54 protein-coding genes and 1 tRNA gene (2 of these 55 cut by a window edge) are annotated in these 57,671 nt (G+C 38.7%); 10 read left to right on the forward strand and 45 right to left on the reverse strand.

What is annotated here, in order from left to right; all coding sequences use genetic code 11:
• From pstC to CIB29_RS08265, 4 genes are all read left to right on the forward strand, one after another.
• Positions 1–789 carry the 3' portion of a phosphate ABC transporter permease subunit PstC gene (pstC, locus tag CIB29_RS08250; RefSeq protein WP_423241299.1) on the forward strand. It extends 84 nt beyond the left edge of the window, so only the last 789 of its 873 coding nucleotides appear in the window; its start codon lies beyond the left edge, outside the window; the stop codon is at positions 787–789.
• Positions 779–1,663, forward strand: coding sequence for a phosphate ABC transporter permease PstA (pstA, locus tag CIB29_RS08255; RefSeq protein ID WP_094548628.1), 885 nt, complete (start codon positions 779–781; stop codon positions 1,661–1,663). The genes pstC and pstA overlap by 11 nt, the downstream gene beginning before the upstream one ends.
• 35 nt (positions 1,664–1,698) lie before the next feature.
• Positions 1,699–2,487 (forward strand): phosphate ABC transporter ATP-binding protein PstB, encoded by a 789-nt coding sequence (pstB, locus tag CIB29_RS08260; protein ID WP_094548630.1) that lies wholly within the window; start codon positions 1,699–1,701, stop codon positions 2,485–2,487.
• Between the two features lie 112 nt (positions 2,488–2,599).
• Positions 2,600–4,690, forward strand: coding sequence for a methyl-accepting chemotaxis protein (locus CIB29_RS08265; RefSeq protein ID WP_157910250.1), 2,091 nt, complete (start codon positions 2,600–2,602; stop codon positions 4,688–4,690).
• Between the two features lie 123 nt (positions 4,691–4,813).
• Here the strand turns inward: CIB29_RS08265 and CIB29_RS19440 are convergent, their stop codons facing one another.
• The 3 genes from CIB29_RS19440 to CIB29_RS08280 are packed head-to-tail and all read right to left on the reverse strand — an operon-like array spanning position 4,814 to position 8,156.
• Positions 4,814–6,148 (reverse strand): ABC transporter ATP-binding protein, encoded by a 1,335-nt coding sequence (locus CIB29_RS19440; protein WP_198543807.1) that lies wholly within the window; start codon positions 6,146–6,148, stop codon positions 4,814–4,816.
• Positions 6,149–6,186: 38 nt separating this feature from the next.
• The gene (locus CIB29_RS08275; RefSeq protein WP_094548634.1) at positions 6,187–7,668 is read right to left on the reverse strand and encodes an ABC transporter ATP-binding protein; all 1,482 of its coding nucleotides are present in this window, start codon (positions 7,666–7,668) and stop codon (positions 6,187–6,189) included.
• Positions 7,669–7,712: 44 nt separating this feature from the next.
• Positions 7,713–8,156 (reverse strand): MarR family winged helix-turn-helix transcriptional regulator, encoded by a 444-nt coding sequence (locus CIB29_RS08280; RefSeq protein WP_094548635.1) that lies wholly within the window; start codon positions 8,154–8,156, stop codon positions 7,713–7,715.
• 111 nt (positions 8,157–8,267) lie between these two features.
• Here CIB29_RS08280 and CIB29_RS08285 point away from each other — a divergent pair, with 111 nt between their 5' ends.
• Together CIB29_RS08285 and phoU are read left to right on the forward strand one after the other, a co-directional pair.
• A complete protein-coding gene (locus CIB29_RS08285; protein WP_278335841.1) occupies positions 8,268–8,570 on the forward strand; it encodes a helix-turn-helix domain-containing protein in 303 nt (100 codons plus the stop codon).
• A gap of 113 nt (positions 8,571–8,683) precedes the next feature.
• Positions 8,684–9,355 (forward strand): phosphate signaling complex protein PhoU, encoded by a 672-nt coding sequence (gene phoU / locus CIB29_RS08290; protein WP_094548639.1) that lies wholly within the window; start codon positions 8,684–8,686, stop codon positions 9,353–9,355.
• 56 nt (positions 9,356–9,411) lie between these two features.
• Here the strand turns inward: phoU and CIB29_RS08295 are convergent, their stop codons facing one another.
• The 32 genes from CIB29_RS08295 to glmS form a co-directional block, all read right to left on the reverse strand.
• Positions 9,412–9,615 (reverse strand): DUF378 domain-containing protein, encoded by a 204-nt coding sequence (locus CIB29_RS08295; RefSeq protein WP_094548641.1) that lies wholly within the window; start codon positions 9,613–9,615, stop codon positions 9,412–9,414.
• A gap of 75 nt (positions 9,616–9,690) precedes the next feature.
• Entirely contained in the window at positions 9,691–10,305 is a 615-nt protein-coding gene (locus tag CIB29_RS08300; protein WP_094548643.1) for a V-type ATP synthase subunit D, read from the reverse strand.
• Positions 10,305–11,702, reverse strand: coding sequence for a V-type ATP synthase subunit B (locus CIB29_RS08305; protein WP_094548645.1), 1,398 nt, complete (start codon positions 11,700–11,702; stop codon positions 10,305–10,307). Before CIB29_RS08305 ends, CIB29_RS08300 begins: the two co-directional genes overlap by 1 nt.
• Positions 11,703–11,730: 28 nt before the next feature.
• Positions 11,731–13,506 (reverse strand): V-type ATP synthase subunit A, encoded by a 1,776-nt coding sequence (locus tag CIB29_RS08310; protein WP_094549171.1) that lies wholly within the window; start codon positions 13,504–13,506, stop codon positions 11,731–11,733.
• Positions 13,507–13,519: 13 nt separating this feature from the next.
• Entirely contained in the window at positions 13,520–14,116 is a 597-nt protein-coding gene (locus CIB29_RS08315; protein WP_198543808.1) for a V-type ATP synthase subunit E, read from the reverse strand.
• 19 nt (positions 14,117–14,135) lie between these two features.
• A complete protein-coding gene (locus CIB29_RS08320) occupies positions 14,136–14,444 on the reverse strand; it encodes a V-type ATP synthase subunit F (RefSeq protein WP_094548648.1) in 309 nt (102 codons plus the stop codon).
• Positions 14,445–14,460: 16 nt separating this feature from the next.
• Complete coding sequence (locus CIB29_RS08325; protein ID WP_094548650.1) at positions 14,461–14,886, reverse strand: ATP synthase subunit C; 426 nt, start codon at positions 14,884–14,886, stop codon at positions 14,461–14,463.
• Positions 14,887–14,902: 16 nt separating this feature from the next.
• Positions 14,903–16,807 carry a V-type ATP synthase subunit I gene (locus tag CIB29_RS08330; RefSeq protein ID WP_094548652.1) on the reverse strand — a complete coding sequence of 635 codons (1,905 nt, stop codon included), beginning with the start codon at positions 16,805–16,807 and terminating at the stop codon, positions 14,903–14,905.
• Between the two features lie 10 nt (positions 16,808–16,817).
• Positions 16,818–17,870, reverse strand: a complete 1,053-nt coding sequence (locus CIB29_RS08335; RefSeq protein ID WP_094548654.1) for a V-type ATPase subunit — start codon at positions 17,868–17,870, stop codon at positions 16,818–16,820.
• Between the two features lie 4 nt (positions 17,871–17,874).
• Positions 17,875–18,186, reverse strand: coding sequence for a hypothetical protein (locus CIB29_RS08340; protein WP_094548656.1), 312 nt, complete (start codon positions 18,184–18,186; stop codon positions 17,875–17,877).
• A gap of 175 nt (positions 18,187–18,361) precedes the next feature.
• A complete protein-coding gene (locus CIB29_RS08345; RefSeq protein WP_094548658.1) occupies positions 18,362–18,865 on the reverse strand; it encodes a flavin reductase family protein in 504 nt (167 codons plus the stop codon).
• A gap of 117 nt (positions 18,866–18,982) precedes the next feature.
• Complete coding sequence (locus tag CIB29_RS08350; protein WP_094548660.1) at positions 18,983–20,242, reverse strand: anti-sigma factor domain-containing protein; 1,260 nt, start codon at positions 20,240–20,242, stop codon at positions 18,983–18,985.
• A gap of 4 nt (positions 20,243–20,246) precedes the next feature.
• The gene (gene sigI / locus CIB29_RS08355) at positions 20,247–20,951 is read right to left on the reverse strand and encodes an RNA polymerase sigma-I factor (RefSeq protein WP_094548662.1); all 705 of its coding nucleotides are present in this window, start codon (positions 20,949–20,951) and stop codon (positions 20,247–20,249) included.
• A gap of 74 nt (positions 20,952–21,025) precedes the next feature.
• Positions 21,026–21,256, reverse strand: coding sequence for a hypothetical protein (locus tag CIB29_RS18525; RefSeq protein WP_157910251.1), 231 nt, complete (start codon positions 21,254–21,256; stop codon positions 21,026–21,028).
• A 181-nt stretch (positions 21,257–21,437) separates the two neighbouring features.
• Positions 21,438–21,734 (reverse strand): hypothetical protein, encoded by a 297-nt coding sequence (locus CIB29_RS08360; protein WP_094548664.1) that lies wholly within the window; start codon positions 21,732–21,734, stop codon positions 21,438–21,440.
• 94 nt (positions 21,735–21,828) lie between these two features.
• Complete coding sequence (locus tag CIB29_RS08365) at positions 21,829–23,172, reverse strand: ammonium transporter (RefSeq protein ID WP_242965120.1); 1,344 nt, start codon at positions 23,170–23,172, stop codon at positions 21,829–21,831.
• Positions 23,173–23,778: 606 nt separating this feature from the next.
• The gene (locus tag CIB29_RS08375; RefSeq protein WP_094548668.1) at positions 23,779–24,117 is read right to left on the reverse strand and encodes a P-II family nitrogen regulator; all 339 of its coding nucleotides are present in this window, start codon (positions 24,115–24,117) and stop codon (positions 23,779–23,781) included.
• A gap of 208 nt (positions 24,118–24,325) precedes the next feature.
• Positions 24,326–25,246 carry a ketopantoate reductase family protein gene (locus CIB29_RS08380; RefSeq protein WP_094548670.1) on the reverse strand — a complete coding sequence of 307 codons (921 nt, stop codon included), beginning with the start codon at positions 25,244–25,246 and terminating at the stop codon, positions 24,326–24,328.
• A gap of 149 nt (positions 25,247–25,395) precedes the next feature.
• Positions 25,396–26,562: a DUF3810 domain-containing protein gene (locus CIB29_RS08385; protein ID WP_242965121.1), complete on the reverse strand. Its 1,167-nt coding sequence runs from the start codon at positions 26,560–26,562 to the stop codon at positions 25,396–25,398.
• Between the two features lie 277 nt (positions 26,563–26,839).
• Positions 26,840–28,198 (reverse strand): PFL family protein, encoded by a 1,359-nt coding sequence (locus CIB29_RS08390; protein WP_094548672.1) that lies wholly within the window; start codon positions 28,196–28,198, stop codon positions 26,840–26,842.
• A gap of 12 nt (positions 28,199–28,210) precedes the next feature.
• Positions 28,211–28,480 (reverse strand): ACT domain-containing protein, encoded by a 270-nt coding sequence (locus tag CIB29_RS08395; RefSeq protein WP_094548674.1) that lies wholly within the window; start codon positions 28,478–28,480, stop codon positions 28,211–28,213.
• Between the two features lie 86 nt (positions 28,481–28,566).
• Positions 28,567–29,874, reverse strand: a complete 1,308-nt coding sequence (locus CIB29_RS08400) for a TIGR02679 family protein (protein ID WP_094548676.1) — start codon at positions 29,872–29,874, stop codon at positions 28,567–28,569.
• 220 nt (positions 29,875–30,094) lie between these two features.
• A complete protein-coding gene (locus tag CIB29_RS08405) occupies positions 30,095–34,183 on the reverse strand; it encodes a TIGR02680 family protein (protein WP_157910252.1) in 4,089 nt (1,362 codons plus the stop codon).
• A 29-nt stretch (positions 34,184–34,212) separates the two neighbouring features.
• The gene (locus tag CIB29_RS08410) at positions 34,213–35,349 is read right to left on the reverse strand and encodes a TIGR02678 family protein (RefSeq protein WP_094548680.1); all 1,137 of its coding nucleotides are present in this window, start codon (positions 35,347–35,349) and stop codon (positions 34,213–34,215) included.
• 4 nt (positions 35,350–35,353) lie between these two features.
• Positions 35,354–36,847 carry a TIGR02677 family protein gene (locus CIB29_RS08415; RefSeq protein ID WP_094548682.1) on the reverse strand — a complete coding sequence of 498 codons (1,494 nt, stop codon included), beginning with the start codon at positions 36,845–36,847 and terminating at the stop codon, positions 35,354–35,356.
• A 344-nt stretch (positions 36,848–37,191) separates the two neighbouring features.
• Positions 37,192–38,121, reverse strand: coding sequence for a lantibiotic ABC transporter (locus CIB29_RS08420; RefSeq protein WP_094548684.1), 930 nt, complete (start codon positions 38,119–38,121; stop codon positions 37,192–37,194).
• 14 nt (positions 38,122–38,135) lie between these two features.
• Entirely contained in the window at positions 38,136–38,453 is a 318-nt protein-coding gene (locus CIB29_RS08425) for a DUF4387 domain-containing protein (RefSeq protein WP_341444399.1), read from the reverse strand.
• Entirely contained in the window at positions 38,443–39,822 is a 1,380-nt protein-coding gene (locus tag CIB29_RS08430) for an acyclic terpene utilization AtuA family protein (RefSeq protein WP_094548688.1), read from the reverse strand. Before CIB29_RS08430 ends, CIB29_RS08425 begins: the two co-directional genes overlap by 11 nt.
• Before the next feature lie 114 nt (positions 39,823–39,936).
• Positions 39,937–41,187 carry a methylaspartate ammonia-lyase gene (locus CIB29_RS08435; RefSeq protein WP_094548690.1) on the reverse strand — a complete coding sequence of 417 codons (1,251 nt, stop codon included), beginning with the start codon at positions 41,185–41,187 and terminating at the stop codon, positions 39,937–39,939.
• A gap of 62 nt (positions 41,188–41,249) precedes the next feature.
• Entirely contained in the window at positions 41,250–42,701 is a 1,452-nt protein-coding gene (locus CIB29_RS08440; RefSeq protein ID WP_094548692.1) for a methylaspartate mutase subunit E, read from the reverse strand.
• Between the two features lie 148 nt (positions 42,702–42,849).
• Complete coding sequence (gene glmL, locus CIB29_RS08445) at positions 42,850–44,235, reverse strand: methylaspartate mutase accessory protein GlmL (RefSeq protein ID WP_094548694.1); 1,386 nt, start codon at positions 44,233–44,235, stop codon at positions 42,850–42,852.
• Positions 44,236–44,652, reverse strand: a complete 417-nt coding sequence (gene glmS / locus CIB29_RS08450) for a methylaspartate mutase subunit S (RefSeq protein ID WP_094548696.1) — start codon at positions 44,650–44,652, stop codon at positions 44,236–44,238. It abuts the gene before it with no gap.
• Between the two features lie 244 nt (positions 44,653–44,896).
• On the opposite strand from glmS, the gene CIB29_RS08455 reads away from it, so the two are divergent.
• The 4 genes from CIB29_RS08455 to CIB29_RS08470 are packed head-to-tail and all read left to right on the forward strand — an operon-like array spanning position 44,897 to position 47,892.
• Positions 44,897–45,775, forward strand: coding sequence for a spore germination protein (locus CIB29_RS08455; protein WP_094548698.1), 879 nt, complete (start codon positions 44,897–44,899; stop codon positions 45,773–45,775).
• Complete coding sequence (locus CIB29_RS08460) at positions 45,732–46,505, forward strand: Ger(x)C family spore germination protein (RefSeq protein ID WP_094548700.1); 774 nt, start codon at positions 45,732–45,734, stop codon at positions 46,503–46,505. Before CIB29_RS08455 ends, CIB29_RS08460 begins: the two co-directional genes overlap by 44 nt.
• A 6-nt stretch (positions 46,506–46,511) precedes the next feature.
• Positions 46,512–46,745, forward strand: a complete 234-nt coding sequence (locus CIB29_RS08465; RefSeq protein ID WP_094549177.1) for a hypothetical protein — start codon at positions 46,512–46,514, stop codon at positions 46,743–46,745.
• A 19-nt stretch (positions 46,746–46,764) separates the two neighbouring features.
• Complete coding sequence (locus CIB29_RS08470) at positions 46,765–47,892, forward strand: GerAB/ArcD/ProY family transporter (protein WP_094548702.1); 1,128 nt, start codon at positions 46,765–46,767, stop codon at positions 47,890–47,892.
• Between the two features lie 168 nt (positions 47,893–48,060).
• On the opposite strand, the gene CIB29_RS08475 is transcribed toward CIB29_RS08470, so the two are convergent.
• The 10 genes from CIB29_RS08475 to CIB29_RS08520 form a co-directional block, all read right to left on the reverse strand.
• Positions 48,061–48,136, reverse strand: a tRNA-Lys gene (locus CIB29_RS08475).
• Positions 48,137–48,243: 107 nt separating this feature from the next.
• Entirely contained in the window at positions 48,244–49,518 is a 1,275-nt protein-coding gene (locus CIB29_RS08480; protein WP_094548704.1) for an adenylosuccinate synthase, read from the reverse strand.
• 199 nt (positions 49,519–49,717) lie between these two features.
• Positions 49,718–51,133: an NAD(P)/FAD-dependent oxidoreductase gene (locus CIB29_RS08485; RefSeq protein WP_094548706.1), complete on the reverse strand. Its 1,416-nt coding sequence runs from the start codon at positions 51,131–51,133 to the stop codon at positions 49,718–49,720.
• A 190-nt stretch (positions 51,134–51,323) separates the two neighbouring features.
• Positions 51,324–52,550 carry an MFS transporter gene (locus tag CIB29_RS08490; protein ID WP_157910253.1) on the reverse strand — a complete coding sequence of 409 codons (1,227 nt, stop codon included), beginning with the start codon at positions 52,548–52,550 and terminating at the stop codon, positions 51,324–51,326.
• Between the two features lie 244 nt (positions 52,551–52,794).
• Positions 52,795–53,007, reverse strand: a complete 213-nt coding sequence (locus tag CIB29_RS08495) for a DUF1858 domain-containing protein (RefSeq protein ID WP_094548710.1) — start codon at positions 53,005–53,007, stop codon at positions 52,795–52,797.
• Positions 53,008–53,193: 186 nt separating this feature from the next.
• Entirely contained in the window at positions 53,194–53,769 is a 576-nt protein-coding gene (locus CIB29_RS08500) for a Fe-S-containing hydro-lyase (protein ID WP_094548712.1), read from the reverse strand.
• Between the two features lie 200 nt (positions 53,770–53,969).
• Positions 53,970–55,079, reverse strand: coding sequence for an HAD family hydrolase (locus CIB29_RS08505; protein ID WP_094548714.1), 1,110 nt, complete (start codon positions 55,077–55,079; stop codon positions 53,970–53,972).
• Between the two features lie 144 nt (positions 55,080–55,223).
• Positions 55,224–55,868: an imidazoleglycerol-phosphate dehydratase gene (locus tag CIB29_RS08510; RefSeq protein WP_094548716.1), complete on the reverse strand. Its 645-nt coding sequence runs from the start codon at positions 55,866–55,868 to the stop codon at positions 55,224–55,226.
• A gap of 156 nt (positions 55,869–56,024) precedes the next feature.
• Positions 56,025–57,317 (reverse strand): histidinol dehydrogenase, encoded by a 1,293-nt coding sequence (hisD, locus tag CIB29_RS08515; protein WP_094548718.1) that lies wholly within the window; start codon positions 57,315–57,317, stop codon positions 56,025–56,027.
• A gap of 73 nt (positions 57,318–57,390) precedes the next feature.
• Positions 57,391–57,671, reverse strand: partial view of an amino acid ABC transporter ATP-binding protein gene (locus CIB29_RS08520; RefSeq protein ID WP_094548720.1) — the 3' portion only. 442 nt of this gene lie beyond the right edge of the window; the window shows 281 of its 723 coding nt (coding positions 443–723); the start codon falls outside the window, past its right edge — the gene reads right to left on this strand; the stop codon is at positions 57,391–57,393.

Below are 57,671 nucleotides of genomic sequence, written 5' to 3' on the forward strand. Positions count from 1 at the left end.
GCTTCCAAAGGCCTATCGACTTTTTTGAAAGATGGAGTAAGTTTATTTGATTTTTTATTAGGAACTGAATGGAAACCGGAACATGAGAATACTCCAAAATTTGGAGCCTTTGCATTTATTTTTGGTTCCTTTGCAGTAACTCTACTGTCTGTATCTCTCAGTACTCCCTTAAGTGTCGGTGCGGCAATTTTTATGGCAGAAATAAGTCCTAAATCAGGATCTAGGTTTCTACAACCGGTTATTGAGTTATTAGTGGGAATACCTTCTGTTGTCTACGGCTTTATTGGTTTATCTGTTATTGTTCCATTTATGAGAAATACCTTTGGTGGAACCGGTTTTTGCCTGGCATCCGGGACACTTGTTTTGACAATCATGATCTTACCCACTATTACAAGTGTTTCCTATGATTCGCTAAAAGCGCTGCCCGGTGGCCTTAAAGATGCCTCTTATGCCCTTGGAGCAACAAGGTGGCAAACCATTTACCGAGTCTTAATTCCAACCGCTTTGCCCAGCATATTGACTGGGGTTGTTCTTGGGATGGCACGTGCTTTTGGAGAAGCACTCGCAGTACAAATGGTTATAGGAAACGTGCAAAGACTGCCAAATTCTATTTTTGACTCAATAAGCACACTTACCAGCATTCTTACTTTGGAAATGAGTAATACAATCGCAGGGACAACATATAATAATGCATTGTGGTCCATGGCTCTTATACTGCTTCTGATGTCATTCATCTTTATCTTTATCATAAGAATTTTAGGGAAAGGAAGTAAGTTAAATGAACGTTAAGGTAACCGATAAAATTGCTACAATAATATTCTATACAATTGCAATCGTTATTACGTTAATATTAGTTGGCTTATTGAGTTTTATCCTTGTAAAGGGTTTGTCCGGCATATCATGGGGTTTTCTGACAAAACCGCCCGAAAATATGAAAGCTGGCGGTGGAGTTGGCCCACAAATATTTAATTCATTTTTCCTGCTTTTTCTTACCATGCTCTTTACTGTTCCGGTTGGTATTGGCGGTGGAATATATATGGCCGAATATTCGAAACCAAATATTGTTACTAATATAGCAAGACTTGTTATTGAAGTTTTATCTTCTCTTCCTTCAATTGTGGTAGGGTTATTTGGTTTACTGATTTTTGTTCAAAAGATGGGGATGGGATTCTCTTTATTTTCCGGGGCCTTAGCCCTAATGATATTCAATCTCCCTTTAATGGTCCGTATTACCGAACAATCTTTGAGGGCGGTACCGGTAGAACAAAAGGAAGCAAGTCTTGCAATGGGTATTTCCCACTGGAAAACAATTGTATCTATCATGCTCCCTATAGCCCTTCCAGGGATCATCACGGGAACAATATTAACAGCCGGAAGAGCATTTGGTGAAGCTGCTGCACTAATGTTTACTGCAGGAATGAGCTCCCCACCTCTGGATTTTACAAATTGGAACCCACTATCAGCAAATTCACCTATAAACCCTTTTAGACCGGCTGCAACCCTTGCTGTTCATATCTGGAAGGTTAATAGTGAAGGTCTGACCCCCGACGCCAAACAAATCGCTGCCTCAGCTTCAGCAGTTCTTATTACATGTGTATTGTTTTTTAATTTATTATCACGATTGGTCGGAAAATTGATTTACAAGAAATTTACAGCTGCATAACTTATTTTTATAGAGAGTATTCTTAGGAGGATAATATGGTTACTCATAATAATATTTCATTTGCTGAAAAGGATATTGCTATTGAAACACGGAATCTAAATATATACTATGGTGCCAAGCATGCAATTAAAAACCTTAGCATGCAAATTAAAAAGTTAGATATTACGGCCTTTATTGGTCCTTCAGGATGTGGAAAATCCACCTATCTGCGTGCCCTGAATAGAATGAATGATTTAATACCGATTGCTAAAACTACAGGAGAAATTTTATTTGATGGACAAAATATTTGTGACAAAAATATAGACCTTGCAAAAATCCGGCAAAAAATTGGGATGGTATGGCAAAAACCCAATCCATTTAATAAGTCAATTTACGAAAACATCGTATTTGCACTTAAGTATTATGGAATCAAACAAAAACACGTACTAGATGAAATTGTTGAAGATAGTTTGAAAAAAGTAGCTTTGTGGGATGAAGTCAAGGACCGACTGCATAAATCCGCATTGGCATTATCCGGCGGGCAGCAGCAAAGGCTTTGTATTGCCCGTGCAATCGCTACCAAGCCTGAGATTTTGCTTCTGGACGAACCTACTTCTGCTCTAGACCCCATTTCATCTGCAAAAATTGAAGAACTGCTTTTTGAGTTAAAAAAAGATTATACAATTATTATAGTTACCCATAATATGCAACAAGCCGGAAGAATCTCCTCTTATACCGCTTTCTTTTTAATGGGGGACCTTATTGAGTATAATGAAACAAATGTGATATTTACCAACCCAGTTATAGATAAGACCAATGATTATATTATGGGACGATTCGGCTGATATCTGAAAAGTCACCCTCTCCTTCTTAATGGGTGGCTTAAAAAATATACATGTAAATTTTTTAGGTTATATTTTCCAACTGTTATTCTTTTTACAAAGGAGACTCGTGATAATGCGCATAAGAAAATACTTTCCAAATATCATAAGATTTACAAACAAATTAAAAGAACGGCATACTAAAATTTTACCTAAAAAGGGTACTGATATCATTAAACTTGAAGGCATTATAAAGTTTCTAAATAATTTTAAACTGAAGAATCTTTTATTGTCTTGTTTTCTATTAATTTTAATTATTCCTCTTACCCTGATACTCTCTTTTTCGTTTGTAGAAAACCGGAGTATTCTGGCAGGTGAACTATCGAAAGCACTTTCTGATACTAATAAATTAACTGCTCAACTAATCGGCAGCAATATTAAAGATATCAATGCAATCATTACTGAGATATTAACAGATACTGAATTTGAACAAAATATATCTGAACTGAACCAAGATAAGACAAATATGAAAGCTCATAACTGGGTTTTGAGCAGAATGCGTTCATTCAGAGCTAAGGCTATCAGCACAGGAATTGAAACAATCATTGTTACTACAAACGATGGTGAAAAGCATTATGGAGAACTATTAAAATCCCCATTTTATGATAAACCATTTAAAGGGTCTGAAATTGAAAGAAAGCTTAGTCAAATACCAGCCGAAAAATTAATCTTCCCTTTTGAATATAATAATGAAAAATATTTGGTTTTGGGTATAAAAACTCCTGTAATGTACATACATATTTACAAAAAATTAGATAATATTAGAAATTTATATAATAACATAGATTTTAAAAATGGAGAAACAGCTATTATCGCCGACGATTATACTTACATTATTCCACCTTCTAAAATTAATCTGGACCATCTGATGAAGTTTGTACTAACAGAAGGAACGGGATATTTTATTGATAAATTAAACAACGGCGATTATGTAGTCTCCTACAATCAAATTCCTGATACTAAATTTTATTTTATTTCTACCGTACCGCTTAACAATGTTTATAAAAAATCCAATGAAGTGACAATAACACTTTTATGGGTATGCGGCATATCAGTTGCTGTTGCTTTTTTAATCGCTTACTTAATATCCAATTTAATCGCCAAACCGGTGTTTAATTTGCAGAAACTAATGCAGATGGCTGAAAAAGGTGACCTAAACATCCAGGTAGAGTTGTCTGGAAAAAGCGAACTTGCAATTTTAAGTAAAAGTTTTATGAAAATGTTAGAAGAATTTGTAGAGCTCATCAAAGAAATTAGTAATGATGCAAATATCTTAAATGAGCATGCTGTAAAAATGGAAAGCATCGCAAATAACGCTCGAACAATTTCTGAGCAAACGGCTATTGCTTATAATGAACTTGCAATAAGTACTCAAAAACAAGCAGATGATGCGCTCCAGTGTTTTGAAAATGGCAGAATATTGGAAGAAAAAATAACAAATGTAATTAACTTTACTTCTACGATTAAACAAGATATATATAACATGGTAAATATGATTAATAATGGCCATACAAATATGGAGCTGCTTGTAAATTCATCCAATAACACCATAGAATCATCTAATAAAGTATTGAATAGTATTTCAATGCTAAAGAATAATACAACCCAAATCAATAAAATTACCAAGTTAATAAAAAATGCTGCCGAACAATCCAATCTTCTGGCACTCAATGCAGCTATTGAAGCCGCAAGAGCTGGTGAGCACGGCAGGGGCTTCGCTATTGTAGCAGATGAAATGAGAAAACTATCTTTAGATATTCAGGGTTCCACTAAAGAAATTGAAAACATTTTAAACTATATTTTGGATAACGTTCAACAAGTACATGATTACTCCAAAACTTCCAACCAGATTATTCATGAACAAATTACGCTGATTAAAACTTCAAATGAATTATTTAAACAAATAAACAATTTATCTACTATTACTATCAATCATGTATCAGGAATCGACCAGATGATGGAAGAAATGAGCTCCAGCAATAGTAACACTTATCATGCCATTAAAAATATTAGTACTTTTGCGGAAGAAAACGCCGGAACTACACAGCATCTTTCAGCAAGCATAAGTGATTTTACCAATTTTATCAATGAATTATACAATCATGCAAAAGAACTTGAAAATCTGTCTATGACATTACTACATTCTGTTAATCAGTTTAAAATTTAAAATACAATTATAATAGTTTTGAATAAACGTCTTCTTAACCCTGATGTGGCTTTTCCTATACAGAGATGTTTTACGACCGGCTTTAAATGAGAAAGCCGGCCTTGTATATCTGCTCTTGAGATACTATACTGCCCTTTGCCGGCGGAACTGGCTGTTGTAAAGGTGATGGTAAAACCCTCTTTTATTCAGCAGTTCATGATGGTTACCCCTTTCAATGATCTCTCCGCCGTTAATGACCAGAATTTGATCCGCATTCTGGATGGTACTCAACCGATGGGCAATGACAAAACTGGTCCGCCCTTTCATCAACTGCTGCATCGCCTGCTGGATGTGCATCTCGGTACGGGTGTCCACATTGCTGGTTGCTTCATCCAGGATAAGAATGGCCGGGTCGCTGAGAATTGCCCTTGCAATGGTTTGACCCGGCTTTGCTTTCAGGTTGACATTTTTTAAAACAGGAACACCCTTTTCATATCCAAAATCAACATCCTTGAAAACCACTTCTCCTGATACGTTTTTCATCACTGCAGCATCAGGTACATCATCCAATTCTGGCTTCTGATCCATCACTTCAAATACCCGTTCTGCTCCTGCCAGTGCCGACTGGACCATGTTAAACTGATTTGCAATATCGTTGATAGGCCGCGTGAACTGCTTAGCGTAGTTTAAAAAACCGGCAATCATGCCGACTGTCATCGTTCCCTTCACAGCCATCAGGCCCCCGGCAGCGGCACCCAGTACAAAACTGATGTTGCCCAGGCAGTTCATGAGCGGCGGAATGATACCGGACAAGATTTGTGCACGTATCCCTGCTTCATTCAGCCGCCGGTTTACGATTTCAAATTTGCTGATAGCTTCTGCCTCCCTGCAATATGCTTTTACTACACGCTGTCCCGATATGGTTTCTTCAATATATCCGTTTAATTCTCCCAATTGCTTTTGCTGGGCTGAAAAGTATTTTTTTGTGATACGTGCAATCCTTTTCGATAAGAACAGTCCTGCAAGAGTAAAAATCAGAATGAACAGGGTAAGCAAAGGGCTGATCCAGAGCATCATTCCCAGTGATCCGATAAGTGAAATAATGCTGGAAATCAACTGGGTTGTGCTTTGCGTCAGAACATTGTTTATGTTTTCCACATCGTTGGTCAGGCGGCTCATCAGCTCTCCGTGCGGACGACTGTCAAAAAAGTGCAGTGAGAGCGTCTGTACTTTGCTGAATAAATCTTTTCTGAGATTTCGTACCGTGTTCTGCGAAATCCCGATCATCATATAAGTTTGGATCCATACGGTCAGCGCGCTGATTGCATATACAACCATCAGCACCCCTACATCCGCAGCCAGTTTTGCAAAATCAACATTTCCCTTTCCCACCATCGTGTCCACTGCAAGTCCAATCAGGTAGGGTCCTGCCAGGGATAGTCCCGTCCCTGTCAACACCATAATAAAAACGACAGCCAATTGCCTCTTTTGTCCGCCCAAATAGTGCCAAAGCCGTTTCAGCGTTTCTTTTGTATTGTTAGCCTTTCCACCTTGTCCATGGACAATCTCTGCTTCTGCCCGCCCGAAAGGTTTACACCCCGCTGTCCCAGTACTGTGTCGTAGCCATGGGGAAACCCCATGATAAAATCATGGGCCTGTGCTGCTTTGGCGGCCTCTACCACTTCCTCTTCCGTCGCGTCCTTGCGCCCCCACCGGATATTATCCCGGATGGTTCCCGAAAAAAGGATGGATTCCTGCAAGACCACACTGATGATGCTGCGCAAGTACTGAGGTTCCATATCCCGTACGTCCACTCCATCAATGAGTATCCTTCCTTCGGTTGCATCGTAAAATCTGGGTATCAGGTTTATCAGCGTGGATTTACCGGCCCCGGTAGCACCCAGGATAGCAATGGTCTCGCCTGGATTGGCTGTGAAAGAAACATCCTGGAGTACATCCGCTCCACTTGTACCTTCATAGCGGAATGATACATGCTTAAACTCCACTCGTCCTGCTCTGACGACATTTCTGCAAGCTTCTGAATCATTCCCGATATCCAATTCCATATCCAGCACTTCAATGATACGATCTGCCGAAGCCTTTGCCCTGGTAGCCGACATCAGCATCATGGTTGACATCATAAGGGCAAACAAGATTTGCATAATATAATTAATTAATGCGATAACATGCCCCACCTGTATATTCCCGGAATTGACGCGATAACCTCCAAGCCATGTGACAGCCACCACACCGGTATTCATCAGCAGCATAATGATGGGCATGGTCATACCCACAAACCGGGAGGCTTTTACAGTGATTTCCATCAGTTCATCATTCGCTTTGCCAAACCGGCTGATTTCATAATCGGAACGGACAAAAGCCTTTACTACCCTGACTCCCGTCAGGTTTTCCCGCATCACTCTGTTGACCCTGTCCAACTTTTCCTGTACTGCAGCAAACAGCGGAAAACTTTTCGTGATTACAAAAGCCAATATCCCTATCATCACCGGGATTACCGCCAATGATATGCATGCAAGGACGGGATTGATTGCAACCGCCATCATAATTCCGCCAACAAACAGTAGAGGTGCGCGGACCAAGATACGCAGCATCATCAGCACAACATGCTGCACCTGCATTACATCATTGGTCAGCCGGGTAATCAGCGATTCGGTTTTTAACTTGTCCAGATTGGCAAAGGAAAATGACTGAATTTTCTGAAACAGGTCGGCCCTGAGGTCGGTACCGAAATTCTGGGAGGCTATCACGGCAAATATTGTACATCCTATACCTCCTGCCATTCCAAGCAAGGCAATCCCCAGCATAAGTGTTCCTGTCTTGATAATATAGCCGGCATCTCGGCTGCCCACACCAATGTTGACAATGCGGGACATCAGGGTTGGCTGAAGCAAGTCGCAGACTACTTCCACAAGCATCAGAAGCGGAGCCAGCAGCACAGCGGCCCAGTATGGTTTTAAATATAAGGCTAATCTTTTCATCAAACCTATCCTCCAATTAATTCGATATCTAAATATATCTTTAATTAATCTTCCTTGCAGGTCTTCTTCAGGTTTTCCTCCATCTGCAGAAAAAAACGTCTGATCAGTGCCTTTTCTGTTGTTGTAAAGTTTTTAAAAGTTTCATTTTCCAACTGCTTTAGCTTCATTTCAACAGAAAGCCGGACGTTTTTTCCTTTTTCTGTAAGATAAACCCTGGATACGCGGGAATCTTCCGGATCCGTCCTTCTCATGATCCAACCGGCCTTCTCCATCCTCTTTAACGTTGCCGTAATAGTCGCAGGCGTCAATTTACGCCGTTGTGCCAATTCTGTTTGTGTCAGTCCGTCCCTTTCCCATAAGGCAAATAAAACAGGCGGCTGGCCGTAATACAGTTCCAATTCTTCCAACAACTCCACTACACGGCGGTGATGCAAACGCGTTACTTTTACAAACAAATCATTCAGGGAATCTTCATCAAACTGTTCCATATTCCACCTCCAATTATTTAGATATCTAAATATATTTTCATAATAGCACTATAAAAAATCCAAGTCAAGTAATTTATTTCAAACTGCATTTTCAGGCATTTATATGAAGATATCCGGCTTTCAAATCTATCCAGGCATGTAAATATGAACGCCAATTATCTTTCAGAGTTATTTAAGAAGGAAGTAGGTATCTCCACCAGCGAATACATTCAAAGTGAAAAGATCGAAGAAGCAAAAAAATTATTAGCTTTCACCAATTATTTGCTGTTGGATATTTCCCTCTGGCTGAACTTCCATGACCAAAGCCATTTTACCAGGGTCTTTAAGAAAATAACAGGCTTGACACCAAAACAGTACCGGGATAAAAATAGCGCTTTATTAGGTTTCAATATTTATTTGTTAAATCTATGTTAAATCTATGTTTATTAACAAAAAACAGTATAAATTTGGTATTAAATGTGCTAATATTATTAATATTAATATTGTATATGCATACTATTTTTTTATTTCGAAGGAGGTAAAATACTATGGTAACAAGACACCACTTTGATATGGAACTGGAAAACCTGCATCAAGATCTAATAGACATGGGCAATAAAATACAGGAATCTATCGATAATGCAATTATCGCATTAAAAGATCAAAATATTGAATTAGCAAGGCAGGTATTGAAAAATGATGATGTAATCGATGAATTAGAACATAAAATTGAGAGAAAGTGTATCAACCTTATTGCAAGGCAGCAGCCATTGGCAAAAGATTTACGGACAATCAGCACTGCGCTTAAAATTATTACAGATATGGAAAGAATTGCAGATCATTCTGCTGATATCTGTGATTTAACCATAAAAATGGCAGACCAAAAATACATTAAACCATTGATTGATATTCCCAAAATGGCCGAAGCAGCAAAAGCAATGGTTAATCATGCAATCAATGCTTATGTTACCCAGGATGTAGAGCTGGCAAAGAAAGTTTGTAATGATGATGACGAGGTAGATAATTATTTTGTTAAAATAGTAGATGAACTTAGAGAAATCATTCGTCAAAATCCAGACACTGTCTATCAAGCTACTAACTTCATTCTAGTTGCAAAATACCTGGAACGTATGGGCGACCATGCAACCAATATCGGTGAATGGGTAATATACAATGTAACAGGTGTCCATAAAGATCTTAACCATGGAGAAGTGAGATAGAAAATAAATAAAAAAATATACGATACGACGATACGTGGTATCGTATATTTTTTTATTTAATGATTTCTTGCCGGAACTCTCTCTCTAAATAATAAACTAACTGTCCAGAGCCCTGCCAAACCTACAATCGTATATACAATTCTACTGAGCATTGCATTTTGTCCACCGAAGATACTTGCTACCAAGTCAATCCCAAATAAACCTATTAATCCCCAGTTCAACGCCCCGATGATTACTAAAATTAAAGCCAATCTATCCATTTGATCAACTCCTTATAGCTTTTAATTTTAGTATTTCTTAAATTTTAATATTAATACATATGAAAAATTTTTATATCAACTTTTTGTACTTTTAATTATTTTTAACCGTGTAAATTCTTCTCTTTCCTTTTCCTCTAATGCATTTTGAATATTGGATGTAATTTGCTCGTATCTGGGGATCATAATATTTTTTAGAGCATTCGCCCTCTTTTGTGTCCTTTTAATGTTATTAGCAAGCCTGTAAACTGCATTTTCAATTTCCGCGAGGTCAACTGTCAGCTTTTTAACCTTATCAAATTTTTTATATGCTTCGTCCAGTGCAGCATTGGTCCGGAAGAAACCATACCTGGGTTGAATTTCTTTTTCTTCCATGGTGACCATAGGAATTTCCACTCCCATAATACTCCTGAATTTGATATCAATACCATCTTCGACAGGAATCGCATGTCCTATCTGCTCGACCGTACTAATTCCTATGGTAATATTGGCAACTTGCAGCGCTTCATAGGCTTCACGGAATGTAACATCTATCTGGGATTGAATTTCTTCAGCTTTATCAATCAGCAGCATCATCTCCCGGATGAGTATATTTCTTTTTTTATCCAACAGCTCATATCCCTGTCTTGAAAGCCGCAAAGTATTACGTGCCTGTATAAGATTCCCTTTGGTAGGAAATAAGGCGACATCCATTATAACTCACTCCTTGTGCTGCTGTAAGGCCTGTAGTATTTATCAAGTATTTTTACATCCACCCTATCCAGTTCTTCTTTAGGTAATATACCAAGCAGCCTCCAACCTAAATCCAAGGTATTATCCATAGACCTGTTTTCTTCCTTGTTCTGGGAGATAAACTCTCTTTCAAAAGCTTTTCCAAACTCTATATATTTTTTATCAATTTCACTTAACTCATCTTCCCCTATAACCGAAGCCAACGCTCTCACTTCCTGTACATGGGCATAGGAGGCAAAAAGCTGGTTTGCAATAGCAGGATGGTCTTCCCGGGTAAAACCTTCCCCGATCCCATCCTTCATCAGTCTTGAGAGAGAAGGCAATACAATGACTGGAGGGTAAACACCCCTTTGGTGGAGTGACCGGTCTAAAACAATTTGCCCCTCAGTAATATAACCGGTTAAATCAGGGACGGGGTGCGTAATGTCATCATTAGGCATTGTCAAAATTGGAATCTGCGTAATAGAACCTTTCCTGTCCTTCAGCATGCCTGCCCTTTCATACAGAGAGGCCAAATCGCTATATAGGTATCCCGGAAAACCTTTTCTACTGGGAATCTCTCCTTTGGATGAAGAAATTTCACGGAGTGCTTCACAATAAGAGGTCATGTCGGTAAGGATAACCAGTATATGCATATTATGTTGAAATGCCAGATATTCTGCAACCGTTAATGCACAGCGGGGCGTAATAATTCTTTCTACAACCGGGTCATTTGCTAAATTTAAAAACATTACAACCTTTTGCAGTACACCGCTTTCTTCAAAACTCCTTTTAAAGTAATCGGCAACATCATGCTTGACACCCATTGCTGCAAAGACTACTGCAAATTCAGCATCCTCTTGCTGTGCCAGTTGGGCCTGACGGACAATTTGAACCGCCAGGGCATCATGGGGCAGTCCATTTCCGGAAAATATGGGAAGTTTCTGTCCCCGTATGAGCGTAGTAAGTCCATCAATAGAAGAAATTCCGGTCTGAATATAATTTCTTGGATATTCACGGGACACAGGATTGATGGGTTTACCGTTCACGTCCCATTTTACTTCAGGGAAAATTTCCCCCATGCCGTCTATAGGTCTTCCAACACCATCAAAAATCCTGCCCAATATTTCCTTAGACAGCGGAATCTCCAATGAATGCCCTAACAACCGGGTTTTCGTATTTGTCAATGAAATATTAGACGTGCCTTCAAAAACCTGGACAACAGCAATGTCCCCATAAAGTTCTATAATTCTCCCTATTCTTTTCTCTGAATTATCTACCGTAATTTCCACCATTTCTTCAAAAGAAGCACCCTGTATTCCTTCGATGATTACTAAAGGTCCAGAAATTTGTTTTAAGCCTATGTATTCTAATTTCATGGTCATTATTCCCCTTCAAATTGCTATGCTAATACTTATACCTCTCACGTAACCGATGATAAAATTCATCAATCTTCTTCTTTACTTCTTCAAACTTCTCAAATTCCTCATTCCCAACGGTATATTTTATTTTTATAATCTCTTCAAATATTCCTGTATTTCTTAAGACCGACATAGGGATATTCTGCGCTATAAGCTCCTTTGCTTTGCTGTACAGGTATAATATTGCCTCCATCATTTTGAACTGCTTTGTGACAGGCACATAAGTATCGCTGGCATGATACGCATTTTGCTGAAGAAAACCCAGCCGGATTACTCTTGAAATGTCCAGAATAAGTTTTTGTTCATCCGGCAAAATGTCTCCCCCTATCAACTTGACAATTTCCATTAGCTTGCTTTCTTCCTGCAGTAATCTCATTATTTCAGTACGAAGCTCAAAAAATTTACCATCTACATTTTTTTCATACCAATCTTTCAAAAGATCGATATACTCACTATAACTGGTAAGCCAGTGTATGGCAGGATAGTGCCTTGAATAGGCAAGCTGCCGGTCCAGCGCCCAAAAACACCTTATAAACCGCTTGGTATTTTGTGTGACCGGTTCTGAAAAGTCTCCTCCCTGTGGAGAAACAGCACCTATAATTGTTACGGAGCCTTCTGTCCCATTTAAATTTTGTACATAACCTGCTCTTTCGTAAAACTCTGACAAACGGGATGGAAGGTAAGCCGGAAATCCCTCTTCTGCAGGCATTTCTTCCAAACGCCCGGAAATTTCTCTAAGTGCTTCCGCCCACCGGGAAGTAGAGTCTGCCATAATTGCAACATGATATCCCATATCCCTATAGTATTCCGCCAGCGTAATACCTGTATAGATTGAAGCCTCTCTTGCGGCAACAGGCATATTGGATGTATTAGCTATCAAAACAGTTCTATCCATTAGAGGACGTCCAGATTTCGGGTCAACCAGCTTTGGAAAATCTTCCAATACTTCTGTCATTTCATTTCCCCGTTCACCGCATCCTATATACACGACGATATCGGCATCAGACCATTTTGCCAACTGGTGCTGCGTCATGGTTTTACCGGTACCAAACCCTCCCGGAATAGCTGCCGTGCCTCCCTTGGCTATGGGAAAAAGGGTATCAATGACCCTTTGTCCCGTAACAAGCGGCCTGTCAATTCCTATTCTTTTAAGATATGCCCGTGGTGTCCGTATAGGCCATTCCTGGATAAGCGTTAGTTCTCTGATTGCACCCGAATCTTCCCGTATCTTTACAACCGGCTGATGGATGGAATAGCTGCCATCCGTTACGGTTTCAATTATTTTGCCCTTTATTGTTGGCGGCACCATTATTCTATGCAGTATAAGAGGAGTTTCCTGGACTTCTGCGATGATACTTCCTCCACTAATCGCGTCTCCTGCTTTTACAGTGATATGTGTATCCCATTTTTTTCGAGGGTCCAGTGCTTCCATTTCCAAGCCTCTGGAAATAAATGCCCCGGATTTTTTTTCTATGTAATGTAGAGGCCTTTCTATACCATCAAATATATTCCCGATAATTCCCGGACCCAATTGAACCGATAAGGGTTTGCCAGTAGATATGACCGGTTCTCCCGGGAATAAACCGGTAGTAACCTCATATACCTGGATAATTGTCATATCATCATGTATTGCAATAACTTCACCAATTAATTTTTCTTTTCCTACCATAACCATTTCAAGCATGCGGAAATCTTTACTGCCCTTTACCTTTACAACAGGCCCATTAATGCCATATATGGTTCCTTTAGCTTCTGCCTCCATAGTATCACCCACTTTACTGCTTTTTACCAATTACCAACCCGCTTATTTCGAGAAACTGTTCTCTCTGCTGCTGTATTTTAGCAGCCAATGAATTATCTACCAGGATATTTTTGGTTTTATTAAAAATTTTACATCCGCCAATTATGTCAGTTTGCTCTACCTGAATTTCCATATTAAAACCCAGGTTTTCTTTTATTCTATCTATTAGATGAACATCCGTCCTATTAATATAGACCACTATTTCCCCATCTCCGGTTATCTTACAGCCTTCTTTTATGCTGTCTGACAGGAAAGTCAAATAACCGGGCGTACGAATAAATTCAATAACTTTTTGATGAATGTTTGAAAATATTTCATCAATGATTTCTTCTCTCTTTTGAAGTAACATTTTCTTACTTTCCATTGATGCACGGGAAATCATTTCATTTTTTTCTTTATGAATCCTGCGAATTTCTTTCTGAATTGTTAAATAAGCCTGCTCTAGAAATTCAAGCTCTTTTTGCTCCAGCACTTTAAGCCGGTTTTCTCTTATTGACTCTATGATTTGTACTCTTTTTTCTGCCGCTTCCCTCATTACAATCCTGGCAAAATTATCTAGCTTGTCATCCACAGTACTCAATAATATCACCTCAAATCTTCAATCCTATCGCTTCCCGGACATACCGAGTGATGGAATCAGGCGTCCGCCCTGTTCCATGACGGTCTGGTATCTCAACGATCAACGGCGTATGGTAGTTCAATTTTATGTCTTTGATATACTCTGGAAAAAGCTTAACCAACTTTTCGGTAATCAAAATAATTCCTATTTCTTTATTATGCACGACATCATCCAAAACCTGTTTGAGTTCATGTCCTTCGTGAACCACAACTCCTTCAATTCCTGCCAACCTCATGCCGGTTTTCGTGTCAACATTATCACTAATTAAAAATACTTGCATAGTTATCACCTTTCGGCTAAATTCTATTTAAGATACTAAAAGTAACCAGCAGCCCGTAAAGTGCGATTCCTTCTGCCAGGGCAACAAAGATAAGTGCCTTACCCATGATTTTAGGGTCTTCACTGATAGCTCCCAAGGCTGCTGAACTTGCTGCCGCAACTGCAATTCCGGCTCCTATGGTTGCCATTCCCGTTACAAGTGCTGCTGCAAGATAGGCCAGCCCATTCCCGGCGGCATCGGCTGCAGCGGCTGCATTGCCGGAAGCAGAAACATCACCTGAGAACAATACAATTGTTGCTACGATTAGAATAGAGAAAAATGAAAAAATATTGATGCCTAAAACCGTTTTTACTTTATTTCCACTTAACCCGCTTAAAATAAACACTGCTCCAGGAATTATAATACTTAATATCAATGCAATTGAAGTGATTAATATAAACATGTTGATAAAGCCTCCTTTAATTTTTGTTTTCTATCGTAAGTGGTACAAAAGGTCTTCCCTCACCACTAAAGAACCTGCTGAATAATTCATAGAATTCCAGTCTCAAGACTTGGATCCCCACAATCAAGCCTTCCAGGGCAATAACAAGAATATTTCCTATAATCAAAACAAACAGGTTGCCAATTCCTTTTGCCATTTCCGCAAATATGAATACTACCATCAGCATCCCTGCATGGTTAAGTGCAAAAGCTCCTACTCTTACAAAGGAAATTGTATTGGTTACAAAACTTAACAATATATCAAACATTTCAAAGAAGGTCTCTACAAAAAACTCAGCTTTGTCTTCCGGAAACCACTCTTTTTTCTTATGTATCAGCCTTTCCAGGGGTTCCTTCATGAAAATGCAAAACAGCGGTAAAACAAAACAAAGCATTATAAATAGTGCCGACGCAAATGTTTTACCGGCTACAAAGAAGTAAATCGCTGAGGCAATAATTGCCCAGTAGAAGACAAATCCTGCCAGGCCGTTCTTATCGAATAACACTCTTGCTACTTCTTTTTCCTTGATTCCGTTAATAATATTCATCACCATTGCAAATGTAATAAATACCACACCAATGCCTACTGCAATAATCAAAATCGTATTGATATCTTCCATAGGTTTTAGCCATAATGCAGGTATCAGGTGCTCAAAACCGAATACACTTCCATAAAGCAAGCCAAATATCATTGAAGATATTCCTGCAAGTATTAATACATTGCCTAGGTCCATTCCCTTCTTTTTATAAATGAACCATCCTGCCACTGCCAACACCGCGCCCTGTCCCAAATCTCCAAACATCATTCCAAACATAAAGACATAGGTAATGGCTACAAAGGCAGTTGGATCAATCTCATTATAGGAGGGTAGCCCGTACATTCTAACCAATGACTCAAAAGGCTTGAATAACGTATGGTTTCTCAATTCGGTAGGTGGTTTGCTCTTTTTCACAATTTCCGGTTCTTCTACGATATAAGTTATACCTTCACTCTCATCCAACCGGGCAGTAAAGGATTTTAAGTGAATTTGCGGTATCCAGCCAACAATATAAAAGGATTCACGGGTATGGGCGGCATACTTACGGACGTTAAAGGCCTGATGCAAATATCTTACGGTATTATACGCCCTGATAAATTTATCTTTTTCTTTTTGGATATATTCATTGAGTCGATGGTTTGCGTCACGCAGCTGCTTCTCCAATTGCCGGATCTCTTTATCCATTTGTTCCAATGCCTGGGCAGGCGTACCGCTCACCCTTCCTGAAATTCTTATTCTTTCAAAGTAAAGGGAAGAAAAGACACTGTCGATTTTCTCTCGTGAAATTTCAGGGGTAAAGTAGATCCCCCAAACATAGTCGGTTTCATGTAATACCGGGATAAAAAATGCTTCTATATTTGCCAGGTACATTTCCAGCTTTTTGTAACTATCCCGCGGCAGCCGGCCGAAACGGAATTTTATAAACCGAAAATTAAAAAGTTTCTCCAATTCTACATCTACATCCTTCATGGGTTTCAACTGTTTTACAATCTGCCGGTCTTCGGATATTCTTTTCTCAATCTCCGCTTTCTTTTCCATAAAATCTTTAAGCTGTTCATTGATGGATGTGATATATTGCTCCAGCTGTTCTATGGAATCCTCACATCTTAATTTAGAATTGTACTCAAAAGAAAAATTGATGTATTCCATTGCTTCCTGTGCTTTTTTCATCAAATTTTCATAGGGATTATCTTCTAAATAGGGATAGAGTCCTTTTACATTATCAAGAATACTCATAGCATTTTCCAGGTGAATATTATTCTCTATAATATGGTCCATGACAAATTGGTCAAATTTATTTTTTGGTCCAACGATGTTGATGAATTTCATTTTTAATACAGCCATATCCGTCACCTCACTTTTCAATGCCCACTATATATTTCTTTACCTGCTCAGGTTTGAGCTGATACCTGATTCCTTCAATAATAGAAATAATATTGCGAATCTCTATCTCCTTTAAATGTAAATAAGCCATCAGCGAAGCAATGGAAAATTGATGATGCCTTAAAAACTTTCTATGCATTTTATACACATAATAGGTAAAGTTGTGTTCATAAAAATAGTCGCCGCTGCTTACCTCAAAAATTTCAGCATATTTTGTAGACTTTATAATTTTTATTACTTCCTCAGGATTGTTGGCTTCTACCATACTCATCAATTGCGATTTGCTGATTTTATACCTATAAGGGATAATATAACTATATATAATTTCCCTAGGTGTATTAAAATACCTTTTACACCTATAGATCCACAGTATATTTAAGATATCTGTTTCACTGCCAAAAGAATGCGAAATAATTTTACGATCCTGTCCTGACAAAAGCTTGTCTTTTTGTTTCCAGATATGAGAGAAAAAGTACATATCAAGACTCATTTCAATGCTGAATAAGTTTAAGTGCTGTGTATTAACGATGAAAGGGAATAGAATATCATAATAGACACTGCCTTTTAAATTCTGGATAAATTGCTGTATATTCTTTGATGCTGCAAGCTTTTCAATATCAATGGTATTATATTTTTTTAGAAAAATAATAGAATCCTGTGCAATCTGAATATTATGTTCTGTATTTAGCACTCTTAAGAGAATTTTAAGGTCTTCAATTTCATATCGTAAAAAAGCAAGCCTCAGAAACTCTTTTACATTTCCCTTGATGAATTTAAACAGCTTTGCATAATCATTTATCAGAGACTTTTTTAATACATTTTCCAGCTGCCCTCGATGGATAATATTTTCGTTGATTTCGTCCAGTGTAACCTTATAATAGGTATTGAATTTAAGGTATGCTGCTACATCCTGTACTGATTTTTTTCTGATTAATTCCTCATAATCCAGGGAAGTAAGCCTCCTTCCTAACATCACTTTAACCTTTGCTGTCAATCCGCTGTATTGATATATTGATAACAGCATAAGCTCACCACCCAATAATCCGGCTCATAAGCATTTTTTCCCATTCATCTCTTTTCTGTTTGGCGTATTTGTCCATAGCTTCTACCTGAAGTTTAGACTGAATCTCTATTTCCTTTACTTTTTGACGTGCTTCTTGTAATTCTTTCTCCCGGATTTGCTGGATTTTTCGTTCTGTTCTTTGTTGAATTTTCTCTTTCATTTCTAATATTTCCAGCTTTAAGCTTTCTTCTATTTTTTGTTGTTCCTGGTTTGCATCATCTACGATCTGCTGTGCTTTTTGTTCTATTTCAAGAATTTTTTTAATAATAGTATCCAAAAAAGCTCCCCCCAGTACCTTCAACATTATCTTAAATACAAGACGAGGGCATTGAAAATCCATATAATTTTTACCAAGTTCCCTCGTCCATAACAGTCATACCATATAAATATTAACTTGCACTATATTATATATTATATAAAAAATATGTAAATATGTCTACATTATTGCACTTTTACACTTTTACATAACATGCCACAATTTCTCCAAAATACAGCGTATGGTAGTCTTTATTGCCATACCACTTTTCATCGTATTCCAGGTCTAGATAGTCCGGCTGCATTTCCTGCTTGTATACAATTTTACATTCATAATGCAGGTTACACTGTTCAATTACAGGAGTATTGATTACTTTTCCGTCTACCGGCGTCAAGCCGAACTCCTTAAATTTGTCCATATCTCTGCCCGATCTGCTCCCACATAAGGCCAGTTCCTTCTTCAATCCATCAAAAGGTATGCTTACTGTAAATTCACTGCTCTTTTCAATGAGGCCATATGTAAACCTCGACTTTCTCACCGGGACTATAAAAATAGGTTTTCCCCACATATGACCTATCAATCCCCACCCAATTGTCATTGTATTTAACTTTTCTCCTTTTACAGTCAAAAATACACCACCGGAACTTAATTTTTGAGTTACTTCAGTCATATACTGGTCATACGGTACATCTTTAAACATTCACCATCGCTCCTCTCAATTTTCTCTCTATTTATATATTCTATATTATCCCAACATTATCCTTTTTTCAAACAAAAAAACTGGTATCACATCTGATACCAATTTTTTAAATCGACATTATGGTTTATTTTTAGAACCTGGATGATTTTGTTGCGAATTACTATTGCCACTGCTGCCAGGTTTCGTATCCTTATCGGCTTTATCTCCATTATTTGAATTCTGCGGCGGTCTATCTTTCTGCTTTCCCTGATCATCATTTTTCTTGTTCTCATTTTTGTTATCCTCATTTTTTTCTTTAGCCTTATCCTCATCTCCATCTTCCTGCTTACCTTTATCTATATCTTTATAAATGTCTTCCTGTATTTTACTTTCTTCCCCAACTTCAGAGGCATTATTCATATCCCCATTAATATTTTTTTGTATGTCAGCATTTACATGCCCAGATGACACGTCTGGTCTTTTAGACGTGTCATCTTTCTGCTCTGATTTTTTTTCAATTTGTTTCTTTACCTCTGGCTTTTGAATCTTTTTATCTTGAAAACTTTTTTGCTCCTTGCTGCCACTCCCGTTGTTTTTTTTAGTATTTTCTTCCTTACCTTTATCCAAATTTTTATCTTTGTCTTTATCTATATCTTTATCTACATCTTTACTTTTTTCTTTTTCTTTCTTTATATTCTCTATTATATCCTTTACCGATTTATCCTTCACTTCATCTATATTGGCAGCAGGTGAAACCTTTTGAAGCTGTTCCAGTAATAGAAGTTTACCAACAGAAATGTGCTCTTTTTTAGCTTGGACACGTTTTTGAATAGTAACACCTTCAACAGTTACATTAGCATTGATGTTGCTTTGTTTCAGCCCTGCCGCAGCATATTCCCGTACATAGCGGCCTATCTCCTGTGCCGCTTGAGGTTTTGGAGCGGATACAGTTATAAATATCTCATTATTATCATTATCCTTAAGATAGTTTGCCTCATGAGCTCCATTAATCAATTCCGAAATTGCATCATCAACTTTTTTATGCATAAAATGATAGTTATGGTTAATAATCTTTTTACCATCTTCATTTAAAGGCTGCACGTCCAGTACTCTTTCATAACGATTTAATATTATTTCAACGCTTGGATTGATATCCATGCTCACATAACTATATGGAGAATAATAGCTGTATAACCCCATGCCAATAACCAGTATGAAAACAGCCGCAACAGCCGCCATCCTTTGTATCATGGACGTATATCTAATGGTGGGCATAGCTTGTAAATCTATTTCCTGGCCAATTCTATAACCTTCCTTATACTTTAGTTTCTTGAAATTGCCCTTCCGGTCTACTACCACCATCTCCTTACCTTCTATCTCAACAATCACACCTGTCATAAAATCACCTCCAATTCACAAAGTCTCTGATGAACTCATACTCGCCTAACATAATCAGGACGCCGGCTACTATGTAATTCCGCCCCCGTTCTATCTTTTTTCTATTTATCCCCATCTGCTCACATATCTTTGCAATGGGTAAATATCTTTTGGTCGTTATCACTTCTACAACGCTTGCGTCACTTATAATATATTTTATAACATCCAGGTAAAGCCTTCTGGTCCCCTCCTGCTTTGGAGATGCCTGTGCTACATCAAAGAAATTAATACCCCAGTGTTTCAATTCCTGTTTAAGCTCCTCCAATTCTGCTCTCCTTGCTCTTTCTAACTCAAGCTGACTGTATTCCTGTATTGATTGTTTTAGGCTAAAATCATATTCTTCATCAGGATCATCCTTCCCGTAGGAACCTTCTATAGAAATTTCATGATTGAATTTTTTCTGTGCCCTGTAATAATCAATCAACCTTCTTCTTATTACCTGACTGGCAAAGGTTAAAAAGTTACCTTTCTTCTGGTCATAGCTCTTAATTGCTTCATGAAAAGCCAATAACCCTATACTTAATTCATCATCTCTTCCATATTCGACAAATTTACCTGTAGATTTTTGCACACAGGATGCAATAAATGGTTTATATTCTTCAATAAATGTATTGAGTTGATCGGGATCGTTTTTTATCGTTATCACTCTTAAGGCAATCGCTTTATCCATAGTTGCCCCCCTTTGTACCTAGTCACTTCTCAACTATGAATAAGTATATCATAAATTATTCACAATTTATATAATTATCGTATACTTAATCTATCATCTTCTATATAACTTTTAATGGTCCTTACAGGCAGCTTAAATTTTGTTGCCAGCTCCATCAAGCTGCAATTCGGGTGATTCATTAAATAGTCACGTATGAGGTTATAAGTAACATCGTACCCTGACTTACAGCGTGGACAAACACTGTAGCTGTGTGTATCATAAACATAGACACTTCCGCACTTACTGCAATTAGTCAATTTCCCCATGAGGCTACCCCCGTTTTTATTTAAATAGCTCTACATATATCAAAATTAAAATTATATGAAAATTCTCTACTATAATAGTATTCGTAATATTAGTTATAAGAACCGGGGTAATTTATAGCAAAAAATAAAACATCTTTACATAAAGTAAAGATGTTTTACTCACATATTTACATACGGAATTTTAAACAGGCCTTCTTTTTAATTTTTGCAATTCCATTGCATGTATTCCTGCTATTTCTGCAACTGCTTTTACATCCTCTTTAACTTCTTCCATATCTGCCTCAAGTTTAAGGTATATCCTGTTAACCATATCATCCAAACCTTTAATATTTTGCCTGGTCTCTTCAATAAAACTATCTAATTTTCTTTCGACCGAATCAACTCTTTTATCAATGGAATTAACAGTTTGTTTAATATCTTTTACTTCCTGCTTTAACCCTTTTACCTCATCCAAAAGCTGTCTCAACAATTCCTCCATGGTATGCCCTCCCTCTTTTTGTCTGAAGTCAATTTATAATAACTTTATTATATAATAAATCTACAATTTAGTACAAGCATACCAGAAAATTTATTTAAAAAATGTTAGCAGCAGGCGCTGTTGAGGTTTCTGCATAAGCAGATATTCCGTGTTCTCCGATATCGAGACCATTATGTTCTTCTTCTTCAGTCACCCTTATACCTGTTGTTGCTTTTAGTGCTCCAAATACAACCAGTCCCATAATTCCTGCAAAAGCAAGGGCTGCTGCAACGCCTAGAACTTGCACCCCTAGCAGCGCAGCTCCTCCACCGTATAATAACCCGCCTTCTTTAGCAAACAACCCAACCATGATTGTACCAAAGCTTCCACAAACACCGTGAACGGATATTGCACCCACTGGATCATCAATTTTTGCGATCCTATCAAAAAACTCTACTGCAAATATCATTAATATCCCTGCTGCACCGCCGATGATTAAAGCACCATTTGCGGTTACAGCTGCTGCTCCTGCAGTGATAGCGACCAGCCCTGCCAGACAGCCATTGAGTGTTAAGCTGACATCCGGCTTTCCATATCTAATCCAGCTAAACAGCATGCTTGTTATGGTAGCCGCTGCTCCTGCCAGCATGGTTGTTACTGCGATTGAAGCAATGGCAGGATTTGTACCCGCCAGAGTGCTACCCGGGTTAAATCCGAACCATCCAAACCATAATAGAAGAACGCCTAATGCTCCAAGCGGTATACTGTGCCCTGGAATTGCATGGACCTTTCCATCGGGAGAATATTTTCCTACTCTGGCTCCAACCATCCACGCACCTATTAATGCCGACATACCTCCCACAGCATGCACTACGGTTGACCCTGCAAAATCTATAAAACCTAATTTTTGAAGCCATCCGCCACCCCAGATCCAATGACCTATGATTGGATAGGTTACGGCACAGATAAAAATACAGAACAGTAAATATGCATTAAACTTTGTACGTTCAGCCATCGCTCCCGAAACAATAGTGGCACATGTTGCTGCGAATACTGCCTGGAAGAACCAAAAAGCATCCAAAGGAATTCCAAAATCAAATAACTCCCGCTGTGTAAGTGCAAAACCCTTTGAACCGATAAAACCTGCAATATCAGGACCAAACATTAGCGCAAAACCTATCAAATAATAAACTACAACACCAATACAAACAGTCATAAAGTTTTTCATAATTATATTCACTGTATTTTTTGATTGTGTAAATCCTGCTTCAACACACGTGAAGCCTGCATGCATAATAAACACCAGAAAAGCCGCTACAAGTGTCCATACAGTATTTATGGCAACAGCGTTGCTCTCCGGGGTAGGTCCATCAGCAGCATAAACTGCAAAGGGAACTAAAATAATCATAAGACTTAAAATAAACACTAATAGTTTTCTTTTCATCATTGTTCTTAACATCTTTGCCGCCTCCTTAAAATTTTTACTCCTTAAATTTTTTATATTTTAAAATTGACAAATAAAAAAGACGCCATCCATTAAAGAGATCATTCTCTTCAACGAAGCGTCTTCACTTCAGTATAAATATTACATCATCGCAATAATTAACTTATCTTTATTATAGACTAAAAACAAAAAATTTGCAAGAAATTTTTTATAATTTCATAATGCATTTTCATTTCGTTCCCATGTCCTTATTCTCACTACCGTTTCAACAGGATAGACAAAGATTTTTCCATCCCGGGTCTTTGACAGTTGCAACTTTTCAAACAGTGCTCGAAGCCTTGAAAATAGCACATTTTTGTGTCAAATTTGATTTTCTAAAAATGCGTACTTTCTAGTGATTTTATTATTTTAATCTTAATTTTCAAATCATATCTGCCGATTTATTAAATGACAGCAAATGCAGCATTAGCAAGGATTTTAAAAAAGTACGCAAATTTTTTATTTAATCAAAAGCCTGAAACCCTTTAATATCAAGCCTTATCAGGCTTTTTGTATTCGCCAAGTGTCAAACTCGGGATTATAGACTAAAAACAAAAAATTTGCAAGAAATTTTTTATAATTTCATAATGCATTTTCATTTCGTTCCCATGTCCTTATTCTCACTACCGTTTCAACAGGATAGACAAAGATTTTTCCATCCCCGATTTCTCCTGTTTTTGCTTTTTCACAGATAAGGTCGATCACCTGTTCTACCTGTTCGTCTAATAATACTATCTCTATCTTTACTTTAGGCAGGAGATCAATTTTTATCTCTTGCCCCCTATACATCTCAATTTTACCGTGCTGCATACCACATCCTGCTACCTGTGATACCGTCATGCCGTATATCCCAAAGACTTTTAATGCGCTCTTTACCTCGTCCAGTTTCTCAGGCCTAATAATTGCTTCAATTTTTTTCATATTGACCTCCTAAAAATACCCCCGCTGCTATGACCATCAGGACAAAACTAACCTGGTCCATTATTCTCTTATCAAATTCAACCTTAAAAATTGCCTGCACCAAGCCTATACCTATTAAAATAAAGGCAATTATAATAATGATTGTGTTGTTTTGGTTTTATCATTTAATTTCATTTGTATATCTCCTATTCTCTTTATAGATATAATCTTACAAACGATTTTTTATGCCTTCATATACTTTTTTATTAAAAGGTGTTTCTATATTTAATTCCTGTCCCATTCTCACAATTGTGCCATTAAATATTTCCAGTTCATTTTTTCTCCCTTTTTCAATATCTCTTTGGAGGGAAGAGGATGCATCATAATCCATTCCCAATGCAAGCTTCATGGACCGCCCCACAATATCATCAGGAAGCGGCACTCCTTTTTTCCGGGCTATCTGTTCCACTTCTGTCATCATTCCTCTTAACATTTCTATATTTTGAGGATCTTTGATGATAGGTCCTATCGTTGTATTATAATAAGCTGTTATTCCAGCATAAGCACAGATGAAAAGATATTTAGACCATATGGCTGTATCTATATCTCTCTGAAGATTAGACTTTATCCCGGCGCCTTTAAAGATTTCATCAATATATTCTAATTCTTCAACCTGCTCCTGGATACCTCCAAAGAAAAGCTTGCAGTTGCCTCCATCCTGTTTAACAGTGCCGGGTTTTTCTATATAAGATACGATATATGCACAGCCGTTTAGTATCTTTCCTTTGCCCAAATTTCTCCGTAGGAGAACATCGTTCTCAACACCGTTCAGAAGAGGCAATACATAGGTATTCCCAGATACAATAGGTTTTAAACTTTGAGCTGTCTCTTCCAGGTCATAGCTTTTAGTACAGAGAATAACCATATCGACTGTCCCAATCTCTTCTGGTTTATCTGTTGCAAGCTTTGGCCTGCAGGTGTAAGTCCCGTCTACTGCATCCAATATTAAACCGTTTTCTTTTATTTTTGCAAGATGTCCCCCCCTTGCTATAAAATATACTTCATGCTGACCGCCTCTCTCATATGCGTACGCCAGCTTACCACCATAATACCCGCCTACTCCACCGATACCTGCTATAGCAATTTTCATACCATTCACCTCTTTTATTATACCATAATATGTCTAAATATACGGAAAAATTAATAAAAAAACAAATGACCTTAGACGCAAGTTTACAGGCTCTTAGCCTTGGAACTCCTGTTATTGGAATAATATGCTTCAAAAATATTAAATGCACCCTATTGGATTTGTGGTCTTGAAACTTTTGTTCTATATTCGGCAATTAATAAGTCAACCATTCTGCCATAACTGTATATGCCGTCCCTTTGCAAATTTGCTTTAAGGTATGCGTCATTTATGGAGGAAGATACATTTTCAACCGGTCCCTCATACTGCTTCCAAAACTCTCTGATTGCGGATAAATCTCGTATGACACCTTTACTATACTTTGTACGCAACCGGTTATATTGCTCACGGTCATAATCATACAATGTATTCATGGTATGAATTAATGCCAGAAGAGTTCCGGAGTATTGAAAATCAACATCCGGATGCATGCTACACGTAAGGTAGGCGATATAATTTGCTTCATCTTCTCTGGCAAATCCACGTTGATGAGCCATCTCATGTGTTGTTGTACTGGGTATCGATGAATCCGGTATCGCTATATTTACGTTCGCCTCCGCAGTAAATGGAAAGTATACTCCTTCTATCCCTGTGTAACACATAGCTTTTGAAAAGATGACACCCTTTGGTCGTCCATATCTGCCACCTAGTTCCGGGTATAATTTTGCCGCATTCTCATAACCTTTATAAGCACGTTTTAATGCATCCCCAATACCATTAGGAAGATACATCACACCCTCTTTATTTTCACTAACTTTACTGCGTAATTCATTTGCACGTCCTATAATATTTTCACATACTTCAGCCAGTTCCTTAACAGAAGTCGGGCGCACATCAAGATTGGCAATACTGGAAAACGGCAAACGGTTATAATTTAATCCCCAAAGAATAACAAAGCCAAAATAAATTATACTTGCAAATGCAAGTATATTTATAAAAAAATTTAAGACAATATGCCACTTTCTTGATTTTTCTTTTAACATTCTTATGATTATCCGGATTAAATTCCATAGGATAAAAAGTACAAGAAATATAATTGTGAACTCGGCAAGAGAAAATGGTAAAAGAGCGGTAATAAGGCTTAGAACCTGCCCAATTATTTTAAAAATACCATTGGAATACACTTTCTCGGTCAAAGCAGGTGCAGATGACGAGAGAAAAAATAATAATAGCCCAACAGGCAAAAATATAACGTACATTAGTTTTTTAAACTGATTGACAGTTTTCATACGATTATTCCAACTTTCATCCATATGTTTTATCTGGATGATTAACATCATGTATTCTATGTTTTGCCGTCGGTTTATGCCGGAATCCGTGCCGGGATAAGCCTAAAATCACCATCCATAGTGATTTTCCGACTGCAACATTCCATACATGATGCTCCTCACCCGTGCTGGTCTTATGGAATTTCTAAAACTCACAATTTGAAGCTGTCATCATATTGACCGCCACGACCGGCCTCTACAGGTCACAAATAATGATGAAACTGCTAAACCGGACTTTTTTTAGTGGTTTTTGTTTTGCTCCAACTGTCCACTCCCCACTATTTTCATGTTAATTCCTCAAACTGTGTATAGGCGCTGGAATTCTTCCGCCTCTTTTTATAAATTCTTCACTGCTGTATTCGTTTACCCTCATTACCGGGCCGGAACCTAGCAATCCTCCAAATTCAACTACATCCCCGATGTCTTTCCCCGGAGCAGGAATAATTCTTACCGCCGTTGTCTTGTTGTTTACCACTCCTATAGCCGCTTCATCGGCAATAATAGCGGATATAGTTGCTGCGCTTGTATTCCCTGGTACTACAATCATATCCAATCCTACCGAACATACACAGGTCATGGCTTCAAGCTTTTCAATAGATAAAGCACCTTTTGCTACCGCATCTATCATACCTGCATCTTCACTCACCGGAATAAATGCACCGCTTAACCCCCCTACATAAGAAGACGCCATGATGCCTCCTTTTTTTACCGCATCATTCAGAAGCGCCAGTGCAGCAGTGGTACCATGGGCACCACACTTTTCAAGGCCCATTTCTTCCAGGATGTGAGCTACACTGTCTCCTATTGCGGGAGTAGGGGCAAGGGATAGGTCCACTATGCCAAAAGATACTCCCAATCTCTTTGAAGCTTCTCGAGCTACCAGCTGGCCCATTCTTGTAATCTTAAAGGCTGTTTTCTTAACTGTCTCAGCCACCGTACCAAAATCAGCGCCTCTTACCTTCTCCAGTGCACTCTTTACTGCTCCGGGACCGCTGACGCCAACATTGATTACGCACTCCGGTTCACCTACACCGTGGAAGGCTCCCGCCATAAATGGGTTGTCTTCCGGGACATTTGCAAATACAACCAACTTGGCGCACCCAAGTCCTCCATCATCAGCGGTAAGCTCTGCAGTCTGCTTAATAACCTCCCCCATTTCCCTGACTGCATCCATGTTAATGCCGGCTTTGGTGGTTGCGACATTTACAGAAGAACATACTTTTTTAGTTGTACTCAGCGCCAAGGGGATAGACCTAATTAGTTTTCGGTCTCCTACGGTATACCCTTTATGCACCAGCGCAGAAAATCCGCCAATAAAATTAACACCTACTATATCAGCTGCTTTATCTAGAGTTTCTGCAAATTTTACATAGTCTTCTTCATCACAGCTTTCTGCTATTAGGGAAATAGGAGTAACAGAAATCCTTTTGTTGATGATAGGAATGCCATATTCCTTTTCAATATCCTGTCCAACTTTTACAAGGTTTGCAGCAAGCCGTGTAATCTTATTGTAAATCTTTTCCCGGGCAATCCTCCCGTCCGAATGGCAGCAGTCCCTAAGGGATATACCCATGGTAATGGTCCTGATATCGAGGTTTTCCTCCTGTATCATTTTTATTGTTTCTATGACTTCAAATGGACTGATCATTCTTATCCCCCTTTATATACGGTGCATAGAATTAAAGATATCTTCATGTTGTATTTTTATGGAAAGTCCAAGTTCCTGTCCTTTTTTCTCCAACTGTTCTGATAAATTTGAAAAATCAACACATGCTTTAGATATATCCACCAGCATAATCATTGTAAACATATCCTGCATGATGGTCTGCGAGATATCCAGTATATTTACATTACAGTTTGCCAATATGCCGCTAACCGCTGCAATAATTCCTACCTTGTCTTTTCCTATTACAGTAATTACCGCTCTCATAATAGACCTCCTTAAATTTTTTCATATCTTTGTATTATATCATACATTTTTTATAACTGCTATATAGTATTTTCATAAAAAACTTTTCATTTCTGTTTTTCTAAAATAATGTATATATCCTCAATCAGCACATCAATTAATGCCTCCTGATACCCCGCATCCCCCTGTTCTTTCAAGCATTGGCCCAATTGTCTTAACTGTTCATCCTGTATATTTTCCAGTTTTTTTATACTGCATGCGCTAATCTTTTTATTAGAACGGACGGCTTCATAATCTTTCGGATGATAGCGCCATAATATTAATTGACTTCCATATCTTTTTTTTAGCTTATCCGCTATTAATAGCCCTTCCGGATCAAAGTCGCCTGAATAATAGATGGTCGTCCCTTGTTTTGCCAGCATATCCAATAATACAAGAGAAGCAAGTTTTACCTGTCCATAGGTACATATTAATGGAGGGTACATACAGGAGAGTTGGTCTAATACCGTTGAAAAAACAGCAGGGTTTTCAAAGACAAATACTTTTCCTATTGGACTGGTGATAGCATCAAGCTTGCTTAGATTGGCCAGTGATACCTGCATAGGTTCTCCAATCGTATAGTATCCTTCCCACCCCGGATGGATTTGTCCGCCTATATATCCTTTTAATCCGCAGCAAACAGTATAGTTTGAGATTTCGTCCACAAGTATTCCCGCTTTATAAAACAATTCTGCTTTTTCTTCTGCATTTTGAGGTTTGACTGCATTAAAGCGGTACATGATTGCATACTGAAGTAATTGACCACATTCGGTTCCTTCATCAAATATATGAGGATTTTTACTAATTTCAGAAGCAAACATTGCGAGGCGTTTTTTCTGGTCAGTTAGACAGGGCAGGTTGTTTAGAGCTATACAAACAATATGGATATCCTCCTTTAATCTATTCTCATCCATATCATACCTTTTTATGAAGGTTATATAAGCATTTTCCCTGGTTTGAAGGACATGCCGTACCCAGTCCCCGGCAAGTGTACCTTCAAACGCATCTATTATTTTTTTAAAGAAATCCTCCCGGCGCTGCTTATAGATATTGGCCTTTTCTTTATTCGAAACAAGCTCCTCATGAAAGTATTCTTTTAGTATATCTTCCAGGTTCAATCCGGCAAATCGGGTTTTGTCCAATGCCTTTTCAAAGTTTTCCACTTTTATGCTCGCCGATTTTTGTTTTGTATAATCCTTTTTAAGGAAGCCGGTTAAGGCTTCCTGTTCCTGCACGGATAAACCGGTTAATACAATTGTCCCGCCTATTGCTCCCAGTGATTTATACTTTTCTTTCATTTTTTCAAAAACTCTTTTAAATCCCCTGTTATTTTTAAAATAAAGCACGCATTGTCTAAGCAAATCAGTCTCATTCATCCAAAACACTCCATTAATATGCACTGTCCGATTCTTATAATGAGCGCAGTTTAAAATTCAATATTTCCATGATTGCAAACTGCGCGAATTTCATAGATAACTTCCTTGATTTATTTCTAATTTTAAAGTGTGTTATCTATATAATTAACCAACTTTAAAACTAAAAATTGTTGTATTACCACAAATACTAATAAAAATGTGCTTGATTTGTATTCAATTCTCAATTTGTTACCAGTTCCCTTACCTTTCCATTCCATCGGTACCGGATAACTGTCACAAAATCTGCATTATTAGGCCGTACCAGCTCACAGATGGATAGAGAAGGGACCGTATCGTAATCTCCCCATAAAATCTGGGAGTTTATTATAAAGTTGAGCTTCAACTCCTCCAATAGCCTAAACATATCTCTGATATTATTTTCATCTACCCCGGCAAAAGCTTCATCGAGGGAAATGATTCTTGGACAATCTTTCCGTGCCCCTTCATACCGGGCATACACAGAAGAAAACAAGGGTACATACATTGCCATTGCTTTCTCGCCACCACTAAATTTATCAAAAGCGTTATTGGTAAGTTCTTTCTTATTTTCGCCGGTCTTTCGGAAGAACAAGCGGAACTCAAACCACTTTCTGTAATCCAGTATATCCTTCATAATCGCATGGAAGGTCTGAGTGGTCCCGGTATCCTCCAGCTCTTTTTTGGCCTGGGCAATTTTAGAACGGAAATGGGATGACAGCTTGTTAAAATCTTCTTCCCTCAGCAGGTTTGCATCAGACTTCAAAATATCCACCAATTCCTTGGTATCCAGCTGTTCTTCAGTTTCTGCAACCCTGCTTTTCCACATCAAACTAAAAGACAAGCCACTGGAGGTATTCATAGACTCCATCAGATCGTTCATCTTTTTTACCCACTGTTCAGCATGATAGATTTTTGCCCTTATCTTCTTACTAATGGTATGGGCTAATATATCTTCAAACAACTGGCGGTCACTTTCTTTAAATAATCTCTCATTTTCTTCAATGGAATCTTCAAGAAATTCGATTAATGTATAAAAGTTTACCTCTCTTCCCTGAATTTTTGCAGTAAGCTCCAGTCTTTTTTGTGCATTAAAGATCTTTCTTATTCTTTCGTCCTCTTCCTGGGGCAGTTCATCAAATATATATTCAGTAATAAGGTTATATTCAGTCATATACTGACGGGTCTCGTGATATTTCTCCTGTAAGGCAGTTGCATAATCTTCCCTGGACCTGCCCTCTTTTTCTTCACCTTTAAGCTCATTATATATTTTTCTTGCGACATTATCCATATCGTTTTCCAATTCTGGCTTTGCAACATATCCCAGGTGATACTCTTGTTTAAATCCTTCCCGGTGGACATCATATATTTTTTCAACAATTAAAACTTCTTCTTTCAGCCTGTTTAGTCTTTCCGACGTTGTCCCGTATTTTTCCCTGTATATTGCTGCATTATTGATTTCTTTTTCAATTCTCTGGGGAATAGTTTTCAGGCCCTCGATACATTCTTCTATCTCTTTTCTAATTTCTTCGTAATTTGTCTGTTTTAGCAGTTCCCTGTAATTATCAATTATCTTAACATTTTCAGTGATATCTCTGCCAATCCTAGTTAAATCATATAACAGGTTGTCAATGTCCTGTAAAATATCTTCAACCTGTTCCTGGATAGTTTGTATCTGCCTCACCAACTGGAGCAGTTTGGTATGTCTGGTTTCCAGATCCCTCAGCATATCTTTATATGCATCGGCATCTTCCTGAGCCTGCTCGTAAGCCTCAACGTTCAGGGGAATTTCCATTCTGAACGTTATTTCCCTGACATGCTCACGGATTTGTTTTAAAAGGCTGTAGCTTTTTTCTGCGTATCTCTCTTTTGCTTCTACTTCCTTTTGCGTGCTTTCCAGTTTTAACCTTGCTGCATATACAAATCCAAAAGCTGTTTCCAGGTCCTTCTTGTCCGGAAATCTTTTAAATTCTGTTTGCAGCGCTTCCAATTTATTTTCCAGTTCTTTAATCTTTTCTTCTTGTCCACAAATTCTGGCTTTAATCTCTTCAATCTCAATCTCAATCTTTCTTATAATTTCCTCCCGGTAGCTTTTACGAGCCTGAGACCCGATAAATCTGGCACAAGTGGCAGCACTTACCTTTCCTTTCAACACCCCAATACCATACTCACCTTTTTCACTAATATAGGTTAATGCTTCCTGCTGGTCCAGCATAATACTCTTTAAGACATTATCAATATCTTCATAGGTTAATTCACCCTCTATCAATTGCTCCGGTTTTAAAAGGGAAGATAATTCATGCCTGAAATACTGCGGTTCAGGGAAAATATACCTGTCCGCCATTCCCTCATCCACTTGCAGCACCTGTTTTTGATACTTTTTAGGAACAATAAGGGCGTCCAGGAGACCCATATCCATTAAAGCTTCTTCCAGCCTGCCTTTTAATTCTTCAGAAAGCCCCGGCTGAAAATCCACGGCTTTGTACAGGGGCAAAAAAGGAATTCCTTGCTGTATCATCTTCTCTCTGTTTAGTACCACTTTACTTTCCCTTGCCGGTTCAGGATCTTTCTTACTTTTCCACTCTGCCAATTCTACCTGTTTGCTTTTTAATTCTTCTTCATATCCGGTTTTTAGCGATTCCAGCTTAATCTTCTCAGCCCTTACATTACTTTCAAGGAAATGATATTCTTTGCGTACTTCACTCAGAATATCGTCGTAGCCTGTATTTTGCCCGTATCCCCTCACCAGCCTGGCTACACCAATTACTGAGGGCTCAGATAGTTTCAATTGTGTATTGCTCCTATTCCATTGATATACCTGTTCTATAAACTCTTCTTTTGCTTCTTCAAATAAAGTCCCGGCTTTGTCCAATTCCTTGACGGCGTTGTCCCTTTCATTTTTTGCATGGTCTAATTCCTGCAGCGCCTTATCATACTCCTGCGTCTGCCTTTTTTCCTCCTCCAATGCCTTTTTTCCTTTTGAAATTTTTTCGCGGTAACGTTTAATCTCGTTATTCAAATAAGAAAAGTTATATTGCCTGGATAAATCCTTACACATTTCATCCCGTGCAAAAGCATGTTCATGGAAATAAAAATCATCGGCAAGGGAATCCATTTCCTCCAGCAGCTGCATGATATCCTGCTGCAGCTGTTCCCGCTCACTTTCAATACCGTTCAAATTATTTTGCAGTTGAATCTGTCTCTTTTTCTTGCCTTCAAGATTATTTTGTTTTTCCTTTTCCTGCTGCTGCAATTGTTGCAGCAATTGTTCCCTTTTATCCAGTTCCTGCTTTGCCCTGAAGCTGTCGTGCTGCTCAAGCTCTCTCTTTTTATGCTCTAGGACTTTTTGGGTAGTCCTTAACTGTTCCAAATTACTGTCGGCCTGCTCATATGCACGGCGGTATTCTTCCCCGGCTTTTTCCAACTGCTGTACTTCCTGTCTTGTTTTGTCCAACTGCTGCCTCGCTTCCAGCAGATTTTTAGCCTTTTCCAAAAGTACAAAACGGTTATATTTATCGTATTCATTTTTCAACCGGTCGGCTGCTTTTTTACTTTCCTTTAAAACTTCCAATTGACTTTTAATATTATCCATATTTTCGATTGCTTCTGACATGGGACGTAAATCTTCATCGGATAAAGGCTGGAGAGAGTTGTTCATGATGTCATAGATAACCGTGGGCTTAAAATCCTTGGATAACTTGGGCGTCCTTAAGTGCACCAGCAGCTTGATTAATTCATCATAATCCTCAATGTTTTCAAAACCAAATAACAGCTTGTTGACCATTCCCATATAATCGGCCTGGCTTTCATGGAATTCTCCACCCTCACCAATCCTATTTTTCAGTTCTGTTTTACTTAAAGGTACTTTTTCTCCAACATCCTTATACAGGAAAAAGTTTTTTCCAATTCTTCTTCCATCGGTAATGGCAAATCCCCAAAAATCCATACTTTTACCCCTTTTGGCACGCAACCCCATGCCAATGGTCAGATAGATGCCTGTTTTCTGTTTGACAAGCTCCATATACAGATAACCGGTCCTTTCATCTTCTCCCAGGTCATCTTCTCCCAACAAATAATTCTCCAGCTTACGCGCCCTGGAACCAAAAGGGTCCAGCCGTTCCGGGCTCTTATTGCCATCCAGCAACAACGGAATAAAACTTTGCATGGTAACTGACTTTCCGGAACCGTTCGCTCCCCTGAGCAACAGCCTGCCATCACAAAAGTGAAATTCTTCTTCATCGTAATACCAAAAGTTGATCAAACCTATTCTATTAATAAGCCATCGGTCATTCAATATATTTACCCTCCCAATTATAGAATTATTTATTCTCCATTAAAATTATCCGGATATTTTCCAATCATCTTTCCCACCAAAGGCATTAACGTTATCTCTTTTTGACTGTCCTGTACTTCCAGCATGTTGAAACTTTTCATATAGGCTGTTACCTCTTCGCACAATTTGGACAATTTCATTTCCCTGTATTCCTTGCTCCAACCACTGATGTACCGTTCACGGCATAGCTCTATCAAACTCTCAAACCTCGCCGTTGACAGCGTAATGGTGTCATTTTCATTTTTTGTTAGTTCGCCTTTTGATAGCAGCTCTACAATGATGCTATTTAACTGTAAGACAATATCAGATATATTCTTACTATCGGGAAATACATCCTTAAAAAAATGCTTGCTTTCATCCAGCACGATAAACGCTCCATTTTTGTGAATATGAAGCTGGCTGTCCAAAATATCCTCCACATCTTTTTGCAGTATGTTTCTATAAGTCTTTATGTACAGATAATCCTGGTCTTCCACACCTTCGGAGTATACGGCAGGGGACATGAAAAGCCTCCTGTATACCCGGTTCCTTCTGACTCTTCCCCTATCCCTATCTACGTCCAGCCATTCTCCCTGTTCCATATCCCTCCACGAAGTATAGTTTAATATATTTCCTGTAAAGTTCCGCACAAAATACCTTGATAACCCGGTGTTTTCATAAAGTACTTCAGTTTCCAGGGTATTTGAAAAGCTTTGTTCATCCCCGTCATCCAGCTTAATCAAATTTATTTCTGCTGCAAAACGCAGCACTTTTACCAGATGTCTTCTATGTTTATAAAGGGTCCAATCTACTTTTTCTTCTCCCGGAAAGGTAGCTTCAATAAATTCTGTTACCTGTGAAAGTACAAATTGCTCTTCCGGACCTTTATCTTCAAGAAACATCAATAAAAGACATAGAAATGCATATTCCATCGGATCATCAAATCCTGTAATTCCCATCCAAGGTTCCGCCTTTCCCGGAAGTTTCTCCAGCTTAATGAGATAAGGCGTTATAATAAGCTGATAGCCCAACTTATCTTCCAGAAAACTTTTAAACTTCGGCGAAGCGTCTTTTACTGCATAATACAATTCTTTATCCTCTTCTTTTACAATCCAAAACCGTTCAAGGAGTTGTTCCAATTCTTTCATAAACTCACCCTTCCCCACCTACTTTACCGAATTCAATAATATATGCAGGCATCTCTAAATTGCCGTCTTCGCACTGCAATATACATCTTTCACCTTTTTTAGGCAAGATAAGCTTAAAAATTCTCCCATCTTCGGTTTTTGCTGTATGATAAGGCGAAGCAATTGCTTTTCCAACCCATTTTAGCAGGGTGGTTCTTACATGTGATTGTATTTTGGGAAGCTTTGAGAACTCTATATGAGACTGATCAATATAGCTGGCCATAACCTCTTGCTCTTTTTCTCTTGTCCAAATATACTGTTCTAAAAGTTTTTGCTTCCTTTCGGTTTTATCTACAATGGGATTACGGCTGCTTTTTTCCCTGTAATTTCTCACCCTTGGTTTTACTTCAATGACAAACGGCTCTTCATCAAACACTCCGCTATTAATACTATCCGTCTGCCTGGTAATATCTCCCTTAATATGACGTGTGTTGAATATACCGAAGGCAAGGGAAGATAGTTTATGGGCTTCGTCCATATCTTTGCAAGCCAGGAACATTTCACACAATTTTTTATACTCTTCTTTTCTATTGGCAGCACTATTCCTGCTTTCTACAATTTGAGAAGCAAAACGTGTAATTTTTCTAATAATTTCATTGGTTATCTCAAACAGTTTAACCACTTCGCTTTCACTGGTGCCTGTCCCTAAAAACCAGTTGCGAAAGTTTATCCATCTGCCCTGAATATTTTCATATAGGTCATCCTGTGGTATTTCCATATCGATTCTTGGAATGGATTTTTCGTATTCCAAAACTTTGGACAAAACCTTTTTTACTGTATCATCCTGCAAATTTTTAAGCATTTCTTCAATGGTATAGGATGTTTTTTGAAGTTCCTTCACAAATTCTCTGAGATATTCAATAATAGCATCCTTGTAAGCGATAAATTCCCTGGTTTTCATTAATTCTTCTGCTTTTAGACTATGAAAACTTCTAATATAATCCTGGTAGTTTTGGTTCAACCTCTTAAAATCGGTGTTTAAATCCCTCCACCAAGCTCCCACTATTTTTACATCTGCATTCACCATGCTGTTCAATTTCATAATCTCATCTTTAATTCGCTCAAATAATGTGGGTTCCAGGGAAGCACCTTCTACAAACAAATTTTCAAGCTTAATGGTCATTCTTTCGATTTCTACCGAGTATTCCGAAAGCTGATAACGGAATTGCTTGTTTTTAAACTCTTCCACTGTAGCCGCTTTAGATGTATCCTGCACCGGAATCAGGTTTCCCCATTCCACCAACACATCCAGATCCTGTTTGCACTGGTCTATGGTATATTCTTTAAATATTTCATGCTTTTTTAATTCCTCATAGACCTCTTCCTTGTACATCCAGTACTTGATTTTCTCATATTGAAGATAGAAGAATCTCAAGATCGGTCGATACCGCCATGAATTTTCAGCAGCAAGATATTTTGTTTCTGTAATAGGCTTTGTAAGCTTAGTATTTATTTCCATGCGATCCCCTTCATACCTTTCAGATGTTCATCCTATTTCTTGTCATAGATTATACCATTTTGTCAAAATAATATTCAACGGAACATTATCACTTTACAGTAAAATTTATATGAAAATAGTGGGGAGTGGACAGTGGGGAGTAAAACCGAAACCACTAAAAAAGTCCGTTTTAGCAGGAAGAAGGGATGCGACTTGGGGACGGTTCGTCTGTCGAATGTGCTTTTCATGCGACCGAGGAACCGTCCCCATGTCGAAGCCCCGAGCAATCAAGCATATTTTCATGGGTAATACCCATGGCCTTCTTTTATTGTTTAAACGACAAAAACACTTGGGATATTAAGTTTCTATATGGTCAATTTGTTCAAATCATTTATATCAGCTGCCCGTTCGTCTCCTACCAGACCAACAAGCGCATATACCTTTGAAATTGGGTCATATTTATATTCTTTGATCAGCCTGAAATTTTCAATTTCTCCTGCATTTCTCACATGAATCCTGGGACCGGTACAGTGGTACTCTTCACCATTTCCTATACGGATGTGATTATCATCCAGGTAACATATGTCTACTTCGTTGTCTATATACTCTTTTACTCTTCTTTCTATTTCAGCGATATCAATATCAGGTTTATGGGGGAATTCCAGTACAAATCCGTGCTTTACGTCGCTATGAACCTGAGGATGCTTGAACCCAAATTCTTGTTCCAGCACCTTGCAGGTTAGATCTTCAGCAGTATGTGCCATTTTCCTGTATTTAATAGATTTAAATACAACATTTGCAATATCCTGCGGGAGAGGCCCAAATATATTAGGCCTTGTTACAATTACTTCTTCTCCTATCCCAATAAGGATCTCTGCATTTAATCCCAAAAAGGGATATATAAGGTCAAAGTGCTCAATGATAACCCTTTTATCCTGATCAATCGCATTTTTCACTGCATCCACCAGTTCATACATCTGTATAAAGGCTGACTCGAACCTTACATCCAGGTGGTAAGTGTGACTGTAAAAAAAACCTTTATCAATGTTTTTTAAGAGGGGCAATGGACGTACATTAACACCTTCATCATCGTTGGTAAGCTCAAGACCGGGAAACATCCCCTTAATAAGCAGTGACTTCCCTGCTCCTGCATCTCCGATAAAACCAATCAATTTGTCCAAAGGGCTTAAATGCCGTTGTGCAAGCTGATGTCCTAAATTTAAAAGCCTTTTTTTACCCCTGGGGGCGAAATATACGGCATACATTAAGGCTTCGTGTACCAGGGATACTGCCATGTGATCACTCCATTCTATAGCTCAAACTCTAAATTTAACAACGGTGCATGCTGCTGCGCCCCATATACATCCGTTTCACCCAGTTCTCCTGAAGCAATAGGTCTCTCGATGGTTGCCTTGATTGCTTTTGCTGGTTTGAACTCTATCACATTAATTACCTTTTCTGCTGGAATCTGATATAATTTTGCGATAAGTTCTTTATTAATCACTTTTGCATTGCAAAATTCGTCAAAGCTTTCCCAATCCTTGAAGATAATATCAAAGGTCAATTCATAAGGTCCGGAATTTTTGCTTCTTATTACTTGTGCTACATCTATCAATTTAATCTTCAAAGCCAATCCTCCCTCCCGCTATTTCTATATCAATAGGAAACCATTGATTGGGGTCATTAACTTCCATTAGATGGTATAAATTAAAGGTGTATACTTCACCGGCTTTAAAGTCCGACGGCGAATATGGGAAAGCCAGGTTACCTGCAGTGGACACTCTTCCTTCATAACCATAATGAAGCATGGTGGACCGGGCAAAACTGCATATAGTATTTGCGGTAGCCTGATCTTCTGCTACAGCTTCAATAATGATGCCCAGTTCATGACCGTTTATCTCCTCCTGGGGTTCCAGTGGTCCCATTACTCCATTTTTTCCATACACCTTAAAATCCAGGAAATATTTCATTTCTGCATCTTTAAAATTGTCTTCCACTCTTTCACGAACGCCTTTGATGATCTCATCTATTTGAGATATCATGATAGGGTCACGTGTCCCGGCAATCGATATGGTTCGATATCCTATTTTTTTTGCTCCTTCCAGCTTTATAGTATACTTTTCAGAAGGAATAAATTTACTTCCGGATACTTTAACCACTCTATCCGTTTCCTGCTCGAACTTTGTTTCTGTTAAATCCAATACTCCTCCCGGCCCCGGAAGAATGTATGGATTTGTCTTTTCATACAGGGTATGTGCCGCAACCGACAAAGTAGTACATTTTCTAACAGGGTTTAATGGTTCTACTTTAAAGTAATCTTTTCCAAGATATCCTATCATGCAGTCACTGCCGCTGCCTGGTGTAGCAGCTATACTTGCACATTCCAATATTTTTCCCATATGTATGGCAAGACCTCTATCATAACCTTTCTGAACTGCCAAAGCTGCAAAAACTGCAGGGTCATAAGCTCTCCCGGCCACAATTACCTGTACTTCCTGCTCCAGCGCTTTAATAAATGGTTCCATGCCCATCTGTCCTACAATCCTCACTGTTTGTTCCAACTCTTCTCTCGTTAATTCAGGCGCCGGATAAAGCGGAGTAATTCTTCCTTTTTCCAATTCGCTTAGAGCTAATTCCTTTTCAATTTCTGCATGGATGATTGCCATCTTAAACTGCAATCCCTTTTCCCATGCGATTTCCTTAATGATACTTACATTCCAATTTAAGTGAGGTTCTCCTCCGCTTCCTCCAGCACTGCCTATAATTACCGGAATTCCTTCCTCCATAGCTGCTGTAAGCATTATTTCCAAATCTCTTTTTACTGCATTCCTATCGGTAAAAGACAAACCTGCTCCCAGGTAATAGGGACCTGGATCAGTAGACCCGGCATCCACTGCAATCACATGAGGATGTCTCTTCATCCCTTCTTCAAAGGATTTTATTGGAAATCCGTAACCCAGTATGGCTGTTGGTGATAACACACGTAATTCTTCCATTTAAAGTCCTCCCACTTTTTGAATTGATAATTGTCATTTCTCTGTCCACTCATCACTGTTCTCTGATATTTATCAATCGTCAAACATAAATTATCAATTCTCAATTGTCAATTATCAATTATTTCTTGCCCGTCTTAGGGCTAATATTCTCTGCATTTCATTATATACAATCATAAAGCCTTCATCCACACCCATCCCCGGTTTTGCAAGCATCTGGTCCGGTTGGGTTGCCATGGCAATGTGTACGCATATCTGGGCTGAACGATCGGTTTCATTGCAGGTTCCACCTTGATATGCTCCAATCCCCCTCTCTTTGCAATATAGCACGGCTTCAATGATATTGTTGATTCCTCCAAGGTCTGGAGTTTTAATTTGAATCATGTGCCCCGCCCTGTTATCGGCAAAATATTTGATATCCTCCAGGGTATTGCACCATTCGTCTGCAACAATCTGTATGTTGATATTATTTTCATTCACCCTGTGTGTTAGTTCCTTCAGAGCAAACATCTGTCCTTCCCTTTCTTCCATATCTATAGGACCCTCTATTCTCAATTGCAAGGGGTGGGCAGCTTTTTCAAGCTGCCTGAAATATTCTATCATCCTGTGATAATCATTGCCAAAAGCCAATCCGATCGTACCATAAACGTCAATATGTAATACAGGCTGATAGCCTTCATCGGGTTTAAGAGCTTCCACCCTTTCTCTTAACCATTCTACGTATTGTAAAAGCAATTCACCTTTTTCACCTAACTTCGTCTTTACGTTATTAATGAGACCGTGAGGCAATACGTCTGCCCTTTTTATAATCATTTTATCTACATTGGTATGCCGCTCATCCCCTGACTGGGTAAAAATAGGGATCTCACGGTCAGAGACTGTCGTACCGTATTCTTCAGCAATAACTTCAGCCATAAGTATTTTTTTACTTTTGGCTACTGCATCCAATATTGCCTGTGTAATACCGTAGCGCAGTGCTGTATGAATTCTTTTACCCGTATCAGGATTAATGAAGGCATCAATTTCCTCTGCCAGTGCTTTAAAGCTTTGAAGTTCTCTACCTTTTAATACAGGCACAATATGCTTTTGTATTACAGGAATAAAGTCCTGTGCAAGAAATAACGGATCCCGTCCTCCTGCACCCGAATACTGCACAGCTGCACAATCACCGTGGGCAACCTGTCCATCTTCCAAAATAATCATTACTGAGATAGATTCTCCCGCCTGCCTTACTGCAGAAAATCCTTCGGTAACAGGCTCTCCTTTATAAGTAGCACCATCCGGCACTGCATTTTTCTTAATAGCCCTCTGGTCATCAAAGAAAAATCCCGTTCTGCCTTTCGAACAAACTACATCAATAATCTTCACTTTATGCCTCCCCTAACTATTCATAGCATTGTTGGTTCTTATATTCCTTCGGTTTTTTATTACTATCTCGGCCTTCCTACCAGTCTCCCCTTCCCTATCGCATATATATCGTCAATTACCATCTGGAAGCTTACATTCCTTTTTTCATAACGGGCTCTTTCTTCAATTTTTTCTCTATGAAAATCAATGATTTCTTTACTGAAGGGTAAATTTCCACAATCCAGCAATCGAACTGCACCATAATTATCCCGTGCCGGAAGTATCTCTCCTGCATTATATTTACTGGGGGCAAATGGTACATCTATCACCCCTGCTTCAAAAGACCTTATAGCACCTACTGCTGCGTCCCCTTCACCTAATTCAAAAATCTTATCTACAATGCTGCGGGTTTCTGCAATAATGATATTCATTTCGTTTTCCAGTTCGTGAGTTAGGGGCATCCTTTGATCGGCAAGCATGGTAACCAGTTGTTTAGTAGCCTTTAATCCTTCAGCATTCGCTTCTTTCGTAGGTACTCCCATTGCTTCGTGAGGCGTCTTTACGATTACTTTTGTTGCTCCTGCCAATGCTGCAACTGCTGCTCCCCAGGAAATAACTCCAAAAGCTTTGGCTTCATCCTGCGGAAATCCCCCCATCCACTGATGCAGTACTGTAGTAACTACTATATCAGTATAACCATATTTTTTAAGATATTCCTCAGTCAACAGTTCCAGAGTACGTATTGCTGCGACATCTTGAAGTAGATTCCCGCATTGGCCGTAGCCAACCGTAATATTTTTTACACCTTGCTCGGCAGCCAGCAGGCTTTCTATTATAGCTACAGAGTGAGAGATACAGGGAGGTACCAATGTGCCGGTCAGCGGTCCAAAGGGTTCGCGGTTAATGCAAACACCTGCCTCTTCATATATCCCTATAAGTCTGTCAACATACTGCCAGTCATAGATAGTCTTTTCCAGAGAAACATTCTTCGCATAGGGTATATTATAGGATATCCCTCCCCCTTCAAATGCAGTAAACCCCCCTGCTATTGTAATTTCTGCCAGCAATCGTGCATCAGGAGTTCCATGGCGGACCTGCACAGGGGTATTTACCGCTTCATTTACTTTCCTGCACAATTCTACTCCATGATTTACTGCAGGAAAACCATTAAGTAAAGACCTTCCCGCATTTTTACTTTCTATAATGCCATTTTCAGCTTCCTGGTACCTGTTTTGTCTGGTATAGCTGTCAATAGTAGTAGGAAGCAAGTCTGCTTCCCCCTGTTGCTCCAGGTAATGTAGCAATTGTATATGCTCATTCACCAAGGCAACCCCTGCCCTGGGCTGGATAAGCGTATCACCTTTTTGCTTTGCTTTTTTCAATTGATTTGAAAATACTTTTTTAGCCGGTATACTTTTATGATAATTTACCGCATCATCAAAATTTACATCCTTACCGGTAGGCCACTGCTGCAGTACTTCCCGCTGTATCTGTTTAAAGATATTTTCGTCTAGTTTTTTATTTTTAAGCTCCATAATATCAACTCCTATCATAATAGTTCACAGTTAACAGTTCACTGTTCACAGATTTTAATACCGATTTTATTTTCTGTGACCTGTGAACCATGAACTATAAACTAACTTAGATATAAAATGTATCGCCCAGCTTAAGTCTTAATCCCAATTATAAAACTTGTAACTCCTTTTTCATTATTCTAATTGCCACCTCGGGGTAATTCTCACTTAACAGCCCCATTGCAGCTAAAATATATCTTTTGTCTATTAGAAATTCTGCGCTTTGCGGTTTTAAAATCGATGGATGAGTACTTTCAAACATTGCTTCTTTCAATATTCCTGTTGGATTTTTACTATTAATGACAGGACCGCCTGTCCCGATTATTTTCTTTATCCCCGTCAAATCCTTGCCTGTTTGTAAATAGGTAACACCGAAAGGTGTGTAGCTGGTCTCAATTTTACCTGCATGTCTTTCTACGGCAAATTTAACCGCCACTGAGGTCAGTCCGTAATCAACAAGGCTTAATTTTTCATCTTGTTCAGGCAGTATTTCCGGTTGTTCAGATATTTTATTAACATACCTCATAATTTCTTCTGCAGGTAATCCGGATCTCTTCCCCACCAGCTCAATTCCTGCAGCTTCAATTAGTGCAGATGCGCTGTACCGTACTCCAAGATCACCTTCCACAGTTCTTTTCGCAAAAGGTTCAGGTAATCCCTTCACAATCACCCCCGCGCGTGCCGGTTCTCCACCGGCAATAGAATGCACATCGGTTGTGGCGCCTCCTACGTCTATCACCATTAATTCACCTATTCCTTTTTCATTGCCGCAACCAGCAGCCAGGCGGTGAGCAGCATTTAGAACTGCCGAGGGAGTAGGCATTAAGATGCCGTCAATCAAGCTCTGCACTTTTGTAAGACCTTTGGCCTGTATGATTCTCCGGAGGAATATTTCCCTGATAGCTGCCCTGGCAGGCTCAATATTTAACACGTTGAATTCAGGCATAACGTTCTCACATATTCTAACCTCTTTATCCGATTGCTTTAACAGATCTCCTACCTGTTCTGCTACAGATTTATTTCCTGCCACTACTACCGGAAAATTACCCTCAATCTGCGAAAGCATTTTAGCATTATGCAAAATAACATTTTTGTTACCCCCATCAGTTCCTCCTGTCAAAAGGAGAATATCCGGCTTTAGCTTATGTATTTCTTCAGCCTCCTTAGTACTTAGTTCATAAGAGTAGACCTTCATCACCCTGGCGCCCGCACTCAATGCTGCCCTCTTAGCTGCCTCAGCAGTCAGGTCGGGAACCAACCCCACTGCAACCATTTTTAACCCTCCGGCAGCGCTACTGCAAGCAAATTTAGCAGTATAGTCTGTTCCTCCAATTTGAGAATGTAAAACCTCAACTGCATTTTTGAGGCCTTCATTGATATCTGTGGTAACAGTTGTGAAAGCCTTTGCTGTACCCAGGATAGATTCACTATTCAAATCTACTGCAGTAACTTTTGTATAAGTACTTCCAAAATCTATTAGCAGAACTGCCTGCATTTATCCGTCAACTCCCAGGTCCTTTTTTAAGTCAGCTATGGTCACTTCCGGAGGAGTGCCCGGGGGATATACCCGTTGAAAACCCATTTCTTTAAATTTTTTCTCTACTTCTTCAAAAGGAGTTTTACCTACTACAAGGTTACCCCCTACATAGAGCGGTATATTTTCCAAACCGGCTTCATCACATTTTTCTCTCAAACCACGGCAGTCCATCTCTCCATGCCCATATAAAGAAGAAACTAAAATAGCATCAGCAGCAGTTTCTATCGCTGCTTTAATGTACTCCTCCTGAGATACCATCACACCCAGGTTGACTACTTTAAAGCCTGCCTGTTTGAAAGCATACTCCAATATTTTATTCCCTATCGCATGAACATCGGCACCGATTACACCCATCACCAGTGTTTTTTGGCTCATCATTAACACCACCTTATGTCTACACTCAATACAATGCCTAGTACCTACTTTTATTATGATATCCTTTTATTGTTATTTCAATAGATTGAAAAAATATACTTAAATTCTGCTATGCAGTTATACCTGTATACATGATATTAAAAAATTATTGCTTCTTTTATAATTTATTTTTGATATGGCTATAATACAAATGCGGCTTTCTCGGAAAAGGATGATAGTATAATAGAAAGTAGGAGTTTTTGACATGAGATTTATAAAAAATCTTTTTCGCATAAATGAAATAAGTAATACAACTAAACAAAATATACAAAAAGCGAATAAAAATCATAAAGGACTTCTAAAAGAGTGTCTTCAGGAAAATATTAAGATAGTAAAGGAAACTTTGGGAGAAAGCTCTGACATTGTCATCCGGGAATTTCACGCCGGTGAAGGTGGTAAATTCCATCTAGGGGTAATGTATACCGATGGTTTGGCCGATAAAAAACTTGTTCAAGACTTTATTTTAGAAGCCTTGATGCTGGATTTAAGAAAAATTGATATTGATTCCAGTGTACTTTTAAAGAAAAATTCCTTTGAAATATTAAAGGATTTGGTTCTTCCCGTAGGTGAAATGAAGGAGATCTCAGATTTTGACAATTTCTTTACCCATTTATTGTCCGGTAATACAGTGATCTTAATGGATGGGTATGGGAAAGGGCTTGTAGTCAATTCCAGGGGATGGGAAGAACGTGGTGTTCAGGAACCAAGCTCCCAGACGGTTGTAAGGGGACCGAAGGACGGATTTACAGAGACATTACGGATCAATACGGCTCTTATCCGTCGAAGGATAAAGGACCCAAACCTCTGGATAGAGACAAAACCCATTGGCAGAAGGACAAAAACCGATGTAGCAGTGGTGTATATCAAGGAAGTTGCCAATGATAAGATTGTTGAAGAGGTTCACAAGCGCCTTGATAATATTGATATTGATGGAATATTGGAAAGTGGCTACATCGAGGAACTCATTCAAGATGAAACCTTCACCCCTTTTCCTACTATGATTAACACAGAAAGACCCGATATTGTGGCAGCAGGGTTAAGTGTTAAATATCCTAACTCCCCTGGAAGAAATTCCGGCGAATAACATACACTCTGCCCTGGAAGTATCTGAGAAAGCCTGGGCGCCCACCCATGCTGTCGCCTTAGATGAATTGATAAGTGATATCATTACTGAAGGGAGAAATCCGGTCCTGACAGGGGTTATCTTAAAAGGTGACCCTGAGATAGGGATGGATATCGGAAATATTGAAAAGGTGGATGTGCCTGCTGTTATACAAATCGGACATCTTGCAGCTTTTAAGAAGGATAAATTGGTAGGGTGGCTGAATGAAACCGAAAGCAGAGGATATAATTCTATCATGGGAAATGTAAAGAGCAGCGTGGTAACCATCCCCTGTGAAGGAGGCGGGAATGTAGCCATAGAAATACTAAGAACAAAAGTAAAGGTAACGGGCAAGGTGGAAGGCAGAAAGCCATGGATCGATATCGATTACAAGATTGAAGGTAATGTAGGAGATGTAGAATGTAATATCGATTTAACCAAGACCGAAACCATTGCCAAAATAGAACAAACTTTGGAAAAGGAAATTAAAGGATTCATGACAGCGGCTGTAAAAAAGGCCCAGAAGGATTTAAAGAGCGATATTTTCGGATTCGGGGAAGAGATTCACAAGGCGGACCCTGAAGCATGGAAAGAATTAAAGCATAACTGGAGTGAAGAATTTGTGGACCTGCCGGTCCATATAAAGGTTATCGCAAAAATCAAAGGCCTGGGTACTATTACGGAAGCCTTCCAGGGAAAAACAAAGGAGTAGATGGATTTGAAGGCTGTTTTAGGGATTCTTATCGTAACTGCAGGGATTATCCTTCTGGAAGCCCCTTATCTGTTGGAAAGGAAGCTAAAAAAAGAATTATGTGTATTTTCTATCTTGCTTATCTTTGGGGCAACTATAAGCATTCTAATGGCTTTGGGAATACAACTGCCTAATCCGCAGGATATGATCACGGTGGTTTACAAACCCTTGGGAGATTGGATCTTTGGCATTCTACAATAAAAAAAGGTGGTGCAGAAAAATGTCAAGCAACTGGAAAATAAGCAACAGGCAGTTTAGTATATTGGTTACTTTGAATGCTATTGGTACGGCTATATTGATTACTCTCGCAGGTTTAGCTTCAGAAGTGAAACAGGATGCCTGGATATCAGTGATTGCAGGAGTAGGAATCAGCCTAGCCCTGATAGGACTATATAATGTGATAGGAGATCTCTATCCCAATATGAGCTTTGTGAAAGCCATTGAGGCAGCGTTGGGAAAGTGGCTGGGGACGGTTGTTTCCCTTTTATTTATTTTCTTCTCCTTTAATGGCGCTGTATCGCTGGTATGGATTGTAGGAAATTTCATCACAACACAGATGATGCCGGAAACCCCGATGCTGTATATTAACATACTTTTCACAGCTGTAATAATCTTTGGCGTCCGTCTTGGATTGGAAACAGTTGCACGGTCGGCAGAGATCTTATTTCCCTGGGTAATTGTTTTCTTCCTTTTTCTCATCCTTTTTAGCACGCCGAACCTAAAAGCCGAAAACATACAACCCGTATTTGAAAACGGGATAAAACCTGTACTGCGGGGAGCGTTATCCTTTATAAGTTTTTTTTCCCTGCCGTCGGTTGTCTTGCTGATGATCTTTCCTGCCAGTCTAAACAAGCCAAAGGAAGGGAAAAAAGCTTTTTTCACGGGGGTGCTTGTCGCTGGAATTATAATGGCAATTACTGCGATTTTTTCCATCCTCATTCTCGGAAGCGATTTTACAGCAAGGAATATGTATCCTACTTATGTACTGGCCAAAAAAATCAGCATAGGAAAGATTATAGATCGGGTTGAAGCCGTAATCGCAGGCCTATGGCTGATTACCATATTTTTTAAAGCAGTTCTCTATCTTTATGCGACGGTTTTAGGGATTGCCCAAACCCTGAATTTACGGGACTACCGGCCCCTTACACTCCCATTTGGGATGCTCATGGTGGCCCTTTCCCTGAGAATCTATCCCAATATCCCCTATTTTATTGTATGGAATGAGAAAACTTTTCCACCCTTTGCCATCGTCTCTGGATTCTTTCTTCCACTGCTCATATTGATCGTAGGAAAGATTCGCAGCAAAAAGGAAAGAAAAATAGCTGATAATGAAAGAAACAAAGCTTAGCTCTAAGCAAGTTTACCGGAAAAGTATTGAAAGATACGCCAATTTTCATACTTTTATTAAGCAAACAATGTACCTGTCCCCCTGTTTGCCCTGTCCCCCTGTTTGTCCCCTGTTTGCTGTGTTTGCCCCCAAAAATAAAAACCCTCTACGCTAATACGTAGAAGGTTTTGGTGAGCCATCGGCGATTCGAACGCCGGACACCTTGATTAAAAGTCAAGTGCTCTGCCTGCTGAGCTAATGGCCCAAGAATATTGAGAGACTCGGTCGTCCCGCGCCTCACAGGTATATATAATACTATACATTCTTACTTATGTCAATAAAAATTTCGATATTTTTCAAGTAATTTTATCCTTAATCTTTTATAATATTCTGATCTCTGCCAGGGCCTACACCGATCATCCCAACTCTCACATCACAAAGCTTTTCGATTCTTTCAATATATTTCTTTGCATTTTCAGGAAGATCTTCATATCTTCTTATATGCCCTATATCTCCTTCCCAGCCGTCCATTTCCTCATAGATAGGTTCACAAAGTTCAAGCTCCTCCAGACTTGGTGGAAATTCCTTGATAATCTCATTACCTTTTCTGTATCCTACACAGATTTTAATTTTTTTTATATCTCCCAAAGTATCAATTTTATTTACTACAATAGAAGTTAATCCGCTTGTTCTTACTGCATATTTTACAATTACAGCGTCAAACCAGCCGCATCTTCTTGGCCTTCCTGTAGTTGTTCCATATTCATGACCTTTTTCTCTAATCTGATCCCCTATTTCATCAAAGAGTTCTGTTGGGAATGGTCCTTTACCTACCCGGGTAGTGTATGCCTTTACAACACCTATGCATTCATCTATCATGGTCGGCCCGATGCCGGTACCTACACATACCCCACCGGAAATAGGATGAGAAGATGTAACGTACGGATAAGTTCCCAAATCCAGGTCAAGCAACGTTCCCTGAGCTCCTTCAAAAAGTACATTCTTTCCTGCTTTTATTGCCTCGTACAGGAGTACAGTAGTATCTGTGACATATTTTCTTAACTTTTTTGCATACCCCAGGTATTCTTCGATAATGTCATCGGCGTTCAGGCCTGTTCCGCCATAAACCTTCTCGATAATTTTGTTCTTCAATTCAACATTTGCTTTTACCTTTTCAATGAACAATTCCCTGTTCATAAGGTCACACATTCTGATACCCGAACGTTCAGCCTTATCCATATATGCAGGGCCTATTCCTTTTTTAGTGGTGCCAATATCACTTTTTCCTCTTGCTATCTCGGAAAGGCCATCTAATTCCCTATGATAAGGAAAAATAATATGTGCCCTGGCATCTATTTTAAGGTTATCAGTGGAAACCCCTCTTGCCTGGAGCATATCCAGTTCACCTAGCAATATTCCCGGGTCTACCACAACTCCATTTCCTATGATACATAAAGTATTTGGATTTAAAATTCCTGAAGGTGTAAGGTGAAGCTTATACTGCTGCCCATTTGCCTCCACGGTATGCCCCGCATTGTTGCCACCCTGAGATCTTACTACTACTTCCGCCTGCTGTGCCAAAATATCAATAATCTTTCCTTTACCTTCATCACCCCATTGGGCGCCTATTACTACCTTTGTTGCCATACTGCCTTCCTCCCCATTTTAAATTGACAATTGACAATGTACAATTGACAATTGCCCTCATAAAATAACAGCTTAAATATTTTTTGCCATATAAACCTGGTGAAATTGAATATAATAATGTTTTTATACCATTAAAATATTAACGTTAAGTTTATTGAAAACATCATAAATATTATTTGCAAAAGACAATGAATCTTGTTTATACCCTCAATTTCTTTATGATGTCTCTCGCTACTACAATCCCGGTTACTGATGCCTGCATCAAGCCTCTTGTAATACCGGCTCCATCGCCAATAGTATATAAGTTTCTAATTGGTGTTTCAAAATTATTGTTCACATGAATCTGGCTGCTGTAAAATTTTATTTCACACCCATAAAGCAGTGTATTTTTAGAGTAAAGTCCTGGCGCAACCTTATCCATTGCTCTCAAAGCCTCGATGATAGACATCAAATGCCTGTGAGGCAATGCAAAACTCAAATCCCCAGGTACTGCACTTTTCAAAGTAGGTATCGTGGTAGATTTTCCTAATCTGCTGTAATCAGTTCTTCTTCCTTTTAATAAATCGCCAAGCCTCTGAACCATGATCCCGCCGCCGGTAAGCATATTTGCAAGGTGGGCTATATATTTGCCGTATTTGATTGGCTCGTCAAAGGGCTCTGTAAAAGTTGTAGATACCAGCATTGCAAAATTCGTGTTTTTGGTCTTGAGCTTTTCATCGGCATAACTGTGCCCATTCACTACAGCAATATGTCCATCATAGTGTTCTTCGGATACAACACCTCCGGGATTCATACAGAAGGTTCGTACTTTATTCTCAAAGGTATCAGAATAGTATACGAATTTAGCTTCATACAGGTCTTTCGTCAAATGGTCCATGATAGAATTAGGAACTTCTACTCTGACACCGATATCTACCGCATTATTCTTGGTTTTAATTCCTAAATTACGTGCTTGTTGGGTAAGCCACTGTGCACCTTCTCTTCCCGGTGCAATTACTATATAATCAGCCATAACCCTTTCCGGTTCTTTGCCTTTAGTCTGCAGCATCAATCCCACTGCCTTATCCTGTTCACAAATGATTTCCAAAACAGTAGTTAACTCTCTGAATTCAGTTTTAGTATGGTTAGTAAGGCGCTTATACATTCCTCCCAGTACATCAAAAGCTTTTTCAGTACCAAGATGCCTTACCGGACAGGGAATTAACTGTATATTATGCTTTGATGCTTCATACATAATCTCATCTACACGTTTGTCATTCTGACCGTATACTATTTTCTGGGCACCAAATTCAAGGTATATTTGATCCGCATATTTAATTAATTCAGCTGTTTTTTCTTCTCCTATATAATCTTTTACATTTCCACCGACTTCAGTGCCCAGTGACAATTTTCCATCACTATAGGCCCCCGCCCCCGACCAGCCATTTACAATGGAACAAGGATCACAATTTACACAGATCCCCGTCTTTCTGGCAGGACATGCTCTTTTATCTATCTGCCTTCCTTTATCTATGATTAAGATACTTAATTTGTCATTTTTTTTTGTCAGCTCTAAAGCTGTAAAAATACCTGCCGGACCTGCTCCAACGATTGCTACATCATATTTCTTCTTCATGCAAACAGTCCTCCTCTTCACAACACATCCAAACATTAACATAGACAGGGGCAAATGCCGCTGTCTAAATAAATCTCACATGTTATTTACTTTGCCTTTATTATAATACCAGATTATTGATATAAAAGCAATAAAAATCCGAATATTTTTTTGATATTACAGAAAAATATTCGACTATAAAATATACCCCTTATTCTGTTTTTACTTTATTGAATAAATACCACATAATAATCTGAGAAACTCCCAAACCCAAAATAACATAGGCTATTACTTTTATATCCTCTGGCATGGCAAGAAGCAGCAACACACCTGTTACTCTTCCGATGTTAAGATATACTTCCCTTGCTACAATACCTTCTATTCTTCTTTTTTTACTGTTTGGAGTCTTATGTATAACCCAATAAATCAAAGCTGCAGAAGGGTTATTAATAAATGTTATAAAAAAAGATGTAATAATACCATATGCAAATATAGTAACCGCACTTAACCTGAATATAAAGATGGAACTTACTGCCATAACGACGATTGTACCAATAAATAAATATTGTTTACGGTTGCAGGGACGCATTTTCCTGCTGATAAAATAAAATGAAAACAGTTGTATCGTTGAACATATCAAAGTATAATACCCAATAAGCAATTCACTGCTGACAAGAGCGTATAAAAGAATATTGCTTAAAAACATCATTACCCCTTCCCGGAATCCTCGAATAGCTTCTCCTGCCATGGCATATCTCCAATTTATTTTTTTAAAAGGCATAAGTAAAATGGATTTTATATAGTATTGCTTATTTACCGTTTTCATTGGAATTCTTGTACTTAATACAACAGCAATTACAAATAGTGTCAACGAAACTGAAAAAATTAAAATATAACCTTTTAATCCCTTTAAAGACTCAATAATTGCCCCGGCAACAAAAGGTGCAACCATGGTAGCCAATGAAAAAACCAGCCCCTGGATGCCCATTACATAGTCCCGGTTATCATCACTCGAAAAATCATAACCCAGTACATTATAGCTAATGTAATAAAAACCTCCGCTCATCCCTAGCAATATGCCTAATATCCATATATAGTGTGCCGCCTTATCCTGTACTATCAAAAGAATAACATAAAGAATACCGTAACATACAATTCCCAGCCGAAGGTTAAATGTGAGGGATGTCCTCTTTGCAAGCCAACCTCCTATTATAGCTGTTGCTGCAACCGACGAAAAGTGGATAGCATTAAATAGTACTACTATGCTCAGACTTTTCTGTACTCTCCATAAAAATATATTAATAAATGTATTGGATAATCCTACAGCCAATAAAAATATCGCATGAACCGTTAGCAGAGTAATTAATTCTGGAGAAAGATAGCTTTGAGGATGCAATTTTCCTACGATATAGGTCTTTATTAACTTTAGCCCTTTCACTCTTTTCGCCCCCCATCGTAATATATCAACCATTACATGTCTAACATATCTATATGGTTCACAGTTCACAGTTAAAATCGACATGGGGACGGTTCCTCAGTCGCATGAAAAGCGCATTCGACAGACCAACCGTCCCCATGTCGAAGCCCCTCTTACGTGCTTTTACATAAAATCTATTTAAATGCATGTTTAATAACAATAAAATAAATAAGACATCACAAAGGATGTCTTATTTATTTTATTGTTATTTGCTTTCTTTGCTTTCCAGGTATTCATTCAATTCTTGTACTAACTTTTCTGCATCTATACCATGAATCGCACATGCATCAGCGATACTTTCACCGGATGATGAAGGACATCCCAGACAATGCATTCCAGCCTTCATAAAAATCGGTGCTGTACCCCTATCCATCCTTAGTACATCGGAAATAATTGTATCTAAAGTTACTTTTGGCATCACACGCCCTCCTTTATTTTTAGAATAGCTCGGAGTTTGGAGCTCGGAGTCCGGAATTTTTTAAATATCTAAATCCAAAACATTCCGGATCGGCAACTACTAACTTTGAACTAATTCCTTATTATTTTTTAGGTATATTGACTTAGCAGTCAATTATATTAATTTATTTTTTCCTACCTATATATATTATATACTATTAGAATTATAAAATGCAATGCTTTCATATTGTTTTCTTCCGGTTTCATAAAGGTTGTTACCTTTAGAATCTATTATTACTACTGCAGGAAATTTTTCAACTGTCAATTTTCTAATTGCTTCGGTGCCCAAATCTTCATATGCAACAATCTCTTCACTTTTTACGGTTTTTGCGATAAGTGCCCCGGCTCCACCAATAGCACCGAAATATACCGCCCCATACTGTGTCATAGCATCAATGACCTGTTTGCTTCTTAGTCCTTTTCCTATCATTCCGGTTAATCCTTTTTCGATTAAAAGGGGTGCATATGCGTCCATTCTGCCGCTTGTTGTAGGTCCGCATGAGCCAATTACCTGTCCCGGCTTCGCAGGACATGGTCCTACATAATAAATAATTTGATTTTCAATATCAAAAGGTAATGCTTCACCCTTCTCAAGTGCCTCTATCATTCGCTTATGAGCGGCATCCCTTCCTGTATAAATTGTTCCCGATATTAATACGCTATCTCCGGCCTTCAGGTCTTTTAATTTATCTTTTGTCAATGGTGTTTGAATGTGAATTTCCATGTTAATCCCCCAATACATCCCTCTACACGAAAATTATAAGGATATGAGTGTATTTAATTTAGTTGAAAAATATTATTCAACAGGTTCTAAGCCTTTCCGGAACCTCTTTCCATAATATTTATCAACTAAAAAATGTACGCCTTAAGAATATTTTCACATTTTTTGCGCAAGCTTTTTCTTAAGAAAAATAAATACACTTACTAAATAATCAATTCTCTTATACTATTTAAAATGTAGTGGGCACCCATTTTTTCAAAATAGCCTCTTGCTTTATGGCCTGCCGCTCCAGTGAGTACAGCCGCAAATTTGCAATTTATCGCCTTTGCAGCCATAATATCTGAACCTGCATCTCCAACGATGAGGGTACGATCAATTAAATTCTTATCATAATCACCCTGCAGCAACGCCATATCAGAATACTCTTTTCCGTATATTGCTTTAAGAAAGACATAGGGGTGCGGTTTCGCCAGATTTGTCTTCTTATACCGGCAGTCAAGTGCCTGTTCTGCTTTTATCACTTCAGTATATGTAATATAGGAATCAGAGTGAAAGTACTGCTTTATGTCCCATGAAATAAGAGGTTGATCTATCTCGACAAACGGCCTTCCGGTTCCTATTCCTAATTTTATTCCCGCAAAATATAGAACCTCAATAATTTCTCTTAACTCGCTTAATGGAATAATAGGCTGCTCAGAGTACATAAGTCCCGGTTTCCCTGGCTGCTGCGGCGCATGTCCATAGGTTTTAAGATAAGCCGTATCTCCCAAATACCATTCCTGGAAGACCTGCTGACACTTATTCCACAATTCCCCATTACGTTTAAAGTATTCTTTGTCTTGTCCCGTGATTTCAGATAGTTTTTGTTCAATAAAAGTGTATATCTCGTATCCCTGTATATCCAATCGTGATATATATTGATAAACATCACAATAGTGGGTGGTACTTTCTGATAAATTTAGAAATTTTTTTCTCCCAACTCCGAACTCCGAGCTCCAAACTTTATTTATAATGAACGATATACATAATACCACATATGCCAAATCCCAATTAGAATTTACTCCTCTGTCTTTGAGCAAGACTATCAGTTTATCGTTTATAAATATAGTATCCCTTATTTCTTTTATCTCTAATGAAGATAAATCAGTTTTAATACTCCGGCTTCCAAAATATTTGCAACTGTTAAGCATTTCGTATACTGTCAAGGCGGCAGCATTCCAGTAATTTTGTTCACTGGTTATTACGCCGTCCATATCAAATATAATACGGTCTATCCCTTGTAGAAAGGGAGCTGGTTTTTTATTTTGTGGCACCTGCAATCCTCCCTGGTCAATAAAGGTACATTTAATTTAGTTGAAGAATATTGTTAACAGGCTCTAAGCCTTTCCGCAACGCTCTTTCCATAATATTCATCAACTAAAAAATATATACCCTGATCAATAAATGACAGACGTGATTTAATCTTTTTTCTCCACTTCAAATTCTATTTTTCCTGCTACTCCCGAAGTCATGCCTTTTCTTTTCTCACTAATGGCAAGTGCCCTGTTGAGTGCTACACCAAAGGAACGGTATATTGCCTCCCAGATATGGTGGCCGTTATGTCCTTTAAGCAAATCTATATGCAGGGTACACATGGCTCCCTGCACGAAACCTTCTAAAAAAGTCTCCAGATCTTCACTGAGCATCCCTTCAGTTTCTTTAGGTATCTCAAGTCCATTATAGCCTATCCGGAAGTAAGCCCTGTTTTCAAAGCTTATTGCACATTGGGCCATTGCTTCGTCAATAATGCCTATTCCATCCCCAAACCCTACTACACCATTTACCCTATTGTCTTTTATATATTCAGCTATAGCTTTTCCAAAAGTGATAGCTACGTCTTCACAGACAAGATGATTTAGATTAAACTCATCCAGCTTTACATCCACCTCGATATTTACTTCCGCCCTCCAGGCGATATGTTCAATCATATGGTTTAAAAAAGGCAGCGGTGTCTTAATCCTCTTTCGGTAGTCCTTTTTAACTTCATTAAAGTCCAATATTACAGTTATTTCCGATTCTGTTGTTTTTCTTTTTACAGTAATTATCTTATTTTTTATGCTCATTTAAGCACTCCCCTTTTATATTAACCCCTACACAAGCAACATAGGAATGAGAATATGGTGATTTTCCGGCTGCAACATTCCATATATGATGATACCCATCCGAATCGGCAGGCAGTTTTTACTCTCCACTATCCACTCCCCACTATTTTCATACTACTATTTTCTCTCTTTTACTGCTAATGCATGGGTATCAAACCCTTCAGCAGTAGCAAAGGTATATGCCATATCCCTTACTCTTTCAAAACCTTCTTTAGATGCATAGCCTATGGAAGAACGCTTCAAGAAATCAAAAACCGATACACTGGAATAAGTTTTAGCAAATCCGCCTGTAGGCAATATTGCATTAGGGCCAAGCAAGAAATTGCACAATGTAATAGGTGTATATTCCCCTAATAAAATTTCTCCTGCATTTTTAATTTCAGGTAACACATCAAAAGGATTTTGAGTCATGATTTCCATATGCTCCGGTGCATATTCATTTACAAAATCTATAGACTCCTTTAAAGATTCTGTAATAATTACACCACCATAGGTAGAAAAGTTTGTAGTAATAAACTCCTTTCTCTTAGGTGATATCTTTTCCAGTTGTCTTTCAACGATTGGAATTACTCGCTCTACAAGTGCCTCACTATGGGTTACCAGCAATGCAGCAGAGTCGGGACCGTGCTCAGCTTCTATCATCCAGTCCAGGGCAACTTTTTCGGGGTCGGCATGTTCATCGGCAAGTATAATGGACTCGCTGGGCCCCGCAGGCAAACCGGTGTCAATATAACTGCTTAATACTCTTTTAGCTGCAGTTGCATAAGCATTACCAGGACCAATAATCTTGTGACATTTAGGAATAGTCTCTGTTCCAAAAGCTACCGAAGCTACTGCCTGAATGCCTCCCACCTTATATATTTCTGAGATTCCAATAATTTTCGCGGCTGCAAGTATAGTATCATCTACGTTTCCTTCTTCATTTGGAGGGGTTACAACTACAATTCTCGGTACTTTTGCTACAACTGCCGGAATACCCAGCATTAACAATACTGATGGAAAGCTGCCCTTCCCCCTTGGCACATAAAGGCATACATCTACAATGGGCGTTACTTTCTCTCCCACCATGAGCCCTTTGTCTACGTTGGTAAACCACATTTCTTCGGGGAGCTGCTTTTCATGGAAATCCCTGATATTTTTTGCTGCATAGGCTATTGTCTCCCGGATCTTTCCATCAAGTCTTTGATACCCTTGTTCAATTTCCTCCGGTTTCACTTTGATAGTATCCCTAGTCAGTTTTACCCTGTCAAACTTCTCTGTATATTCCAAAACTGCAGAATCGCCTTCTTTTCTAATCCTCTCCGATACTTCCAGTGCAAGCTTCATATGTTCTGTAATATCAATTTCTGCTCTTCTTAATATAAAGTTCTTTTTTTCTTTAGATAACTCTTTAAGTTTATAAATATTCATTTGTCACCCTCCTGTATATAAGCTATCCTATCTGTATTATAGTTTATTTATTCGTTTAGTACAATAAATATCTTTATAATACTTTACTCAAAAATGCCTTCGTTCTTTCATTCTTCGGATTACTAAACAACTCTTTCGGTTCTGCCTGTTCTACGATAACGCCTTCGTCCATGAATAGGACACGGGTTCCAACTTCACGGGCAAATCCCATTTCATGGGTTACGACCACCATGGTCATGCCATCTCTGGCAAGCTGCTTCATAACCTCCAGGACTTCACCTACCATTTCAGGGTCTAATGCGGAAGTAGGTTCATCAAAAAGCATGATGTCTGGAGACATGGCCAGTGCCCTGG

It is taken from the genome of Petroclostridium xylanilyticum (assembly GCF_002252565.1).
In the GTDB taxonomy this organism is placed as follows: domain Bacteria; phylum Bacillota; class Clostridia; order SK-Y3; family SK-Y3; genus Petroclostridium; species Petroclostridium xylanilyticum.

What these genes read in the sequence shown, in the direction of transcription:
- pstA (WP_094548628.1), top strand. Translation starts at nt 779, where the DNA reads ATGAACGTTAAGGTAACCGATAAAATTGCTACAATAATATTCTATACA.
- pstB (WP_094548630.1), top strand. Translation starts at nt 1,699, where the DNA reads ATGGTTACTCATAATAATATTTCATTTGCTGAAAAGGATATTGCTATT.
- CIB29_RS08265 (WP_157910250.1), top strand. Translation starts at nt 2,600, where the DNA reads ATGCGCATAAGAAAATACTTTCCAAATATCATAAGATTTACAAACAAA.
- CIB29_RS08275 (WP_094548634.1), bottom strand. Translation starts at nt 7,668, where the DNA reads ATGAAAAGATTAGCCTTATATTTAAAACCATACTGGGCCGCTGTGCTG.
- CIB29_RS08280 (WP_094548635.1), bottom strand. Translation starts at nt 8,156, where the DNA reads ATGGAACAGTTTGATGAAGATTCCCTGAATGATTTGTTTGTAAAAGTA.
- phoU (WP_094548639.1), top strand. Translation starts at nt 8,684, where the DNA reads ATGGTAACAAGACACCACTTTGATATGGAACTGGAAAACCTGCATCAA.
- CIB29_RS08295 (WP_094548641.1), bottom strand. Translation starts at nt 9,615, where the DNA reads ATGGATAGATTGGCTTTAATTTTAGTAATCATCGGGGCGTTGAACTGG.
- CIB29_RS08300 (WP_094548643.1), bottom strand. Translation starts at nt 10,305, where the DNA reads ATGGATGTCGCCTTATTTCCTACCAAAGGGAATCTTATACAGGCACGT.
- CIB29_RS08305 (WP_094548645.1), bottom strand. Translation starts at nt 11,702, where the DNA reads ATGAAATTAGAATACATAGGCTTAAAACAAATTTCTGGACCTTTAGTA.
- CIB29_RS08310 (WP_094549171.1), bottom strand. Translation starts at nt 13,506, where the DNA reads ATGGAGGCAGAAGCTAAAGGAACCATATATGGCATTAATGGGCCTGTT.
- CIB29_RS08320 (WP_094548648.1), bottom strand. Translation starts at nt 14,444, where the DNA reads ATGCAAGTATTTTTAATTAGTGATAATGTTGACACGAAAACCGGCATG.
- CIB29_RS08325 (WP_094548650.1), bottom strand. Translation starts at nt 14,886, where the DNA reads ATGTTTATATTAATCACTTCAATTGCATTGATATTAAGTATTATAATT.
- CIB29_RS08330 (WP_094548652.1), bottom strand. Translation starts at nt 16,807, where the DNA reads ATGGCTGTATTAAAAATGAAATTCATCAACATCGTTGGACCAAAAAAT.
- CIB29_RS08335 (WP_094548654.1), bottom strand. Translation starts at nt 17,870, where the DNA reads ATGCTGTTATCAATATATCAATACAGCGGATTGACAGCAAAGGTTAAA.
- CIB29_RS08345 (WP_094548658.1), bottom strand. Translation starts at nt 18,865, where the DNA reads ATGTTTAAAGATGTACCGTATGACCAGTATATGACTGAAGTAACTCAA.
- CIB29_RS08350 (WP_094548660.1), bottom strand. Translation starts at nt 20,242, where the DNA reads ATGACAGGTGTGATTGTTGAGATAGAAGGTAAGGAGATGGTGGTAGTA.
- sigI (WP_094548662.1), bottom strand. Translation starts at nt 20,951, where the DNA reads ATGGATAAAGCGATTGCCTTAAGAGTGATAACGATAAAAAACGATCCC.
- CIB29_RS18525 (WP_157910251.1), bottom strand. Translation starts at nt 21,256, where the DNA reads ATGGGGAAATTGACTAATTGCAGTAAGTGCGGAAGTGTCTATGTTTAT.
- CIB29_RS08360 (WP_094548664.1), bottom strand. Translation starts at nt 21,734, where the DNA reads ATGGAGGAATTGTTGAGACAGCTTTTGGATGAGGTAAAAGGGTTAAAG.
- CIB29_RS08365 (WP_242965120.1), bottom strand. Translation starts at nt 23,172, where the DNA reads ATGTTAAGAACAATGATGAAAAGAAAACTATTAGTGTTTATTTTAAGT.
- CIB29_RS08375 (WP_094548668.1), bottom strand. Translation starts at nt 24,117, where the DNA reads ATGAAAAAAATTGAAGCAATTATTAGGCCTGAGAAACTGGACGAGGTA.
- CIB29_RS08380 (WP_094548670.1), bottom strand. Translation starts at nt 25,246, where the DNA reads ATGAAAATTGCTATAGCAGGTATCGGTGGAGTAGGCGGGTATTATGGT.
- CIB29_RS08385 (WP_242965121.1), bottom strand. Translation starts at nt 26,562, where the DNA reads ATGATGTTAATCATCCAGATAAAACATATGGATGAAAGTTGGAATAAT.
- CIB29_RS08390 (WP_094548672.1), bottom strand. Translation starts at nt 28,198, where the DNA reads ATGATCAGTCCATTTGAAGTCATAGAAACAATAAAAATGATACAGGAG.
- CIB29_RS08395 (WP_094548674.1), bottom strand. Translation starts at nt 28,480, where the DNA reads ATGAGAGCGGTAATTACTGTAATAGGAAAAGACAAGGTAGGAATTATT.
- CIB29_RS08400 (WP_094548676.1), bottom strand. Translation starts at nt 29,874, where the DNA reads ATGAATGAGACTGATTTGCTTAGACAATGCGTGCTTTATTTTAAAAAT.
- CIB29_RS08410 (WP_094548680.1), bottom strand. Translation starts at nt 35,349, where the DNA reads ATGAAAGAATTGGAACAACTCCTTGAACGGTTTTGGATTGTAAAAGAA.
- CIB29_RS08415 (WP_094548682.1), bottom strand. Translation starts at nt 36,847, where the DNA reads ATGGAAATAAATACTAAGCTTACAAAGCCTATTACAGAAACAAAATAT.
- CIB29_RS08420 (WP_094548684.1), bottom strand. Translation starts at nt 38,121, where the DNA reads ATGGCAGTATCCCTGGTACACGAAGCCTTAATGTATGCCGTATATTTC.
- CIB29_RS08430 (WP_094548688.1), bottom strand. Translation starts at nt 39,822, where the DNA reads ATGGAAGAATTACGTGTGTTATCACCAACAGCCATACTGGGTTACGGA.
- CIB29_RS08440 (WP_094548692.1), bottom strand. Translation starts at nt 42,701, where the DNA reads ATGGAGCTTAAAAATAAAAAACTAGACGAAAATATCTTTAAACAGATA.
- glmL (WP_094548694.1), bottom strand. Translation starts at nt 44,235, where the DNA reads ATGCAGGCAGTTCTGCTAATAGATTTTGGAAGTACTTATACAAAAGTT.
- glmS (WP_094548696.1), bottom strand. Translation starts at nt 44,652, where the DNA reads ATGAGCCAAAAAACACTGGTGATGGGTGTAATCGGTGCCGATGTTCAT.
- CIB29_RS08455 (WP_094548698.1), top strand. Translation starts at nt 44,897, where the DNA reads ATGAGATTTATAAAAAATCTTTTTCGCATAAATGAAATAAGTAATACA.
- CIB29_RS08470 (WP_094548702.1), top strand. Translation starts at nt 46,765, where the DNA reads ATGTCAAGCAACTGGAAAATAAGCAACAGGCAGTTTAGTATATTGGTT.
- CIB29_RS08480 (WP_094548704.1), bottom strand. Translation starts at nt 49,518, where the DNA reads ATGGCAACAAAGGTAGTAATAGGCGCCCAATGGGGTGATGAAGGTAAA.
- CIB29_RS08485 (WP_094548706.1), bottom strand. Translation starts at nt 51,133, where the DNA reads ATGAAGAAGAAATATGATGTAGCAATCGTTGGAGCAGGTCCGGCAGGT.
- CIB29_RS08495 (WP_094548710.1), bottom strand. Translation starts at nt 53,007, where the DNA reads ATGCCAAAAGTAACTTTAGATACAATTATTTCCGATGTACTAAGGATG.
- CIB29_RS08500 (WP_094548712.1), bottom strand. Translation starts at nt 53,769, where the DNA reads ATGGAAATTCACATTCAAACACCATTGACAAAAGATAAATTAAAAGAC.
- CIB29_RS08510 (WP_094548716.1), bottom strand. Translation starts at nt 55,868, where the DNA reads ATGAGCATAAAAAATAAGATAATTACTGTAAAAAGAAAAACAACAGAA.
- hisD (WP_094548718.1), bottom strand. Translation starts at nt 57,317, where the DNA reads ATGAATATTTATAAACTTAAAGAGTTATCTAAAGAAAAAAAGAACTTT.